Source organism: Bacteroides bouchesdurhonensis (assembly GCF_900155865.1).
Classification (GTDB): domain Bacteria; phylum Bacteroidota; class Bacteroidia; order Bacteroidales; family Bacteroidaceae; genus Bacteroides; species Bacteroides bouchesdurhonensis.
In genome coordinates, this window is the sequence record NZ_LT707006.1 from 1,439,249 (window position 1) to 1,496,919 (window position 57,671).

Here is a 57,671-nt window from a genome sequence, read left to right on the forward strand (position 1 = left end):
TTAAATACAAGCCAGTATCTTTTTTATATAAGGACCTTGTTTAAAGCACATTCTATTTTTTTAGCAGAGTAATCCTTTGATTTATACTCCAAAGTTATGAAAAAAAAACAATAAAAGCGGATTGTCCTCTTAAAAAACAGCCGATTAACACACATATGCGTATGCGATGTTTATCGGTTTTGGAAGATGTATTAAATAATTTTTATGTTCCTTTTGCCCGGCAGGTGAGTGAACCTTATTCCGGCCAGGAACGGAAACTGCTTGTCTCGATCATAAAACTACTAACATTCAGGATAGAGGAGAATCTTTTCAAACCTTATTTTTCTTGTACGAATAGCAGGTGTAACTTCATTCGGCTTTTAGGTAAGAAGAATTATTTCCGACTTACTTTACCTCCGGATCATCCTTTTTGTATAGCTGCTCGTACGAATTGTCTGCATCAATTGGCTGATAAGTTGAATTGCTTTTTTGCCTGTCAGTCTACTCCTTGTTCTGTCCGTGAAGGAGCAATTCTTCGTCGACTTAGAAAGATCTTTATCCATCAGCTTCGAGTTACATCTCAATCTGATTTATTCAAAGGTAAGCATAAACTACGGATCACAAAGGAAGAACAACAGGAATTGCAGAGACAAAAGAAGGATGAACAACGAATGAAGCATATCAGTCTCTATCGTTATAATCCGCTTTCGCAGAAATATAAGAAAAAGAAAGAAGGGTTGCTTCAACGTATAGAAAAGGGAGAGTTGTAGGGGAACTGATTCTTTGAAGATTCTTATAACTTCAAACATACTTTCGGTGAATAGAAAGTTTCATACCAGAGTTGGGTTGGAAATACTCTGGTATGAATTCTAACTAGAACACTAATTTCTATCGGCAGAATTTAGAAAATATAAATCGTCTTTTCTGTCCATTACGACTTGGACATTATCTTTTTTATTATATCCTAACCATTGTTCGTTCGGATGATTAAAATCAGGAATTGCAAAGAGTATTCGCTTACATTTGTGCACTTTACAGAAGTTCCTTAAATACGATTCTAATTTCTCATAAAATGGAAATTGAGGCTTAATCTGTTCACCATTACAATAATAACGAAGCGGTTTTCCTAATTTGTATTCTAGCATAGATACTATCGGTATTGTATCATTTTCATATAAATAATATTTAAATAGTACAGAATTGTTGGAAGGAACAAGATATTTATACTCAAGATTAATGATGTCTTTTTCAAAATTTTCATAAACACTGTCAGGATACAAAACAACTTTGTTGTGTGATGTATAAAAACGTGGACAACGTAAATGATCATAGAAACTACGATATTCTCTAGGGTTTCCACCTATAAAAAGAGAATCCTCACAAGGAGAAAATGAATACATGGATGGCGGTACATACAATAAAGTGTCACTACCCATTTGTATGGTATAGGTAAATTCAGGATCTTTTTTTATAAGGATATGCTTTATGTTTTTCTTCAAATATGGGATGATTTTGATGCTTAGATTATCTTTGCAGGCATTATCTCCGTCAGGATAGGTCTCAAAAAAGTATTCTGTAAAATTAATCAACTCTTTTGTGCTGTCGGGGAATTTATAATAATTATTATAATAAAGACCCACGGCTTTTTCATTTAAGAAATATTGTTCATCGCTTGTTGTTGTAATAAAAATCCTTATATTCGTGCGCAGCGATGCTGAAGCACCGCCTTAGGTGTTTCTTCTTATCGTTCATTTTTATTTTTTTATAGGCGGAATTCAATAGTGGTATGATGTTTCTATTGTCTTCCGCCTTTGTTTTTGCGACAGCAAAAATACGATTTATTTCCCTGATATACAACTTTTTACGCATAATACTACTAAAGAAGAAACACCTTGACTGTCTTCGTGGCAGCATCCTGACTCATTTGAGAAAATTTGTATCCTCAGTCCCTGAATACCGCAGAACAAGCAGGGGAAACTTCAAGCACAAACTTGAAGACATACTCATGCTTGTCATATTGGGGAGACTCAGCAAGTGTATTACCAGGGCTGAAATACTTCAATTTGGCAAACATCACTTAAAACGCCTGCAGGGGAAAGGGCTATTCCCGTATGGGCTACCCTCAGCAGCTACGCTTTGCCGTGTGTTTCAAAGCATAGACGATGAAAAGATGGCTGAGCGCATGTCTGCTTTTGCAGATGTTTTCCGCAAGGAAATATCCACTACGGCAACTGATATCATTTGTATTGATGGCAAGGCCATGCGGGGTACCTTGTACGACAACGGACGTAACCCTGATATCGTCTCTGCCTACTCACTTGGTTCGGGCCTTACTTTGGCTACTGATATTTGCAAGGAGAAAAGTAATGAAATCAAATCCGTGCCCCGGTTATTGGACAAACTAGACGTGTCAGGATGTGTAGTCACAGCAGACGCCATGTCATTCCAAAAGGTAATAATAGACAAGATTAGAGATAAAGGAGCAGACTTCGTGATCGAACTCAAGGCGAATCAAAGATCTTTGCGCTATGGACTTGAAGATTCTATAAAGACCGCCACCCCGACTGATGTCTACAAGGAAGGTCCATACTTGGAACACGGCAGGATTGAGTCAAGGATATGCCGTATATACCGTGGGGAAGAACTTATTGTGGACAGGGAAAAATGGAATGGCAATTTGACAGTTATAGAAATAGTCACATCTACCGAAAAAAAGTCCGATGGCAGGAGTACATCTGAACAGCGACTCTACATTTCAAGCCTGGATAGCAGTGCAGAGCGGCTTAGTCAGATAACCAAACAGCATTGGGCTATTGAAAGCATGCACTGGGATCTTGACCGCAATCTCCGGCAGGACAGCATAAAGCGTAAGGCTGAACGGGCGGCCAGGAATCTGGACACAATTCAAAGGATGGTGTTGGCATTGATTGCCGTTTGGAAGAACAGAAGGAAAAAAATATCAGATAAGCAAAAGGGTACAGCTGAGATAATAAGGGAACTATCGGTAAGCTTCACTAACGTGTTGCATTTTTTGGCTCAAAAATGAGAAAAATTCAGATTTGACATATTCGTAACGCATTGATTACCAACAACGGGATACCCGCCCATGCCGCACTGGCATGGGTAGGGGGATTGTACCCCTAAATCAAAACTTAAATGAAAAAGCCGTGATAAAGACCAACAATAACATCTAAGCATGGGTAAAAAGGATTTTCCCTCAATAGATATTGTGCATTGCATACTAGTGTACACAACTGAAGATTAACTATTAATATTATAATTCTTTTCATCTAAATCTATTTTGAAATAATTTATTGTATCTATTTAGAAAACGATAACCTGCTTGTTTTGTATAAAACATTATTTGCGCAGCATGTACAGTTCTAGTACCTGATGTATTCATACGTTCAAAGTATATTGGAATACCACTTTCCAATGATCCTGTTCCTCTATTTCCTTGTCCACGTACAGTACCATCTTTAACATATCCAAACCCACCAGCTTTTGCTCTATTCTTTATCCCTTTATCTGTTTTAAAATAGGCTACATATCCTCCTTCGATCTCAAATGTAAAATACGTATCTTCTCTTAATCCAAATGTACTAATTCTATTATACTCGCCAATATCAAAATCAGTATCTTCATCTCCACTCAATTTATTCTCAAATTGATCATATTCAGTGGGTACTGCATACTTGATTAAAGCTTCATCTAATTTTTGCATTGTCTTCCCTTCTTTTGAGGAAGATAAATATTGGTCTCCCATCAAACTGTAATAATTATCACCTTCAGTATAAGTTAATCCTAGATAAACCCCATTCTTTACAACTTTATTCAACATTTTCTGTGAACGAATTTCTTCGCTATATTTATATTGCCATGTGCCTTCGACATTCTGAACTTTGTACCAATCTTTACCATCCGAATCAATGTTGTTGATCGGGTTATTTGCACAATAAACATACGGACTTAACCCATAGCACTTTTCCGCCATCGGATCCACCACATGCCATCTACCTATCGCTGCATCATAATGTCTTGCCCCGTAATCATACCAGTTCAGTCCGTTCTTTGTATCCAGTTCCTTACCATTATACTTATACGGTTGAATAGAAGATGTATTAGCAAACACACCTCCGAAAGGATAGTAATGATTCACCTCTTCTACATTTCCATTCTGATCGGCTACTACACGATTATTCCCTTGATAATCCTGCAAATAATAATGATACTTGTTATCATTCAACGAAACAAAACCGGCTTCTGTCAATACAGTCTTAGGAGTTCCATTTTCAAAGATCACGCTACCGCAGTAATCGGTAGTAGTAGTGTTTCCTGCGATGGTATGTACAGCTCGTAGTTTTTTCCCTGCTGCATCATAGAGGTAAGAAATAGAACTTCCGCCTTCAAATTCAATACGGTCCGGTAAATTTAAGTAATTATATTGGATATTGGTAATTTTTTTATTCAAATCTTTCGTTAAATTGCCATTATCGTCGTAAATATACTCCGTAGCCTGTTTTGAGTTGTCTTTAAATTCAAAACCATTGTTGAATGCTGATGTTGTTACGGCGTCGTTTACACTTAACAGTTGATTACCATTATAAGTCAGATTCAGGTTATCAATCAGACCATATGTCGTGGCAGAAATCTGTCCGTAACGCTGTAATCCCAGAATGTTCCCCATCTTGTCATACCCTGTAATCTGTTCGTTAAATCGGTTACTATTATTAGCCAGATTATCTCCTTCTCCATATGTTGCATTCTTTAGCCTTGAAAGTCCGTCATACGTAAAACGATACCCTGTATACATAGTTTCTAGCCAGTTTCGGTAACTTTGAAAGTCCGTCATACGTAAAACGATACCCCCTTTCTACAGTTTCAGCTCCGGACTTCCAAGACATGCTGCTGATATTTCCATTGTAACATGGAGTATTCCCGGCCACATTCTCCTGATAATTAATAGTCTGATTAAACAACGAACCTGTGATGCCTTTTGTCCAGGAACGTAGGTTATACGCATACTCTGTTTTCAGTTTTGCGTTCCCGTTCCGGCTATTTGACTTCAGTCGGCCTACTTCATCATAGGCATTGTCTACTAGTGTTACTGCTGTGCCATTATTCAGTTGATACATTATTTTTAGCAATCTCTCGGCGTTATCATAGGTATAGGTATAAACTTCCGTTTGTGTATCCTTTCCTGAGGCTGTATGTACTTTTTTCACTTGCAACGGATTTCCGGTAAAGCTATATGCTGTATATACTTTTTCTTTTCCTCCCAAATGATTCTCCGCTTTCGCCTGTATCACCCGTCCCCGGTAATCATAATACAATACAGAATTCAGAAACGAGGCAGAAGCCGTACCGTCAGTCGGTAGCTGTGCTACTAATGTGCCGGTCAATAAGCCTTTGCTGTCCTCATAGCGTGTTCCGAATCCTTGTACCACTTCATATTTCATGTCCGCATTTATAGCATCCGGAATTCCGTTATATCCCATGAAATCGTAATTATCATAATAGTTCACCGTCAATATAACAGGAGTAGTTAGTGAAATTCCCGACACGATGTATCCCTTCGTTATGTTCGTTGCATTTGAGCGCATTCCTTGTATGCATACATCGTTGAGAGGATTGTTGGAGTAGTTGAGATTATTTTTGCAAATTCCGGTTAATGCCGGGCGTCCCAAGGCATCGGGAATGGAAAAGAGCCATTCTCCTTTTAGACGAAGTTCGCCATCCTGAACAAATATTTGTCGGTCGGAACGGTCATACACATAATAAGTCCAGTCGCAGCCGGGGAGCTTTTTGCTGATACAGCGGCCACGTGAATCATATTTATATAAGTAAGCGAAGTTTGCGATTGAGGTTAAAGTCGTCTCATTCCAAGTACCGTCAGCGTTTATAGAATCGGACACAGAGGGCGGAAGGATAAAGCAGATATTTCCAAAATCATCAAATACATGATAAGTATCCAATGATTCTTGAGCATTTTTCTGCCGTACCAGCAAGACCTGACCCAGCTTGTCTTTGAATTCGTAAGTGACATTGCCGTCTTCGTCTGTTACCTTTGTCACATCAAGCGTTCCAGTTGCATAATAACCGGTTCTGGCAAGTTTGCTATCCACTCCTGAACCTTTTACTTTGAACAGGGCACAGGCAAGATCACCGGTATTGTCCACATTCGTAAGATATTCCGTTTTTACGGATTTGCCGTTTGTATGCCAGTCGGAACCCGGACCGAATTCTTCAGAAATACGGTCTTGAGAAAAAAGTGTATATATTTTCTCTGAGTATGGTCGCGAATCATTTCCGTAAAAGGCTTTGACGTTAGCATTCAGTATATGCGGTTGAACATAGGAACCATTATTATCCGGGATTGCTGTCGGAAGCCATGAACATGTCTCACGACTGAAACCATCGTAATCCTGTGAGTTAATCACATCCTTGTGAGTAGGAGAAAAATTCTTCCTCACTGTTTGCTCCGGATATCCAAGTCCGTTAAAATACCGGATTACATCCCTGTAACTTGTATTTGTTTCATCGGTATAAGTACGGGTATAGATATAATTTCTTGTAGATGTCTGCGCATACATGTGACTGTTCCAATTTAGGAACATCAACAATATTGATATATAAATGATACTAGTTTTCATTATCTGGTTCGGTTTTATTGTTTGCCATAATGGTAATTGTATGATTCTATCACTTTCTTCACACCGGATTCTATCAGATATGTCCCTTTCAGTCGTCCCAGTGTGTCGTATTCATAATAGGTGGTAACTCCGCGCGGATCGGTGACAGAGGTCATTCCTACCAACGGTTGGTAAGTATATGTAGTTACCAATGCGTTGGGAAGTGCGTGTTGCAATCCTCCATTCCTGAGTTTTTCATCCGTTAGGCTGCTCCATTGGGATAATGCCGTTATATCTGTCGCATTGAAAACAGTCCGTACTGCGGTATCTACTTCCTTGTAAGTAGCCCCATGTATTTCGGCAATGGGGAACTGACCGGTACGCAGCCATAGATATACCACCTTAGTAGAATCATCCTTAGTGATATAGACCGGATTTCCGGAAAAGTCAAAATTGTGATAGTTGATTCTAGTTTCGAAACCACTCATACCGGATGTTTTCACTTTCACCTCTTTGGGGTGTCCTGATACATATTTATTCCTGTAAGTGGTCTTGCAATTGCCGTTGATAATGATATGTTCCAGCAATTCCGTCATGCGGTGGTTCGACATTAAGTAAACTTCCCCCAGATCTTCCTGGCTTTCCATAGGTCCCAGATCCGGGTCAGAACCTTCGTGCTCTCTTACTACAATGTCCTCCGGGTATTTGAATACCTCTTTGAAGGATGTCCCGTCACTTTTTGTCGTCGTAATCTTTATCGGAACAGGATTATAAGCACAATCGTCATAGTCGTACTCTTTGGTGTAGACAGTGCTTTTGCCGTCCTCTGTATACCGGGTATGGGTTTCTTTTTGCAATACCATCACTCCCACAGTTGGAAACCAGGAAGTATATCGGGTGTTTGCATCCCTATAATTACTAATCTCTAATTCACCGGCATCACCCAATATGGAAGCCAGGCAATAGGCTTTACCAAAACTGATTAAATTACTTTTATGATAAGCGTTATATTTCATATACTCTGTCGAATTGGATACGTAAGAGTTTTGGCATATCCATTTGTATTCTGTTGTTTCAATAGGAATGCGATTCAATAGGATATGCCCTGTCCCTTTAGGCTTGAATACTTCTTTTTTTATCAATGATCCAATCCTGAAATCATTTCCCAGCATGTTCTTGCTAAAAGGCATATCAGACATTGTCGTTTTCAATTCCTCAGGTGAAAAGTCGGGAATATCATAATCGTATTTAGTGCAATGTTCTTCATTGGTAGAGGGGCAATATTCACGTTCGAGAACATGTGGATATAGCACACTGCTTCCACCATTCCAGGCTATGGAAGTCAGCGGGGTGGAGCAATATATCTGCATGCGTGATTCTTCCGCTGCATAATTGCTTAATTCTATTTTATTCTGGTAATAACCGTAATCGTTCAAGCTGACAGCACGTTTCGGAGTTCCATAGTCTGTGAATTTGATGATTCTCTCAATGCTTTGGTCATAATATGATATATATCGAATCCGTACCGGTCGATTTGTTTGCAGGTCTGTTACTTCTATTTTTGAAATCCGTAAGCCTCCTACTAAACAAGAATCAGGACCAATCACTTTTTTCTTTGTATAATTCTTCGTTTTGTTCACTTCATAAGTGAAGTCCGTTAAAGTACCTTCGGGACTAACGATAGAACGCAGAACTCCAAACTGCATGGCTTCCGTACTTTCCCTGTTTGCGTCGCCAATGGGCAGTTTAACCGTTGTGACATTGAAATCACCTTCTTCGTATTCGACTTCTCCCTGTGGCACTGTATGGTCATTGTCCATCCCGTTATAGAATCCCCAATGATCTATTCCTTTAGTTGCCAGGTTGGGAACTACTGAAGTGCTATTATAATCAAATACATAACTAGCACGTTCGGTATCCTGTCCTTGAATTGTGATAGAATCTAATTTGGTTAGCGGTGTATTCTCATTGTATGGAGTGATGTAAAATTCTATTTTCTTTATCAGACGGTTTGCTTGATCGTAGACTTCAACTGACCGGAGAGTTTCCTTATTTTCTTCATCCATGTGGAATAGTATTTTCCCGTTGCTGAATGAAATCTGTGATAAATATCTGGCGAAAGTAGATTCGGAGGTATAACGTGGCGCAGCTTGTATTCCTTCATGGCTGGAACCTTTATACGTTTTCTCTCCATTCTTTAGTTTGTAGACCTCCGAGAATCCCGATGATTTCAGGGTTAGGGTAGGACCTTCTTGTAATTGCCTGTCGTTGATGATGATAACGTCATTCATCGGCGATCCGAAACTAGTGATATGCTTCATATTCTGATAGGTGAAATTGATCTGCTTTCCTGAAACTGGTGCCTTGATATAGTTACAAAGCCATTCGTTTACACAACCTCCCGAATTGTCCGATACTTGATAATCGCTTCCATCACCAAAATGATAAAGCCATCCTTTTTCGTCTTTTACATTAAATGTTTTCAAGCTGGTGGCTGTATTCCCTTGAATATTCAGTGCCCTGTAGGGACGGGTGATAAACTCTCTGTCATTGTTGGCATAAAAGGAACCACTGCCGTCGGCCAAGCGATAAGAGAACTGGTCGGGCTCTTCATCAATAAGTCCTTCTAGCATATGACTCAGATGGATTTTCTTTAGGTCATTATCCGTTATGTCATTATAATGACGCTGTATAAACAGATATCCTTCTCCCTGTCGTTCATCGGGAAGTCCGTTGATATTCCTGACGATGGAGGGATTGGAAAATAGACTCCATCCGGTGCCTACCCATCCGGAACCTTCATAAGGTTTCAAGCCGGAAGCGTGGTAAGATAAATAGAGTGGGAGAGTGAGCTCGCCTTCCTGTATCTCAAAAATTGGAATCTTAATTTCTGGAAGACCTACGGAATAATTGACCGGATAATTGGCATATTTGGTTACAGATGTGCCTTCCGGGGAATGCTGAGTTACCGAAGGAAGGTCTATTTTGATGTTTTGTGCATGCAATGTATCGCAAACAAATACACATACAAAAAGAATTAGTAATTTTGTTATTGGTTTCATTATTAGTTATTGTTAAAGGATTGTACAATCTATTTAATCTGAGGTCGATGATGACTCTCAGGTTATTTGATAGCCATAATTCTCACACCTCCTTTTCGCCAAGGCATAATACATATCGGGCTTCTCTTTGTCCAGCATATTCTTGCGAAGTACACTGATGAATGAAAAAACTTTTGCCATAATTCTTTTTTTTGATTTTGAAATAAGTTGAATCTATTCTCTTCGTCACAAGTGGTTCCTTGCTTATGACACTACGAAGGTAGGGGCTTGCGAAAGGCTACTGTCCCGATTTGTCAGCAGATGTCCGGCTTTGTCCAAAAATGTATCTTATTGTCTTTTTTCGAAGAAGAAAAAGAGGAGAAGAAGTTTGATATGAGAGCTTATGACAAGTCGGAGTTGGCATTGCTTTATTGTCCCGGACGTACAGTTGAGACTGCTCTTAAAACGTTGGTCAGATGGATTAAGGGATGCGGACATCTCTTGCTCATTTCTAGTACTTCTCTTGGTCATTTCTAGTACTACTCTTGCTCGTTTCTAGTACTTCTCTTAGTAAACTGTTGTACTTCTATCCGTCCGTTCTTGTACTTGACCGGCTTCACTCTTCTACATGATTGTCACCTTTCTAGTACTTAATCAGTTCATTCTTATTAGATTTCCGTTTTTGTCCGGTTGTGAGATTTGTATCATATTATGACTGGTTTATTACCGCCTTTACCGGATCAAACCAGCCCTTTGGGAAGGTTGATTTGACGGACTCTCACTCTCACTCTCACTTAACGCCCCTTTGAGAGTGATTTTTTTTAGTTTATGATATGCATCTCCTTGTTTTTCAAGATGTTTGGTCTCTATCAGTTGAAGCAGATACCGATATAAACTACTATCGGCTATATTATCTGAGAGTGCTTTTTCTTTGATTTCCTTGAGGGTGAAGTAATCGGAAAGCATGTTGGATATTTTGCCTGTCCGGAACCCGTTTTATAGTCTGTCGATACAGGCTCATGGTGGAGGGAGTTGCGGAGTACATCATCGTGCTTGCCATTATCCTGTTTGATTGCGCACGAAATAGGTATCCAGCTCGGTGGCGGTAGAGGATAACACTTTTTCATCATTTATTGACATATCCTCTTCTTGCTACAGGGTGTTTTCGGGGGAAACAAACGTATAAGTGAGAGTTGAGAGTGAGAGTGGCGGATTGGCTCCTTTTTGAGGGGTATATGACAAGTCAATGTGCTGATAACCAGAAGATAAATCTCTTTGTGATTCTTGAAAGGAATTACTCTCACTTATAATTTTTACTCTCATTATCGAAATCAGTTTTTCTAATTCTTCTTTAGAAAATTCTTTATGCCTAGCACTCCTTCCCAATGCCAGCATCGATTCGTGGCGGTTGCCTTGTCCCATACGCAAGAACATGGTTGGGTGATGCGCGCGCACTACAGATCGCAGGGATGTGTTGCGATGCGTTCCAGTGTTTGTTGTAAATCAATAGGCTATCATCTATTCATGTTAAACCACAGGACGTGTAAGAGAATAGAAAGGGCTGGATTCCTTGTTTGAAATCCAGCCCTTCTCTATGTTAATGAATAGCTACTTTGTCTTACCATTGAATAGCCTGATCCTCATCCGGAATCAATGGGTTGATCTGACGTTCCATTGTCATGGAGCCTTTTACTTCGTAAGTCATCGGGTACTTCTTATTAGAAGTAACATCCGTGTACTTATAACTGATTTGCAGTGTAGTAAGATGGCGTTCCATATATTTGATGGTTTCGTGCTGAACGACTCTTTTTTCGTACGTACATTCACCCAACGGTTCAATATTGGTTTTCTTTTCTCCAACCTCATTCGGGTCACCATATACTCTCAACTTTCCTTTAATAGTTCCATCAGCGTCCTCCGTGCCCTCTTGGAACTCGACAAACACTTTATATCTGGAACGTTCCTCTTCTTCTTTCCAAGTGGAACCTGCATAGAAGAAAATGGTATTCTCATCCACCACACGCGCTTCACGTGTATCTACCTTTGCGGGATCTGACGACGTTCCTTCGATGTAAATGTTCATCAGCGTGGTGTTGTAAGTTCCGGAATAGTTATTGAACAGGTTCACTCCCAACAGTGCTTTATAACGTCCTTTATACTTGTTTGGCATGTAAGAAGGATCTTCGTCAATGGTTAACGGAAGCACATATTTATCATCCAATTCCAACCCGGTAAAGTCGAAAGTGATAGGATAGAGCTGTATGCTCTCTCCTGCAGGGATATGGCAAACATTTGATTCAAAAGAATAATGTTTTTCTGCAAGGGGGACATACCAGATGTCCTGACGGTCTGCAGGGAATCTCGCTTGATTAAGTGTACGGAGCGTATCCTCATCCACACTTATTTTCACGTCGACATTCTTATCGTTAGTTTTCGAACCGCTGACAATGACCGGCAATTGGTATATTCCCACCCCGTTCGGTTGGTAGCGCACATAAATTTCACTCAGACCGTTGTCTCCTACGGGTGCTTTGAAAGAAATGGTCTGCTGGTAAAGTTCATCTTTCCATTCGTCATTGCAAGCACTGAACATTGCGCTGACACCCAGCATCATTCCTAAAATGTATAATTTTCTCATATTGATTTTTTGCTTTATTAATGATAACACTAATTGTAATACTCCCAACCTGGAGCCTGTGACAGATTCTTGTTCCGTTTCAGTTCATCGAAGCTGATAGGCCAGAAATACTGTTTACGAGAGAAAGAAGTCTGCAACTCTGCTACTCTGACCGGCAGATAAAACATATCTTTGTAATTCTCATTCATTAGCGTGTTACAGCCGTAGATTTGTTCACCTTCATGCTCTTCCACAATTTTCCAACGACGCAAGTCGTAGTAACGCTGGGTTTCTCCAAAGAATTCAACTTGACGTTCATGAACGATTCTTTCAAAGAATTTCGTCGGGCTCTCATATACATCATCGTCATAGTCAGGAACTCCGGCACGCATACGGACCGGTTTCACTCCGCGGCGCATCTCTTCCTTGTCACGGAAGATGTCGTAAGTCTTGCTTCCGTCCCATGAAGCCACCTGATAGTGTTTTCCTTCGGTAATATTATTCAGTGCTTCTGCATACATCAACAGTATGTCGGCATAACGAAGTGTCGGTTCCACTTTCTTGTAGATAGAGCCTCCCCATTTGGCACAATCGTTCGGGTTTACATATTTCATGATACCGATACCGGTAATACACCAGTTATCAGATCCGTTGATACGTCCGTCGGTTGCTCCGCGATAATACCAGATTTGTCTGTTTCTTGAGTCCTTTCCGCCTTCTTCCGTAATACTAAGCGCATTCCACAAAGCTCCGTTGAAAGCTACAGAAGCATAGAAACGAGGTTCGCGGTTAGTGTATCCCCACCATACGCCATTTTTTACGTGGTCGTACTTATGCTCATTCTTGTTCTCATCGTTTGTGTACTTTCCTTTCCACAATTCGTAGCATTCCGGGTCAAATGGATCACCATTAGCCATGGCATAAGCTTCACTCTGTTTTAGGGTTATTCCATGTACATTCCATCCTCCAAACGTTCCCGGCAACTGATGTTTTACGAAATCTGCCATGGTGTTATCTGTTGATAAGTCATTGTTGTCACCATTGGTTCCCCGGGTAAAGATAAGTTCTGGATTTTCGGCAGCATAAATGTCACCATTGAAAATAGAACGATATGATTCAAACGGATCGATATTCGCCCAACCATTCGGGAAGTTCTCGTTGGAATAAATTTCATGATAGGGCGGTTCGATAGTAGTCGGATAAGCCTCGTCTGTACTAATCGGACGTTTTTCAAAAGTATAAAGTTTATAGAGACCGCTCGCTTCCGAGTACTCAATCATGTCTCTGGCGGCAGCAGCAGCTTTTGCCCATTTCTCTTCATCATATTCTTGTGGGATCAACTGTTTACCATCCATATTGACAAAGTCTGCCATCTCTGTATTGCCGTTTGCTAGCGGGCTGGCAGCATAGAGGAATACCTTGGCACGTACAGCCAGTGCAGCTCCTTTCGTCGGACGGGCAATATTCAGGTTGTCGCGTTTCTCGAACAACTCAGTAGCCGCAATTTCCAGTTCAGAGGTAATGAATTCTACGCATTCGTCATAAGTGTTACGTGGATACGCCAACTCGTCATACGATTTTGTATAGTCGGCTCCTTCCGGTGGAAGAATAGGTATCGGACCGAATTTTCTTAGCAGCATCCAGTAGAAATAAGCACGTAAGAAACGAGCCTGACCTCTTACATCCGTTACTTCCTCTGGTGTGAGATCATCATTCTCATGTAACTCATTCAGTAGGATAGAGGCCTGATAGATTCCGTCATATGACCATTTCCATGCGTTTTGGCCACCAATGGAATTCAGGTATTCGCCGCGTTTGAATTTGGCAAAACGATCTCCTCGTTCATTGAATACTTGGTCATCTGAGAAATTGAAAGGACATACGTCACTGTGTCCTACCTCCAGATTATCTCCTTGCAGGCGGCTGTAACAGAATGACAGCCATTGAAGTGTATAATCTTTATCCGAAAAGATGCGTTCTGTAGACTGCTGATCTCTGAAATAGCGATCTACATTCAGGTAATCGGAGCAGGAAGAGAGTCCCAAACCGAGCACCACCGCTCCCAATATAATGTATTTATTTTTTTTCATAACTTTTCTTTTAATGATTGTTTTAGATTCCTATAGTTAATCCGATGGTAACAGTTTTAGATAACGGATATTGTTGTCCGTTAGAACTACCCAATTCCGGATCCCAAAGCTTGAAGCTAGAGAAAGTCAACAGATTTGTTCCCATCAAGTAGAGACGTACGCGGTCTAAATGAAGCTTATTGACAAATTGTTTAGGGATACTGTAACCGATTTCTACATTCTTCAAACGCATGTATGAACCGTTACGCAGCCAATAAGTAGAAGGACGATAGTTGTTGCTGTTGCCACCATAACTCAGACGTGGGTATTTAGCATTCGGATCTTCGTTGGTTCCTAATGACCAGTAGTTACCGACTACATCTGTCAGGATATTACCCCAAGACTTATCTCTGAATGGGTATACTGTAAATCCGTCGATAAAGAAGGATGACTTACCGGCTCCTTGGAAGTGAACGTTGACGTCAAATCCTTTCCATTGAGCAGATATACCGAAACCGTAGATCAGGTTAGGACGGGTAGTCGCACCGATAGGCACTTCGTCATCTGAGTTAATTACACCGTCACCATTTACGTCTTTGTACTTGATATCTCCCGGCATGATGCCTGAGCCTTGTGACGGTCTGTTACGGATTTCTTCGTAATCTTTGAATAGTCCTTCAGCTATCAGACCACGTGCCTGGTCTACTCGGAAACCGTATTTCATCTTATACGGATAACGGCTGTTCTCTTCGTCATACTCCTTGATTTCATTCTTGCTATAAGTCATGTTGGCACGTACTGTAAGGTCTACTTGCCCCAGTTTCTGCTTATAAGCGATGTTACCGTCAAAACCTTCAGACAGAACGGATCCTACGTTAGCGAAAGGTTTTGTAGAGATATGGTTCAGACCGATGATCTGAGGAAGGAAACTGCGCACCATATAAATACCGTCACGTTGTTCGTGGAAGTAGTCGATAGTACCGCTGAATTTGTCGTCGAACAAAGAGAAGTCAAGTCCGAGGTCATGCTTCTTGGCAATTTCCCAAGAGATATTTCTGGATGCGATTCTCGAATAAGTCAAGCCCGGATAATAATAGTTGCTTGTACCGATGTCACCATAATAGTATCCGTCTTCATCCCAAGTTCCAAATTTCTCCACGTAAGGGAAACGGGTTCCTACATTGTCGTTACCTACCTTACCGTAAGAGTAGCGTAATTTGAACATATTCAGCCACTTGAGGTTCTTCTTGATGATTGCCTCTTCAGCGATGTTCCATGCTACTGAATAAGCAGGGAAGAATCCAAACTGGTGTCCTGTAGCGAAATTCTCAGAGCCGTTGTAACCGAAGTTAAAGTCAAAGAAGTAGCGGTATTTCCATCCATAGGTAAAACGTCCGGCAAATCCCTGGTGACGGTTCTGGATACTTTGTACAATTTTATCATAGCTGTTTGTGTTGCTATTATGAGACGTATTGGTAGTCTTATCTTGTGTGTACTTTAATACTCCTCCTACCATATGGTCACCAAACGTGCGGTTGTAGTGTAACTCTGCCTCCAGATATTCCTTCCGTTGTCCGCTTGAGTACATTGTTCCATTCATCAGTTGTTCCGTTTCTATTCTTCTGAATTGGAGTTCACCGTCGGAGGTACGCTGACGTTCTGCCATCCAGCTTTCAGGCCATTTGTAACGGTTGTCACCATTGTCTGTATAAGTATCGAATCCGAAACGTCCGTAGAACTTCAATCCCTTAGTGATAAATTTAAGATCTTGTTCGAGATTTGCTGTAGTCTGAATCTTATTCTTCCATGTTTCCTGGTATCCTTGCTGAGTGGTCAGTACCCAAGGGTTTCTTTGGCCTCCATTACCGACAGCTGCCCATTTTCCGTCACTGTATTGTACCGGAGAAGCAATGGGGCTGTATCCCAACAGTGAATTCCAGATTTCATGATACTGGCTTCCCGGCAGATTCTGCTTGTCCAAAGAGCCAGCTACACCAACTTTCAACAATGTGGTTTTTGTCAGGTCTATGTCCACATTCATACGGTAATTCCAACGGTGATAGTTGGCATTGGTGTTATAGTCTGTCATAGCACGATCTGTCTCGTACATACCACCTTCATTTACATAACTAGCAGAAATGAAATAGCGAGCTACCGTACCACCACCGGTCAGGTCTATGTTTGCACGATAAGTGGGAGCACCTTTTTTCAAGATTAAATTCATCCAGTCCACATTCGGGAAAAGATCCTGGTCCAGACCGTTTTCAAACAGTCTCAGATCGCTATCAGAATAAGCCGGCGCTTGGCTACGGGTAATCAAAGCCTCATTCATCATACGGGCATATGTAGGACCGTCTACAAATTCCGGAGTTTTGGTACGTGTGCTATACGAAGTTTCCACCTTGGCATTCACACGCGTTTTTCCTTCTTTACCGCGTTTAGTGGTAATCAGGACAACACCATTTGCACCGCGAGAACCATAGATAGCAGTTGCAGAGGCATCTTTCAAAACAGAGAAATCTTGGATATCTTCCACATTGATCTCATTCATGTCACGTTCAAAACCATCGACCAGTACCAATGCACTACCGCCAGCACCGAAAGTGGAGATACCGCGGATCCAGAACTCGGAAATGTTGTTACCTGGCTGTCCTGAAGTTTGGCGTGCCATAATACCCGCTACGTTACCTGCAAGGGCATTTGTGATACTTGCCGTAGGAGTACGTAACTGAGATACATCGACAGTGGTAACGGCACCCGTCATGGTTATCTTTTTCTGGGCACCCGTTCCTGTAATAACGACTTCATCAATTGCCGTTGCTTTGGTCTCAGCCATGACTACGTTGATATTCTTTTTATCTTTGACGAAAATTTCCTGCTTGTCAAAGCCTACATAAGAAAAGACCAGATAAGAATAATTGGGGACCTTAATCTTATAACGTCCGTCTATGTCAGTTATCGCACCGAAGCCCGGCACATTTTTCACCGTCACGTTCACACCCACTAGAGGCTCATTCCTTGCATCTGTGACGATTCCCGTCACTTCAAGTTTTTCTTGCTCGTTTTGAGCGTAGGCTGTAGTTGTCCAGCCTACTATCAATAAAAATAGTAAGATTATATTTCTCATATTCATTTGTGTTTTAGATAGTATTATTCTGTTGTCATATAACGAATACCTTTATTATCAATATCTCCAATGTAGAAGATATCTTCATCGGGGTCGTAAGTAAGACCGGACGGTTGATTGAAACGTGCTTCCATCAACGGATTACCGTCTACATATCCCCAGACTTTACCGTCAGCGTTTTCATTGCTTCGTCCGGCTACAAGGGAAGCTACCCCATAAGGATCTAATTTCCAGATACAGTGATTATCTCTGTCGCAGAAGTAGAAATCATACTGATCTTGGTCAGGACCAATTCCTTCTCCGTATTTTTCATTTTTAACGAATACACCGAATTCAGGTTTTTTAAATCGGGCAGCACCTCCGGTTCCTTCCTTGAAGTCTTTGTTATTCATGTTTCCGGCAATAACCGTAGGATTACCAAATGTTTTAGCCACCGGATCATAATCGGCTCTGAACACCGCTCCGAAGCCGTCGGAAAGCATATACATGAATTTATTGGACGGGTGTTTGAATAACAGCGTGTGTGAACCGCCTACTGACGAGATCTGGCTCAGGCTGAAGGCAACTTCTGCATTGCTATCGATATTCGGAATGGCTCCGTTACGTATCATTTTGTAGACTTTACCCTCCCACCAAGTGGTATAAAAGATTGTTCCATCGTCCATATACACTAAACTGTAAGAGGTCTTACCATAGTTGTAGGGACGGATTCGTCTGAAATTCTCACGACGGAGAGAATAATAGATGTTTGCGCGACTAGTGTTGTCCTGACCATGGTCATCGGTAAACAGCAACGTATCTCCGTCTGCACTGAACGTGAAGGAGTACATGGTGCTGTATCCTGTTCTAGGGAAGAGGCGTTTCACAGTCCGTTGCGTCAAATTAACCAAATGAAGGCCGTCGTAATAGTTTGAAGAGAAAAGTAATCGGTCGTCCCCCTCCTTGTATTGGGGATCGAACACCATACAATCGTTGGAAGGAATAGAAGCTCCTTCATCAAACGAACCTTCTTGAAATGCAGAATTATTATCCTCATCTACTTTACGTAACAAGGTACCTACAATTGTTTCAGGAGCATACTGAAACTCCTGTTCGAATGTATGTTCTGCAACTGTTTGTCCATCTGGTCCATCTACACGAATATTGATTATTCCATTAAAGGCTTTGGGAGGAACCATACAATAAATGTTTTTTCCATCGGCTCCAATAGTTTTGGTTTTTTCTCCACCGATTGTGATATGAATTTTGGTAGGATCACTTCCAAAATTACTGCCCTCAATGTATAGTCGAGTTCGCATACCTCCCTCTTTGGGACTGAAATCTGTAAACACTACCGGCTGGGATGGGTCGTACTGTGTAGAATCGACTTTATCATCCTTACAACCGATAAAGGATAAACAGCAAATAAGTGCTGTGATTAAGTGATTTTTCATAAAAAAAATAGTTAAATGGTTGAAATATATTATATCGAATAAATAAGGCTGGAATATATCAAAACATATATTCTAATTACTTTATTTTGTATAACTTAATATAAAAGAAACGCTTTAGTTAAAAGGCAACTAAATTTTTAAAATGAAATACATGATTTTTCTATCTCTTTTTTAGAACTCCTCCTTCATAATAAAGAATGTAAGTATTGGCATACTATAATTTTTGTGTACGTAATTTTTAGTATTAGATCATTAGATTTCATAATTGTATTATGTTTAAAATTCTTCGTGTTTTTTATTGATTGTAGATTAATTAATAATGCAAATATATAATTTATGGGCAATAAAACAAAGCATTTATGAACAAAAAAATCATGTTTTCCTTAAAATAGCTTCAGATTTATGAAAAAGTTTATAGTTAAGCTGTTGATAGTTAATTGCTTGGTGGATGAAGGCGAAATCTATTAGTGAAAAGAAACAATAATATTAAGGTATCACTCGATAATATATTGTGAAAATTCCCATGTTCTGAATATTTAATATTTACAGTGCCACTAAAAATGTTGTTAATGGATTTGAATGTAATTATTTCTTTTGGAAATTTTCTAATAGATATCCTCAGTAGCGTCTTTCTCATGTTACAAATTTACTTATTTGTACAGTGTTCTCTCATGGTTAAACCTCTTTTTAATTTTAAATCGGGTGCACCGGTAGTGGATGATATGATAACCTGTATGACTTCAAATATTAAATTTCGGGAAGTCTTTTTCTAATTGATACATAGGATTTTCTGTATTGGAAACTTTTGAGTATTGATTTGGAGAAAAACAACGTATTCCAGACCTTTGCAGGTTTTAAATAGAGGTTTTGATTGTGATAGAATTGTAATACTGACCGTACTTTCATAAATACGTAGCAGTTTTTTCTGTATTAAGAGCATATTTAAAGTATTTTTATTTTTGAATCGGAATAATTTTTTGATTTATATAGATTAAAGTTATGAAAAAAAAGGATGTCAGTGGGTTGTCCGTTTAAAGAGCAGCCGATTAGTTCGCATATACGAGTACAATGTTTGTTGTTTCTAGAAGATACATTAAGAAATTTTTATGTTCCTTTTGCCCGACAGGTGAACGAATCTTATTCTGATCAAGAAAAAAAGTTGCTTGCCCGAATCATCAGGCTACTTACATTCAGGATGGAGGGACAGCTTTTCGAACCTTGTTTTTCTTGCAAATCTGTTCGGCATGAGTTTATTTCGTTTTTTTGTGCTCAAAATTATTTTCGATTTACTTTATCGACTAGGTGCCCGTTTAGTATAACTGCTCGCACAAAATGCCTTCATGAGTTAGTTATTAAATTGAGATGTTTTTTTGTCTGTCAGATCGATCGTTGTTCTGTTCGTGAACGGAAAATACTTTCTCGAGTTAAAAGAATTCTTGTTCATCAGCTTAGGGGTACGTCAGAATATGATTTACTTAAGAAGAAGCATAAGGCACAAATTACAAAGGTAGAACAACAGGAATTGCGAAAACAAAAGAAAGATGAACAACGGATGAAACACATTAGTCTTTATTTATATAATCCGCTTTCGCAGAAGTATAGGAATAAAAAGAAAAAGTTATTTCAACGTATGGAAAAAGAGAAATAGCAGAAGGTGTATTTCTAAAAAGATTAACTGATCGTATGTGAAGCGATAGCCATGGGTAGTATCTTCCTTTCCCGCTTTCCAGGTCATACTGCTAATATTACCGTTGTAACAGGGAGTTCCTGTTCCGTTGGTATAGTACAAGTGCTGAGTGAATAATGGGTTTAGAGTAGCAGTGAGCCAGCCGCGCAGGTTGTATTGATTGGTAGTAGTCAGAGATTTACTTCCGTTACTTCTTGTAGCACTGGTGAGACGTCCTAATTCGTCATATCCGTAAGAAAGTTTAGCGGATATTGAACCATTGACCTTGTGCAAGTTTGTCAGCAGTCGTCCGTTGTGGTCGTAGGTCATGGCTTGTGTAAATGAAGTGATGAACACAAAATATCATACCAGAGTGGATTAAAAGTGCTCTGGTATGATTTTTAATCAACTATCAATGTCTATCAACCGAAATTAGAAAATACAAATCTTCTCTTCTGTCCATTATAATGAATCGTTTTTTAAATTCATCAGTTAGAGTTTGTTTTTCTGGAAGAACAGCTAAATAAGCTGGTGGACCAATTTTTGTATATTTATCAATCTTGTAATAATTAATATAGAACTCAAATTTTCCGTCGTGATAGGAGATTTGCTCGTTACGATAAATTCCGTATTTCCCTAAAATTTTCAGACTTAGTTTTAGTTCTTGCCATTCTTCTGGTTTCAATCCCGGTATATTTTGTACAGTATCGACATCTGCCTGCCAGTTAGGGTTGTATCGTCCTTCCTGTATAGAATCATTTGGATCATAATTCAGTGTTGAATAAAGTAATCCTATTCTTCCTAATTCTAAATCACCGAATTCGGCATGAAACCTGCTTGAATATTTAGGCAACACTTCTATCTTCTTCATATATTTTTCCGATTTAAGTATTGCATTCCTTAATTCTGATACACTCTCGATATCGTCTAATACGTACTCATTTTTACATGAAATCAACACAAAAACTATACTTAATAATATGAATTTACATTTATGCATACCTGATTATTCTTTAAAATGTTTATTATAATATTCGAAACCTTGTCTAATCATGTAATTATCCTTTTCTTCATCTCCATAAGACAAAATAGAATGGGGAACATTAGGCTTGGATAATTGATTTATACCTGCACCAACTTGTAATATAAATTTTGATAATCCAAAAGCTTTCCCGGCTACTCCATAATTGAAATTGCCAAAGTCGTCATAACGAAGTAATTTACCATCATAGAAGGCATACTTATTTTTGAAAGCTTTCTCGTTTTTCGTCGAAAATTCTCCCCCTTCTGCATTTTTAATGTCAAATGGTGCTCCATCAGTGACTAATTCCCTAAAAGCAGCAAGTTTTCTTTTGTATTTCCCTACACCACCCATTAGAATTTTTGACTCCTTTTTTTCAAGCTTTTGATTCATCTCGGTAAAGTAATCATTAGTTTTCTTTAAAAAAGCATTAAATACTTTTGTTTTCTCAGGAATATCTTCTTTTAATCCAAGATTAGTGACTTCGGTTATTAATTTACTTTCAACTTCTTTGGTGTTTACAACATAAACCTTGTTATCTTTAATGCCATCACTAAAAAGGAACTTTCCTGTATAACCGCTATAATAATCTCCATAAAACATACCTGTTGGATCAATAAATCTCATCGGATTATTTGTACAGTAGATATACGGACTAATAGAATAGTACTTTTCCGCCATCGGATCCACCACCTGCCATCTTCCTATCGCCGCATCATACTGTCTTGCCCCGTAGTCATACCAGTTCAGTCCGTTCTTCGTATCCATTTCCTTGCCGTTATACTTGTACGACTGGATTGACGAAGTATTTGCGAATATACCTCCGAAGGGATAGTAATGATTCACCTCCTCCACATTTCCATTCTGATCGGCTACCACACGATTGTTACCTTGATGATCCTGCAAGTAATAATGATACTTGTTATCATTCAACGAAACAAAACCAGCTTCTGTCAATACTGTCTTTGGAGTTCCGTTTTCAAAGATCACGCTGCCGCAGTATTCAGTGGTAGTAGTGCCTCCCGCGATGCTATGTACAGCCCGTAGTTTTTTTCCTGCTGCATCATATAGGTAAGAAACATAATTTCCGCCTTCAAATTCAATACGGTCCGGTAAATTTAGGTAATTATATTGGATATCGGTAATTTTTTTATTCAAATCTTTTGTTAAACTTCCATTGTCGTCGTATTCATACTCTGTAGCTAACTTAGCGTTGTCTTTGAATTCAAAACCATTGTTGTATGTCGGAGCTGTTGCAGCGTCGTTCACACTTGTCAGTTGATTGCCGTTGAGATTCATCGTAAGGTTATCTATCAGTCCATAACTGGTGGCAAAAACCTGTCCGTAGCGTTTGAGCCCGAGGATATTTCCGTTCTTGTCGTAACCGGTTATTTGCTCGTCGTAGCGGTAGGGTACGGGCGAAAGCGTTTCTCCTTCTCCATACATAGCGTTCTTCAGTCTGGATAACTGATCGTATGTGAAGCGATAGCCATGGGTAGTATCTTCCTTTCCCGCTTTCCAGGTCATACTGCTAATATTACCGTTGTAACAGGGAGTTCCTGTTCCGTTGGTATAGTACAAGTGCTGAGTGAATAATGGGTTTAGAGTAGCAGTGAGCCAGCCGCGCAGGTTGTATTGATTGGTAGTAGTCAGAGATTTACTTCCGTTACTTCTTGTAGCACTGGTGAGACGTCCTAATTCGTCATATCCGTAAGAAAGTTTAGCGGATATTGAACCATTGATCTTGTGCAAGTTTGTCAGCAGTCGTCCGTTGTGGTCGTAGGTCATGGCTTGTGTAAATGAGGTCCAGGCTATACCGTCATAACTGGTCAGGATATTTCCGCTAAAGTCATATTTAAACTTCCGGACATGTACTTTTCCGTTGATTTCTGTGCTGTAGGTTTGTACCGGACGTTGGTAATAGTCGTAATACATAGTTGTATACAGCAATTGATCCGTTCCCAATACGCGGGAGATCATTCCGGTTTGCTGACCTTTGCATTTTAGCGGTTCCGAGTCGTCGCTATAGCGCAGCCCGTATTGTGTATCTTCCACATAATTATAGGCTGTAGTAAATTGTGAATTTACTTTTTTATAGTCGTACGTATCATAGTAGATCACTTCCTGCATTTCCAGTTTCGACTTATTGATAAGATAATGTATAGTATATCCGTAGAACGAAGTATTGTCTTTCTCATCAAAATTGATCATCATGAAGTTTATATTTGGTTGCTCTTCACCGTTGTAAATAGCAGTTAGTACTTTTCTTCCAAGTTGATCATAGAAAAAACATTTCCATTTGTTTTGCGCTTTCATTTTCGCGTCCTGAGTTAGCAATAAACGTCCTTTCTTATCATAGGTATAGTTTACCCATTTTGCTCCCGGCATTTTTTTACCAGAGTAATTGTTCAATCCGTCATAGCGATATTGGTATGCGTATAACTCCAACACTTTTTGCAGTCCGAGAACCTGTAACTTCTCGATAGCCAGAGGCGGCAACACGAAACAGAGGTTACCGAAATCATCATATACTTGATAAGTATCCAATGTATCTTTTTCATTTATCGAGCGAGACAAGATGTTCTGTCCTAATTTATCTATATAAACATACGTCAGGTGTCCGTCTTCGTCCTTATTTTCGGTCACAGTCAGTTCGCCAGTTGCATAATAGCCTTTTGGGGAGATCTGAGGATTTGCTTTCGTGCCTGTAACAGTGAAAAGACGGCATTGTGCAGCAGACGTATTGGTCAGATAGTTCGTCTTTTCGCTATGTCCGGAGGTGTGCCAACTGCTTCCGGGATTATACTTCTCGATCAGCCGATTCAACGGTGAACCGTCGTATATTGACTTTTCATAAGCAAATGCGTCATTATATTGGCTTTGGGCGTATTGACGAACTGTCTGTATCGGCAGAAACGTTCCTTTGTTTAAGTTCACTACAGAAAGCCAGGTGCAACTATCCCGGTACATCCGGTCATATTCTTTCGTATTGACGATATCTTTCATATGGGGGCTGGCTCCAGATTGTACAGTTTGTTCTGTCCTTCCGAATACATCGGCATACACAATGTTTTGACCGGCATACTTCGGGTTCTTCATATCTACCATAGAAGGCATGTATGCAATGGGCTTTGTAGTAATGATGTAATTTTTGTTCTCATCTACTTGGTGTGTCGGTTTTCTTCCTGTCACGTTCAGGTCTGTTAAATAAGAAGCTCCCTCTGTTGTGAGATAATAAATCCCGGGGGATAAACGGTTTCTGTTCAGACATTGTATGTATTCTTCCGAACCGGATTTTTGGATAAGATGATGGCTTGCGTCATATAATGCTATTGTAGTAGGAGTATTATCTTTGGGGGTCCAAACAGGGACTTCAATGCTAATATCCATGATATCCTTAATTTCAAAACAGTGGAAAATGGTTTCCCCGTAAGCATGACTATATTGATGGGTATAACACAGGCTATCCGCATAACTTCCCATGTCGTACGGTTGTTCCCAATCGGTTCCCGTATTGTTTACCACACATGTTACGTCCAGTCCCGCTTGGGCACATACCTCTCCTTGATAAATGACTTGGATATAATATTCTCCTGCTTTCAGTTTGGCGTCTTTTATTTGCGGGACCCCTGTATCTGTCAGTGGAAACGATTCGCTGGTTTTCGAAAGGCCGCTTACAGATATGATCGGGTGCATGGCTGCCGGACCTTGATGAACGATACTCAGGAGACTTAGTTCACTTAGTTTGAGTTTATAATAAATGATGGTTTTTCCAAACATGCCGGGGGTTACTTCTTTGTGAGTCCCATTTGAGAAAGTTCCCAGATCAACGGCATTGGTACGGCTACATCCGATAGCCGAGAAATAAAGATTCGTAGCCAATAGTCCGTTACCGCTCCGGCCTCCTTCACAGAAAAGAGCGTATTCTCCCGGGTCAAGAGATCGAAAAATAAGTGGACACTGGCTAGGTATCTTGGTGAGATCTTCATCATACGTAAGGCCGAACATTTTTTCGTATGCTATTGCTGTTTGAACTTTCGCACTGTTTGTCGCTCCGTCGATGATCTTTGCCGGGAGTGTACTATTCAGTGGTTTGTATGCAAGGAACATTTGGCTGGATGAAAGCCTTGATCCCATTGCATTGGCTGTAAATAAGGTTGAATGATTATTGATTGTAAAGGTGTAGATAACGTCATTGGAAGGATCCGCGTATACATCAGTCGCTCTTTCCGTATCAAACGTATGGTGGACAACTTTCGTAACGTCATTTATATCTATGTTGAACCTCACGCCCCCTTCCGGAGGAGGTGTGCCTTGTCCGCTGGCTATACTGGCAATTGCCACCAAGCATATTATAAAAACTAAATATCTTTTCATATTGGATTTCTTTTTATTATTCTGTGTAATGATAATTATTATATTCCATCAACTGGAGTTTCCCGTTCTCTTCTACACGATACGTTTTGCTCAGTCGTCCACTCCGGTCGTATTGGTAAAAGGAGTCGCGTTTGGTAGGATCGGAAAGATGTTTTATTCCTATTTGAGGTTCGTATTCATACAGCGTGATATGTGCATTCGGCAGTTTCCCGCGTAAATCCTCCAGTTCGGGTTTATCGGGGTCGTTCATTGAATATTCTTCCGGTTTCATGCCCAATGCCTCCTTTACAGCCTTATAAGTGGAACCTTTAATTTCAGCCGCCATCATCGTAGGGGATGTCCAGATATAAATAATTTCCTCTTTATCGGTATGAATGTTGTAAGTAATCAGGTTTCCATATCGATCATAATTGTTATAATATTCAATGCCGTACATGTATTTCATGGCCCCCCCCTATATCTCCAAAATTCGTGTTTTCGGGTAGCGGTTCCGGTAATAGGTAGGTCAATAAACTAAGTTTCTGAAGTCCGCAACCTTCGAACGGTTTATACAAGAATTGAATTATATCAATGATCTTCCGTTCACTTTCCCCTGCTTTCCGGAGGTATTTGATGACAGCGATAGGCTCTTCTATTCTGTTTTCATTGACCAATCCGGTGTAATTCTCTTCAGGATATAAACCTTTCTGTTCTCCCGGGTGTACAAACTTCAGATACACATGGTCGCCGTTGCTGTTCACTGTTTCTTTTTGTGTGACGATTCCCTTGTCGTTGTACTCGTAGTTATGAATCACCGTCACGTTGTTTTCGTCCGTCAGCTTCTCTTGGGTCATCAGGCAAGGGGTAGTGAATATTTTGTTGGATATGAAAGCACCGGCAGAGTTTGAGATCGAAACTTCATAATTTCGCAGCCGGTCTCCGAAGTTATATTCATATTCTGCTGTAGCTACTTTATGAGAACGATTGTTATAGCTCTCTTTGGAAAGTAATTTCCCCCTGAAAGCGGATAGATCGTTCGGAGCATAATTTAGCGATTTGTCCAATATCTGGAAGTCAGTGAAACTTCTTCCATCGAAATTAGCAATATAATATCCTAGTTTCTTGTGAAGATCGCTGTCATCTGCCATATTCGAGAAGTGGTAACGGTCGTAACTTCCATCATCGTAAGTCTCTGTCACATAACTGTAGCTGATGGGATGTTCCGATATGTTATTCACACGTCCGGCACTATTACAACTTTTGGAATATATGTATGTATGGGTCGTTACCGTACTGTCGGGACAGTCATACCTGCATTTAACTTCTTCCTCCGGCATGATGTATCTGGGTAGTTCGTTAATTCTTCCACATTCCGTTCCTGTGCTAGGATGGGTATATCGGAAAGAACGTTGTTTCGTTTTTCCGGTGGTGGGGTCATACATCATCAATTTCTTAATGCGGACCCCTCCGAATGGCGTATCATAGGTTGCCTGATTGCTATCCCATCCGAAACAATCTGTTCTTCGGGGCAGATAGAACCGATAACGGTTATGTTCGTACTCAATCTTTTCTTCGCCTTTGGTAGGATAGGTGACCTTTTTAAGCATTGCGTAACTGGCAACGTTTGTATTGACAGCCCTCTTTTCATCTATTTTTTCTTGAGATCCCAAGAAAGTAAGGACTTGATCAATAGCCTCATACTTACCGTTCCAGTATCCCCAGTGATCTGTACTGGTAGTCAGCGGATCGGGCATTTCAAGGTCCAGATCATAATCAAAATTATAATAGGTAGGAAGTTCACTCAAATCGTCGAGAGTCACCTTTTTCAGGAAGAAAAACTTTCCTTTAGTCAGATAGTCAAACTTGCATGATTTTATAGTCCGGGCTCCTTTACTCATTTTTATATTGGATAGATAAAGTAGATCATTTCCGGTCGTTTCTCCATAAAAATTGGTTGGGAATGTCTCGACAGTGAACTGGATGGAGATGTCATCCACGTTGATTGTTTTTAAGATAGGGGTGTAGACTTTATCCTCCAGTAGGAAATGTTTGCTTTTTCCATCATTGAAATTTTTTAAATCCGCTGGTTTTGTCGTACCATTCACCTTTATACGATATTCAGTATACTTATGTCCATAGTAACCTTCCAGTACGAAAAGCCGGTATTTGCTTTTTTGCAAACGACTTTCATAGATGAATGAAACTGTGCGATTTCCGGTCACATTTTTTATGGAAGCCAAATGCCAGGAAGTAATCTGTACGGGTCTTGATGTAAGGCCGTTAGGATTGTTAGGTATGCTATATTCCAGGTAAGAAGTTCCCCCACCAAAAGTATAAAGGTATCCATCCGGAGTTGTAATCTGTATACAGGAATAAGCCGGAGCGTTTGTTTTACTGAAATTCTGAACAGCCATTCCACTAAGATTAACTTTATAGCCGCCACCGGTCAGACATTTTGCCTGACCGGTATTGTCGATGATAAACTTTCCTTTATGATTGCCGAAGTTAAATTCGAAAATATCCGGATTCATATCATATTCTGTTTTTAGATTCTGATAGTAGTCGTCGCTGGTTTCTATTTTTAAATTGACTAAGTTTTCCTTACTATACTGCTTAAACTTACCATCCCGGATAGCTGTCAATAGTCCCGGATGTAGATCCTGGCGAATATCATCCGGTGTTCCGACCACGTTTCTCGTAATGGACCCGCCGGCATTCAGAATCCAGTTATTACCCACTACTGAAGGTCGTCTTCCCGGTTTGAAACCATCGGAAAGATACTTGACCGAGAAGTCCAGTTCGAAAGCGGGATCTTTATAGTCCAATAGAGGAATGTCCAGGTTGAGCAACCCGTTGTATAAGTTCATAGGGATATTGCCATATTGCACGAACTCTGCTGTCTGCGGAGTGGCAAGTCCCAGGTTTTGTGGCGAAAAGTAATATCCCTGAAGGTTGGTCGGTATGAATTGCGATCCTTCGTCTGCCTGTGCGCTGACCACCGTTCCCATCAGGAAAACAAGGCATAACACGTGTTTTAATCTATTTTTCTTTCTCATATTTGTTTTATTATTTATTTTTCTGTGACTGATAAAAAAGAGAAGGGGTAAAAGCATTACTTCCATACCCCCCCTCTCATGTCAATGGTACAACTTCTTTTCTTTTTATAGATTCATCGCGTTAGCGCCCATTGCGCCCATCACTGCCGAAGCCACTGCGATGATCACTTTCAGAATTGTATCCCAAAGAGACTTATTGATTGCCATTATTTCCACACCTCCTTTCCTGATGCTATAAAATGTTACTTGTTGCTTGAAAAACTTCTTACCTTAGAACTAGATCCTTCACCTCGAAACATGGGCATTGTTTGATCCATTCCTCCGGTTCAATTTCCCCATTTCCATTGAGGTCCGGACTCAGATCCCGGTGTCCGCACACCTTGCAGCCGGGGAACTGTTCTTGCAATTGCCTCACCAGCAAATGCAGTGATGTGCATTGTTCCGGTGTTCGTGTATCTGCCGGGCGTCCCCGGCAGTCCAGTCCGCCTTCGTAGCAGATTCCAATGCTGTTCTCGTTAAAACCTCTCGCATGCGCTCCGATCCGTTCCACAGGGCGGGTGAGAAACACCGTTCCATTTTTACGGATGTAATAGTGATATCCCGTCCCGTTGAAACCGCGTCGCCGGTGAAGCAAATTCAGGTCGAATGCTGTCAGTGTCCGGTCCTCTCTCGTAGCGGAGCAATGGATTACAATCAGATTTATCTTTCTCATTTTTCCTTGCATTTAATTTTTAATTCTCTGTTCTCAGCATATCCCCCCAATTGCTTCCTCGTTACTTCTCAAATTCAGATCATTAAAGAGTCGGGTCCGGAGACTCTCCTCCGTCATCAGGGTTCGGATCAGGCTTCCCGCCATCCGATCCGGGATCATCGGGATTTTCCCCGTTGCTTTCTTGCTTGAACTTGCTGTAAGCTAGAGTCTTCAGCGCATCCTTGATCTCTTTACCCGGTCGGAAACGGACACGTGCTCCCTTGATCACTCCCTCTTTCACATCCTTCTGGGTGAGGACCCCTGTGCTTCGCAATGTGACGTAAAACGATCCGATGTCCCCCAGACGGACAATCTCGCCTTTCTTGAAACTGTCGATCATCTCCGTCTGGAGAGCCCGCAACACGCACACCACGTCTGCCCAGTTCACTGTACTTGCACGCTGAACGCGCTCTGCCATCTCGTCAATGCCGATCTCGCCACTGGACTTCGCCAAGGCATAATACATATCGGGCTTCTCTTTGTCCAGCATATTCTTGCGAAGTACACTGGTGAATGAAAAAACTTTTGCCATAATTCTTTTTTTTGATTTTGAAATAAGTTGAATCTATTCTCTTCGTCACAAGTGGTTCCTTGCTTATGACACTACGAAGGTAGGGTATTGCGAAAGGCTACTGTCCCGATTTGTCGGCAGATGTCCGGCTTTGTCCAAAAATGTATCTTATTGTCTTTTTTTGAAGAAGAAAGCAAACGTATTATTTGACAAATAAGAATATTATTACTATCTTTATAGCAATGTAAAACCCATTAACGGAAAGAAAAATGAAAGAAGAAAAAGAGGAGAAAAAGTTTGAAATGAGAGCTTATGACAAGTCGGAGTTGGCATTGCTTTATTGTCCCGGGCGTACAGTTGAGACTGCTCTTAAAACGTTGGTCAGATGGATTAAGGGATGCGGACCGCTGGTGCAGGCGTTGGATAGTGTCGGATACAATCCGAGACGCCATCGCTTCTTGCGGCAGGAAGTGGAACAGATTGTCCGTTATCTGGGAGAACCTTGAAAGGACGGAAGAAGTGCTTCACACGCGTTACCTTAATGAAAAATGATCCTAATACAGTTAAAGTCATTCTTGTTTTTCTCCTGATTAGTTTCTTGTACATCTCTTGCTCGCTTCTTGTACATCTCTTGATCATTTCTAGTACTACTCTTGCTCGTTTCCAGTACTTCTCTTGGTAAACTGTTGTACTTCTATCCGTCCGTTCTTGTACTTGACCGGCTTCACTCTTCTACATGATTGTCACCTTTCTAGTACTTAATCAGTTCATTCTTATGGGAGTTCCGTTTTTGTCCGGTTGTGAGATTTGTATCATATTATGACTGATCTATCACCACTTTTACCGGAGCAAACCAGCCCTTTGGGAAGGCTGATTTGACGGACTCTCACTCTCACTCTCACTTTACGCTCCTTTAAGAGTGATTTTTTTTAGTTTATGATATGTATTTCCTTGTTTTTCAAGATGTTTGGTTTCTATTAGTTGAAGGAGATACCGATATAAACTACTATCGGCTATATTATCTGAGAGTGCTTTTTCTTTGATTTCCTTGAGGGTGAAGTAATCGGGAAGCATGTTAAATATTTTACCTATCCGGAAATAAGATCTCAGAGGTTTGGTCTTCGTATTGTCGCCCGGCAGCGACGATTCGAGTAGCAAACTATGTTGCAAAGTAGTTCGGACAATAGCCATGGCGGAGTGGAAATCCTCGTCGTTGCACATATATTCTTTCATCTGCAAGCCTCCCTCGTATTTGCGAAGAGCAGTAAAGATACTGGCTATACGGGCTACTACCAGTGCGCTACGTAACACAACGGAGCCCGGAGCATTGGCACGTTCGCTCGCCACCGCATCCAGAACGTTGCTGAAGTATTCGGTATGTTCTTCCCACTGCTTGTCACTGAAAGTGATTTCCGTCGGCGACTGCTGGAAGAAGAAAAACATCTTGAGTATTTCTTGGCTGAGTCCTTGGTAATGAAGCCGATGGTTTTCTATTCCCTTCAACGGAGCTGCCGAACGGAATTTCCAAGGAACCACACAGGTGTAGATCGTGAAACGGCTGTAGGTTCCATTCCTTGAGGAATGGATGAAAGAGGGAAGCTGGTCGGGAGTGCCGGAGAGGCAGAGTGCCAGATGCGGCTCTTCCGCACAAATCAGTTCTTTGTCCGTTTTATAGTCTGTCGATACGGACTCATGGTGGAAGGCATTGCGGAGTACGTCATCGTGCTTGCCATAATCCTGTTTGATTGCGCACGAAATGGTATCCAGCTCGGTAGCGGCGATGATCAGTCCCAAGGGACCGTTCGATTTCAGCCGGCTGATAAGCTGGTTCTTCGAGGTGTTGGGCGAACCGCACAGGTGGTAATAATCCGGTTCCTCAGGACGGGTAACCTGGTCGGTGGTCGTTTCCTGAGTTTCTTTGTGTGAGGAATGTTTATGTTGTTCCCACGCTTGCAGTTCACGTTCGAAATCGTCCTTTTTCCGTTTATTTTCTCTTTGCAGATGTTTGTCGATAGCGGTAGGCAAAATGTTAGCCAGCGAAAGGATACCTTTTCCTGCAGCCGAATTGGCAATAATGAGTATATAGAGATGTGGGCTGTAGGGACATTGGTCGTAGATGATACTGACTTCCGGCATACATGCGCTTAGGTTGGCAAGGATTCCTAAAAGCAACATATCTTTTCCGCGAGGGTTGGATACTACCTTGAGAGCTCGGGTGATGAAAGCGGGAAGATGCTGGTAAACCTCTTCCGGAATAAGTGCGGTAGAGGATAATATCTTTTCATCATTTATTGACATATCCTCTTCTTGTCCCGGGGTGTTTCCGGGGGAAACAGGCGTATAAGTGAGAGTTGAGAGTGAGAGTGGCGGATTGGCTCCTTTTTGAGGGGCGTATGATAAGTCAATGTATTGATAACCAGAGGATAAATCTTTGCGTAATTCTTGGAAGGAATAACTCTCACTTACAATTTTTACTCTCATTATCGAAATCAGTTTTTCTAATTCTTCTTTTGAAAATCCTTTATGTCTTGCACTTCTTCCCAATGCCAGCATCGATTCGTGGCGGTTGCCTTTTTGCAGGGAATGGTATTGGGCAAAGGAACGGATAAATGTTTCGATGTATCCACAGGCTTCGGTGGCGGGAGGGATGGGAGAGACTTTCGTATTGCTGCCGGGAAGGTACGTATAATCAGGGTGATTGGCGGCAGATCGGATCAGTGTTTGCAGGGAAGGGTCGGCAGCCAGTTCTTCACGCCAAGGATACGGTGTCGGGTTGGGATTGAGGTAGGCTTCCGGGTCCCATACGCAAGAGCATGGTTGGGTGATGCGTGCACACTGCAGGTCGCAGGGATGTGTTGCGATACGTTCTAGTGTTTGTTGGCAGATGGCGTAGGCGAGGGGATATTCCTCAGTAGTACGTGCGTCGAGGTAGACAAACACTTTGAGGCCTTCACCGGAAATGGAGGTATGGCTATAAGCTACATAAGGAAGTTGCCGGAACAGCTCTTTGATGGCAGCAGTACGTTGGCCGGTATGGTCGAGATCATACATGGCAAGAAGGCTCATCCTGATCAGGTTGATGGCAGCGTGGCTATGGTTGGGACGGCAGATCCCTTCAGCGATGACGACAGGCATTGAGTCTTTCACCATCTTCGCTTCATTCTCCCGGTCGGGACGGACTTTCAGTTTCCGGTAACATTCGGTTTGCGGTTTCCAAAGCGGACCGGTGACCTGCGAATAAAGGTCATGCAAGGTAATGGTGGATGAATCTTTGATCCATAAGTTTCTAAAAAAAGAAAACCTAAATTGTAAATCTTTAGTTTCTGGTTGAATACTTGTTCCCATACTAAATTGTTTTAATAGTTTTATTTAAATTGTTTTGTGAAGAAGGGAAAGAAAATAATAGTGGGCAGGGGAAAGAAGCTCGTTATATTTGGTTCCTTAGATCGGGTGCAAAGATAGATTTATTGTTAATATGAATGAAATGTTAAAAACGAACACTTTTGCCAATAAAGTACGTCCTTTTTTGTTGTGTATCAATGAGTTTTGTTATCTAATTTTGCTGAAAAAAATATGTGGACGAATGATGATTCTGGAAGATTGATTTTTACTTGTGAAACCCGCTGTGTATGTGTACTAATGAGATCCGGATAAGTTCTATTCGGTATTTGTGCTTTAACAATTATTTGTATTTACGTATCGTACAGAGGGTCGAAGGGGATGGGTAGAGGGAGGGCCACATCATAATTTAGGCGCGAATGATGTGGAATCCGCGCCTAAAAAAGAAGTTTCGGTTATGTGTATAAATGCAGCTAGTGTTTGATTCCCTCAAACATATCATTCCTATCTTCTTTGGCTTGCGAGGATTTGCCTTTGAAGCTATTGAATGTATAACTCAATGTCAGCATGATTTGCGGATATTTGGGCTTGATCTTTGTGTACGAACGCAAATCAGCCGTTTGGATATCACTGATATAGCAAGCCGACCGGAAGATATCTTTAAATGCCAGAGTGGCTGTGAGCTTCCGTTTGAGCAATTGTTGGCGGACAGCAAGATTGGCATACCAGTAAGCGTCGGTCCGTCCCTGGGTGGTGACAGACGGTCCCACGAAACTGCCGTCTAGTTGCAGACGTGTATATTTTCCTAATGTGAAGAGATTGTTCCACAAAATATCATAATTGGTGCTGGATTCGTTCTTTCCTCCGGCTGCCAGTTCATTCTTTACTTTGTAGTGATAGACGTTGCCGTTAATCGTCGTGTTCCACCAGCGGACGGGATGCAGCGAGGTACTCAGCTCGATACCGGTAGAATAATCGTGTCCTACATTAGCCATTGAGTCCAACGTGACACCTGCAATATAGGGAACACGCAAACGCTCGATCTTATCTTTGCGTGTACGATGGAAGAGAGTTGCCGAAACACTGTTCTCACCAAAGGATTTACGGTAATTCATCTCAAAAGAGTTGATATATTCGGGACGAATATCCGGGTTACCGATCTCGGCGGTGTAGAAGTCACGATACGTTATATAAGGTTCCATGTAGAACAATTGCGGGCGGGTGGTTCGTCGTGAGAAAGAGAATAGCAGACGGTGATCGTTCGCGAATGTATAGCCCAGATGTACCGATGGAAAAAACTCGAAACGGTTTTTCGTCCGGTTGGCTCCGGGAACGGAACTTTTCAATACGGTATGCGTATGCTCTCCACGAACACCGGCTTGGACTTCAAAACGTTTCCAGTTGGCCGATAAGATGGTATAAATAGAATTTACACCTTCCTGAAAATAGAATGTATTGTAAATGTCGTCACGCCAATAAAAGCTTTGGTTTTCGGGGTTCCACCATTCCATACTGTAATTACCGTCCTCCAGATAGGAATAATATTGATATCCGGCTTCCAGTTTGCCGACCTTTTCGAAAGGAAGACTGTAATCGAGGTTCGCTCTCAGCGTTTCCCGGTGTTCTGCTTCATAAGCGCGATGTCCCTGTTGGCGGTTCCCTTCCAAGTCATTCAAGTCGTTGAAGAAATACTCCAAAGCATGACCACCGTATTTGTAATATCCAGATGCGGCAATCTGATGACCTTTTTCGTTAAAACGATGTTCAACGGAGATACTTCCCAGACCGATGTTTTCGTCGTTATCATAATCGTCGATACTGTTGTAAAGCTCGGTTACAGGTTCGTTGCCTTTGATCGTGCGTGTTTCTTTGTAAGACATGTCTCCTTTTCGTTTGTTGCCGCCATAGCCACCTTCAAGGTCTACGTTGATGGAAGTCTTCGATAGTTCCAGGTTCCATCCGCCTTTCAACGTATAATAATAAGAATCACCCGTACGGGGCCCTACCGAGTGGGAAACGGTGGTTTGGTCTCCGACTATGGTCGTTTTCTCCTGATCGAAATCACTCTTACGTAAACGGTCTGTCCATTGTCCGCCTACATACCAACGTGAACGATTGTTCTGTTGAGTCAGTAAGAAGTCGATGTTACGGGCAAGCCAGGTACTTCCTGACAGGTTTACCATACCACTTAGTCCCTTCAACGAATGTTTCTTAGTGATAATATTGATAATCCCTACATCACCGTCCGTATCATGTTTGGCAGAGGGAGTAGTGATAATCTCAATATTCTCGATGTGTCCTGCCGGAATCTGTTCTAACGCTTGTGTGCCGGAAAAAACGCTTGGTTTGCCATCTATATATACTTTGAAACCTGCACTTCCGCGGAAGGTTATTTCTCCGTCCGCATCCACACGAATGGAAGGAGTGTTTTCCAGAATGTCTACGGCAGAGCCGACGCTGCCTACTATGTTGGTGGAGGCGGCCACTACTTTTTTATCCAGCTTATAGACTAGCTGGCGTTTTTCGGCCACTACTTCTACTTCTGCCAGACCGTTTTCCAGTGGTTTCATCTCTATGTCTCCCAGATTGAGAACTGTGTTATCTGAAATAACCAGATTTTCACGTGCGATAATGTCATACCCTACCAGACGAATCATCAGAGTATAGGTTCCGGGCTTCACTTTCTGAAGACTGAAAACTCCTTTTACATCGGGGGAGGTATGCATCTGTGGGTTGGTATCTCCACTCTTGAACAAGAGCACATCGGCGAAGTCTATTACTTGCTTACTTGTCGCATCAATTAAGCGACCTTTAATCTGAGGATCAGCAGGCGCAGCCCATATCATAGCAGATATCAGGCATAAGGCCAATAATGTAGATAGTTTTTTCATTTAATAGGAAGTATAGTCATGTTTATTTCTGTTTCTCTAAAATGACCTCAAAGATAATAACTTTTCGGCATACCTGATGTGAATTAGGTTGATAATTATAATATCAGCCAGATGCCGATGATATGTCCGACACTTCCTCCCAGACAGAATAGGTGAAAGACTGCATGCATATACGGCTTGCGGAGTGAATAGAATACGGCACCAATAATGTAGGATGCTCCTCCTCCCAATAACCACCAGAAAGCAGGAGTAGCATTCATGGCTGTCAGACAGTCCATTAGTGGCTTGAGGGCTACGAGAATAGCAGACCCCATTCCTACGAAACAAATTGTCTCCAGATTGCTGTGTTCTTTGAGTTTGGTAAAGCTCAGGATAAGTCCGACGATCGCCGATAGCCAGACAAAAGAGAATATTCCCCATCCCCAACCACCTGCATGGCGCATAACGAGTAATGTGAAAGGAGTATATGTACCGGCAATATGTAAATATATAGCTCCATGATCGAATTTACGAAGTAACTCTTTCAATCGTCCCGGACGACTGGCATGATACCACGTTGAACTAATGTAGCAAGATAACATTCCTACTAGATAGACCGAAACGCAGCTCACTGCCCATGTTGGTTCCCTATTTTCAGCTGCTCTTTTTAGCAGTAAATATCCTGCAATCATTCCAAGCAGAATACCTGAACCATGACTTAGGGCATTCGCCCATTCCTCTCCATTGCTGTATCGTTTATTTTTCAAAGTTTTTCCTCCGTATGTTCAAATTGTCCTTTGGTTACACAAAGGTAGTGCTTTTTCTAAAAAGAGAAAGAACAAAGGTTTTTTGTTGTATCGACTCTTGGGCTTATTCTTTTCTTAGAACAATTGTTCCATTATATTGCTCTGCCACTTGTTTGCGGAAGCCGATAAAAGCTGTATATTCTTCCGGATCATAAACACCTTTGTTCATCAACAGTCGGTGGGTAACAAATATCTCTTTGTCTTTCACCTGAATGGAAGATGAGAATTTACCGAATTTGCTTTGCAGACTGACCGGACGAGGGAGTCCTTCAATGGTATAACCTTCGGGCAACGGAATGTGGATGCTGTCTGTGTCCGAAAAACCATAATTGATATGAATAGGATATGTACGCTTTGCGCTACGGGGTACACTGAATCCTTTACGGAAAACATTGACAGGGATGAACAGCCGGTTGCCTGTTTTATTGCCATATTGGTTACTACTGATCACATAATTGAAAGTGATAGACGGATTGGATTCTTTCTGTTCATTAATTTGTAGATTGAGAATATCGGCTTGTGGCAAATTAATATTCGAACGGATACGGTCCTTCTTTTGATTGGGTTCCAAGTACATGATATCTGCTTCGTCTTCGTATTGAAACAGTCGGGAAATTTCATTTACTTCGATGCGTGTCTCAGTCGTGGGAGAGAGGAGGACTTTGGCCGCAATAGATTGTGTGTTTAGTGAATCCGGGTAGGTAGGCAGACGATAGATCCGTCCTCCCGTAGGCTCGATCAGTAACGCGTCGTGGCCTGCAATGCCTTGGTGCACATATCCGAAGGGGAGCTCTGCATTGGTACATTCCAGCCAGAGTGTATCTTGCGGAAGAGGAACATGCAGGATAACATGATTCATCTGGTTCGGACTTGAGAAGTCGGGAATGAGCCGCTCATTTTCGGTGCTGATGGCAGTATAGGTAGAAGAAATACCTAATTCTTTCAACATGGCACGCATATAATTGGAGAGTCCTTTGCAATCACCGAATCCTGTACGGCAAACATCAGTGGCAGCAATGGGCTGCAAGCCGCCAATTCCTAGCTGAATGCTGACGTAACGTGTGTTTTTTGCCAGATAGTCGTACACTGCTTTCACTTTCTCCCGGTCGGTGGAGCAATTAGCCGTCAGTTCATGCAGGGAATTCCGGAAAGGTTCGGTCAGCAAGTCACGTCCTTCGAGCAGTTTGTTTTGCCATTCTCCAAATTTCTGCCAAGTGCTCATGTCTCCTACGGTCTTGTCGTATTGAAAGGCAGAAGGGGAAAAATGTACACATGGAAACAGTTGCGCAAAAGAAGGACCGAACGGTTCTTTTTCGATTGCTGGCAATTTGGTAGCTGTGGCTTCGATAATCTGCCGTCTATCCGGACCGGTAGACTCTTTCACCTGGATGTTCTTTCCTTTAGTGTATTGCTCATAATACCGGCAGGTTTGTTCGGCAGGCAATTCAATCCGGTATGAAGCTTTTTCTACTCTTTGGCCGAAGCTGAACTGGGGTAGGAAAGGCGGATAACCGATGAGACCGTTGGTACATTTTACTTCCCATTCGTATCTCACAGTAAAAGGCAAAGAAGGATAGTTGCAGTCGTACACATAGAAATAATCATCCGAAGCGAGTGAACCGGAGTATTCGCTCTTCTGAAGATTTGATTTCTTAATCTTCCGTACGCTTTGCCCGGTGGCATTAAATATCTCTCCGGAAAACTTCTGCAAGGAACTGAACATGTCACAACGACAAATAAACCGGGCGTCTTCCATCCCTTTGCGATTGAGAATGGTGATGGTGATGCTCTGCTTTTCTACCGATTGCGTCATCGACTTACAAATGATTTCTGTGTGCATATCCTGTACGATGGAGATGAGATCGGACTGCACATCCTGCGCTTGTGCGAAGAGTGTAAAGAGGCTTAAACAGGCGCAGGATAGAAGTCTGGTTATTGGGTTTCTTGAATAGTTCATTATGTATATAAAGTTTTTTAAGATGGGGATTATTTATAACTTTCTCAGTACTACCATTTCATTGTTTTTATTGGTGAGCTTTTCCCAGAAAGCTTTCACATCTTGATACTCATCAGGCAGATAGAATGATTTGCTGGAAGAAAATACATATTCTATTTTTATTGCATCCTGTTCTTGGGATATGTTGTATTGGCAGATACTTTGTCCGTCTTTTGCTATGAGTTTCATAGGTTTGGGAATTTCTTCGATTACATAGCCTTCAGGAATTCTTAGAAGTGTAGTCAGGAACAATTGGTTGTTATATGGTATTTCTATGGGAAGCTTTCGTTCTGCTTGTGTGAATGGGCATTTGCTGACATGAAGGAATACCAGCGGATTGACGTAAATGTGGTTGTCACTTGCTGTCAGTTGTTTCTCAAATTCAAAAAATTCTGTAACGTCAGGTGAGAATGACCGCACATTTTTTGCCTGAAATTGCTTGATACTGATGCCTTCTGTTGTTTCCAGTTCGCTTATAAAGGCCGTACTGTCTTTGGCATTATGATAACGTTTTCGAAACGAATACGTATCTAATCCGGTATACTGAGTCAGTCTGGTTCCTTTGATTTTTCCTTCCGGACAAATGTATCCGTCTACTTTCGAGTCGATTTGATGTTTACCCAGCCGGTTCAGGTTTACCCAATAACTTGCTCCCATATCATGGATGATACGTGCCTGATCTACCATTAATATAGGAGATAGGACATTTATGAACCCGTAATCTATTGAACCATCTAAGAAAGCAAAAGTGCTGTCGGTATCAGCAATACCTACGATAAAGGTATTTAACTTCAGAATAGAAGGGTGGCTGATGGGCAATCTTCCTGCATCTCTCCTGCTCATTACCACTGGGTAACATGGAATCTGTGCGTCACGCAGCATACTCATCAATATAAAATTGAAGTCGGCATTGCTGCCTGTTTGATCTTTTATTACTTTTTTAACTTCATTTCCATATAGGCTGTATTGTCCATTCCAGGATAGCTTTTCTTTGAGGAAAAGAAAGATTGCGGATATTTGCCCCAGTTGGCTAGGTATTTTATCTAGGTGCAGTGACTTCATTTCTTTGTGGTAAGGATTGCGCATACTGAGTAATCCGCCAAAACTTTCATTTTCTAACAGCATTCTATCGATATCATTCCACGTTTGGGTAAATGAATGATAGGGCTCTCCCGGAATTTCAAGTCCTTTGATTTCGAGATTGACACCGCTCAGGTAATCATCTACGCACCATACATAATTATCTGCATGAAGAGCCGGTAATTGCTTGCCGGTGAATAGTAAATAGTCTCCATTACACTCTATCGTTCCTGGAGGATAGGGCGGTTCGAGCATGAATAATTGACGGGTTGTTTCTTTTTTAGGGGTTAGGCTATAGCTGCCTTGTACCTCTAGGTTGTATTTAAAATATTCGGGTATTGTTATTTCATATTGAGCCCAAAGGACCGGAATATTCCTTTGAGCTTTCCAAGGAGCTATGGTAAAGAAAAAATCAGAATGTAATTGAAACTTATATTCGAATACTGTTCCTTGCTTGACAGCAGGTATGGAAAACTTAGTCAGCATATATTCGTCGTTCAGCCGTTCTTTAAAAATAAGATCGTTTTTTAGTTTGGTACGTACAATTTTTCCTTTTTCCAGATTGTAGGCTGATGCGTCAATTTGTTTGACAATCTCTCTTAAGCGATTGTCTTTTATATTCAGGTAGTATGGAATGCTGATGTTAGCATGAGATACCCCATTAGGCTTGAGCACTTTGACCTTGAACTCGTAATCATATACTAGGTGGAACTGCCGGTCGCTGAAAATATAGTTTACACTACATTTGGAATAAAGTACAACTGCCGTAGCGGATGTGTCAGGAGTATACTCGGTCATGGCCAACTCTTCTAAGGTGGGATGGTTGTATTTTGTGTTAGGTTCGATAGTAGTGACCTTAGCCTGATGGGCGGAACCTTGCCAACCTAATAACAACATGGCAAACAGCAGTATCAGTTTCATATTATTTGCAGAATGGAATTATATTTTTTTCAGTACAATAGTCGCTTTATTCTTATCAATCATTTTGGTCCATATATCTTGTATCTGTTTGTATTTATCGACAGGGAACAGATAGGATTTTAGGATGAATAGATAATTCAGCCGGATCTTATTCTCTGCTTTCTCTATCATATATCTACATTGCAGATCATTGCTGTCGTTTTTGATAAGTTGCGACTGGGGTAGCTCTTCCACTGTGTATCCTTCTGGAATGGTGAGTGTAGACGATACTACAAAACTATATGGATAGGGGAACTCGACAGGAAGCACTCTCTCTGCCTGGAAGAAAGGATGCTTATCTACGTGTGTGAAAATCATCGGATTAACATATAGTCGGTCTCCGGATGTTCCCGCTTTTAGGGTGAAATCTGTTACTTCTTCCAATTGTGCGAGATCGTCAGAAATGTTTTGGATCCTCGTATTGCTAAAGACACTTTTGTCATTTTCCGGAGCATCGGCTGATTCTTTTTTGTGTAGCTTCCGTTGCTGAAATTCCAATGCCTGATGTCCGGTAAAGGAGGATTTACGCTTCCCTTTAATCTCTGTTCCTTCTATAGCAGCTTCAATGGTAATTAATACAGCGCTATTTGAAAGCTTGGTCAGATCCACCCATTTCTTTTCTTCCGTTTCCGGTGAACCAAGCATGTACGCTTGACTTACGGTTAGCTCAAGTGGCAATACATTGAGTGTAGGAATCTCCATCGAGCTGTCTAGGTAGATATATTTATTGTTGTCCTGGTCGTAAACGGCAACAACAAACGTGTTCAGCTTCTGAATAGAGGGATAATTGATGGGAAGTATTCCTGCTGAACGGTGGCTTATAACAACAGGATAGGCTGAAAAACCGAAGTCCTTGAGTATACTGATGAGCACGAAGTTTAGATCGGCATTACTACCTTTTTTCTCTTTTAGCACTTTAGAAGGATTTATACCGTATAACCTGTAAGTACCATCCCATGCCAGATTCTTTCTCAGTACCTTAAATGCGGTGATAATCTTCTGGTTAGTGGTCATATCACTGGAGAAATCGCGTTTGGCATCCTCTCTGAAAGGATTGGTCATCGACATAAGCTGACCGAACGGTTCGTATTCGATGTTCATAAGTCGTTTCTCTATATCCGACCACTTCTTGCTGATAGGACGGTATTCCTGTCCTGGAAAGTTGGTGCCTTGCATGTCGAAACTAATCTGCACTTTGTAATCTTCCGGACACCAGCAGTAGTCTTCCTTTTGTTTAATGGCTGGAAGGTTCTCGCTAGTGAATGTTAATTGATCACATTTAACGAAGAATACATCTGCTGAACCAGCTCCACCGGGTCCATAGTTGGATGCATGCATGGTGGCTTGTTTTTTATCTGTTTTTATCAAGTCGCTCCCACGACTTTCGATGTTAAAGATATATACCAGGGGAATAGTGATTTCGTACTGATTGTAAACTACCGGGATTTCTTGTTGCATATACCAATTGGGTATTTCGATGTAACTGGTGGTTGTCATATAACGGTATTCGATCACCGTTCCGGCTTTTACTGCGGGAAGAGAGAATTTCAAGACTTTGATATTAGGGTCTACTCGTTCGTCAGATATCAGGTCACTGGTGAGTGCAGTCTTGACAATCTTTCCATTTTCCAAGTTGTAACTGGCTCCATCCAGTTTTTCTATTCTGTCAGCTTCTTTATGTGTGTCTGTGGGAGAGTAGTATGGGATGGCGACATCTGCATAAGAGGTTCCTTGTGATTTCAGAATTTTCACTCGAATTACTTGTTCGGTATGTAGCTTGAAAAAGTCATTGTAAGTGAAATAGGTTTTCCCTTGATGAAGAAGGCATACGGCTGTGGCTGTGGTGTCGGGGGCATAAGTAGTCAGGGATAATTCTTCTTTAGTAGGTTTGCCGTATTTTAAGTTGGGCTTGAGAACGGGATCGCTTTGTTGTGCTAGAGCATACGATATGCACAGAAATAAATAAATGCATAGTGTGAATAGTTTTTCCATATTCTTGTGTGTTGTTCATACTATCACAAATTTAGGAAAAAAAAAGAGAAAGAACCAAGCCTTTCTCTTTTTATTTTCATCTTTAGGATAAAGATTTATACGAGATGTCCGATCCACTCTTCGCGGTCGCCTGGAAGCAGGTCGATTACCGGAACTTCTACCATGGTATAACAACCCGGTTGCTGTTTCATAGAAGCGCGTGCTACGCATACTAATACTTGTGCAGTCAGTGCAGGATTGTTGATACGCATATTGAATTCGAATAACTGGTTTTGAGTTTTTCCGGATACTCCTTTGCGAGTTAGGTTCACACCATGTCCCATATCCAGCAAAGCGTCTACACTCGGTACGAGTTTCACGTGTGTTTCGTCATTCACAAAATAAGGGTCTGCTTTGATGGCTGCTGCCACTTCTTCAAACTTATATCCGTCCTTCAATTCGATATATACCATACGGCGATGAATACCGGTTCCTGTCGGGATAGTCATAGATAAAGCGGCTTTCACTCCATTAACAGCTTTTACGGCAACGGTGTGTCCCATACTCATACCGGGACCGAAGTTGGTGTATGTGATACCTTTCGGAGCGATTGCTTCGAGCATGGTACGTACGATAGAGTCACTTCCCGGATCCCAGCCTGCAGATATGATCGATACAGCTCCATGTGCTTTGGCTGTAGCATCCAGTGAACGGCGTAAATCTACAATGCCAGTATGAATGTCGAAACTATCGACCGTATTAATACCCATTGCCAGGTATTCTTTGGCATATTTCTCTACGCTGCGAGTCGGAGTACAAAGTATGGCAACTTCTACACCTTCCAACTCTTTGATATCTTTCACTACTGCATACTTTGCTAGTTCTTCCGGCATGTTTTCTGCTCCTGCACGACGAACAACACCCGCTATTTCAAAATCAGGTGCAGCTTGAAGGGCCTCAAGTACATAGTGCCCGATATTACCATAACCAACGATGGCGGCTCTTACTTTTTTCATCCTTTAATAGGTTTTAATGAACAAATTTCTTTCTAATTGCTGCAAAATTAAACATTTTATTATAAACTATTGTTTTCTGACTAATATTTTTTTTATTAGTTTAATGAGAATGGGGGGATTGCTTGGAAATCGGGTTTTGTATTACACAACTTTTTCTTTGGATTAGAGAGGTTGTTCCTTAATCAGTTATACAATAAAATTTCGTCTGCTGTTATTGCGCATGAAAAATATTTTATTGCCGATAAACTTCATTTGCGAGGCTGAAAAATAAAGTATACATTTGTCCCATTATGATAGAATATCTTAGAGGCGAGATTGCCGAGCTAAGTCCGGCAACCGCAGTAATTGATTGTAACGGGGTAGGATATATTGCTAATATATCGTTGAATACTTATTCTGCTATTCAGGGAAAGAAAAACTGCAAGTTGTATATTTACGAAGCTATTCGTGAAGATGCTTATGTGTTGTATGGATTTGCCGAAAAGCAGGAACGAGAGCTTTTTTTGTTGTTGATCTCCGTATCGGGTATTGGTGGAAATACGGCACGTATGATTTTGTCTGCACTCTCTCCGGCCGAATTGGTGAATGTGATTAGTACGGAAAACGCTAATCTGTTGAAAACGGTGAAAGGGATTGGGTTGAAAACTGCACAACGTGTTATTGTCGATTTAAAAGATAAAATAAAAACAATGGGAACAATTACTGCAAGTGGAGGGGCTTCTGTTGGAATGCTGTCATCACCTGCTAATGTAGAGGTGCAGGAAGAAGCTGTGGCTGCATTGACTATGCTTGGTTTTGCTACGGCTCCTTCACAAAAAGCGGTGTTCGCCATTTTGCAGGAGGAACCGGATGCACCTGTTGAGAAGGTTATTAAATTGGCTTTGAAGAGACTGTAAGAGTCGGGAATAAAAGGAATATGAAGCAGCAGAAAATATATATGAAAACATGGCTGGACTCTCACAGCCGTCTGAAATTAGTGGATACGGATCAATGGTATCTTGATTTAGCTAATCATTTGTTATGGGTGATTAGTGAGTCGGATCTATATCGGGAAGAAACGCTAGAGACTCAACAACAGGTAGCCATTACGATGGCACTTTATCTGGAAGATTGTGTGGCGGATAGTGGCAATTGGCGTCAGTTTATCCGTTGGCATAAGAAGAGTTATGGTCGGTATCTTCCTTTTTATACGGTGTCCGGGAGTTATTTTCCGGATGAGATTAATAAAGAAGATGTCGCTTTCTTGCTTTGGGCAATCAATTCTCCGGTTGGAGAAGAGACCGATTACATTGAGAACCCGTTGGATGCAGGTTTGCTGGAATTTGCAGATGTACTTTATAAATTGCTGGATGAAGTATTCGAAGAGGCTCCTATAAGTGACGGCCTTGCCGGTGACTGGCTGATGGAAACTGAATTGATGGAAAAACAACGTGCTGCTTTGCCTGTTGCTTTGATGGATGAGAAATTGCCTGTCAATGTAGAACGTTTTATGAAAGCGAGTGGAGGTGAGGCTTTAATGTTCTTTGATTCTTATGCTGCTCTGAAACTTTTCTTTATACAAGCTTTGAAATGGGAAGATGAAGAAGACTCTTTACTGCCGGACTTGCAGGAATGTGAGAATTTTGTATTGTATGCTAATATGAAAGGATTATTAATAGGTCCCGATGTAGCGAAATATTTTGCTGATAAACGGAATGAGTTGTATGATGCAGAAACAGCGGAAGAAGAAGCCTATGAACTCTTTTGTGAGCAGGGGCTTTGTCCGTTCGATTTATTAAAATATGGTATGGAACATCATTTATTGCCCGATGCTCAGTTCCCGTTTGAAAATGGAAAGGCTTTGCTCCATGAGAATTGGGATTTTGTGGCTCGTTGGTTCTTAGGAGAATATTATGAAGGGGAGTAAGTGACATGAGTATTAAAAAGAATAACAATCCTTTTGCAGAAAAGGCAAAGTCCGGGAAGGGGAAAAAGAAAGTTACGGGAAAGAGAGTAGGTAAATCTAAGCCGGAAAAGGCGAATAATCAGTTAAACAGAAGGGTTAAGTAAAAAAGTAACCTTAGTTGAGAAATTCATAATCTATAGATACAAACTTTTTCTTTTATGCTAATATGAAAATAATTGAAAAATAATATCTATATGATAGAATATTTTTTTAACTTTGAATTTAGATAACAAGTCTTTTAATATAGAACTTAGACTAATTTAATTAAAATGAAAAACATGAAATGTAGAACAATGAAAAAAGTATTGACGAAAAGTCTTTGTATGTTAGCTGTTTTCTTATTAGCTACAGCTTGCGGTAAAGAGGATGATGTTTCTCAGACAAATAACAATGAGGACTCAAAAACTTCTTATGTATATTTGAAAAAATATGGTGTAGAAATAATCAAGGTTTCCATTCAGAAAGAAGAATTTGTCTATTCTTTATCAGTTTTTAAAGGAGGTAATAATACGGCATTTGAAGGGAATGTGAAAATAAGTGCATGGACGGAAGAAGAATTAACGGCGTACAATAAGAATAAAGGAACTTCTTATGTATCTATAGCTTCTGATTTGTACTCAGTAACTCCGGAGAGACAAACTTTTACTAAAGAACAAAAGTCTCTGAATTTTGATGTAAAGCTAATTCCTGAAAAGTTATTGAAGGTTATAGGAGAAAACACTAAAGCTGAGTATGTGATTCCGTTGCGACTGGAAAGTGAAGATGTCGAAGTAAAGGCAAACCGCCAGGATTTACTTCTATATATTTCGTTAGAAGCTCCGATGTTGAAGTTTGCTTTCTATGAAAAAACAGTGTTTGTACAAGAAGAAAGCACTAGTTTTAATGTAGGTACAGTTTTGAATTATAAAATTGACGGGAAGGCTTCGGGGAGTCAATGGGATTTCACAAGTGAATTGGTTGTTCCGGAAAATGCATCGGAACTAGTTACCACCTACAATCAATCTAATAAAACTGATTATGAGTTATTACCTAGTGGGGCATATGACCTTACCGAGAAGGTGCATTATAATATCAATGATACCAAGGCGGAAACGACTGTGGTTATTGACAGAAACAAAATGGAAGTAAAATACTATCTTTTACCATTAAAATTATCGACACCTTCCTCAAATGTTGTGATGTGTGACAACGGTATTCTTTATTGTTTAGTAAGCCGTTCGTATAATAATCCGATCATTGCTTTCAGTGCTCCGGACCCGACAGTTATTCATACAGATGATGGATATTTCTATCTGTATGGTACAGAAGACACACGTAACATGCCTATATATCGCTCAAAAGACATGGTGAGCTGGGAATATATGGGGACAGCGTTTACTAACGAAACGCGTCCTACCTGGGAAAGTGAGCATAGTCTGTGGGCACCGGAAATTCGTCACTTTGACGGACGCTATGTGCTTTACTATTCTTGGGCTAAATGGGGGGATGAGTGGAACAGTAATGTAGGAGTAGCCGTATCTGACTCGCCAACTGGTCCATTTATCGATAAAGGATGTGTGATAGATGCACAGGATATGGGAGTACAGAACTCTATAGATCAGTTCTTTTACGAGGACGGTGGAAAGAAATATATGTTCTGGGGAAGTTTCCGGGGGATTTACGTAACGGAGCTTACTGATGACGGTTTGCGTGTAAAGATGAATGCAGATGGTACTCCGGTATTAAAAAAACGTATCTGTGGAAATTATTTTGAAGCTACTAATATTTATAAGAAGGGAGAGTATTATTACCTCTTCGCTTCTATAGGAAGCTGCTGTGAAGGTGCAAAAAGTTCATACACTACAGTGGTGGGACGTTCTAAGAATGTATTAGGTCCTTATTTGAATAAAACCGGTGGTGATATGCTTTATGATAAGTATGAAGTTGTATTGAAGGGCAATTCTGTATGGGCTGGTCCCGGTCATAACTCAATTATACAAGTAGATGATGACGGGGTTGAATGGTTGATTTATCATGGATATAAAAAGTCGGAAGCCGATAATGGACGGGTGGTATTACTTGACCGTTTACATTGGACTGATGATGGTTGGCCTTATGTAAAGGATTTGGCTCCATCTGTATCATCTCTTATTCCGGTTTTTAGATAAGTTTGTGAGATAACTTGAGTTATTATGATAGAGATATAATGAGATATTCACAGATTCTGTTATTGGCTGGTTTCAGTTGAAAAAAGGATTGTTGTGCCAAGATAAGTAAAGCCGACTCAAAACTTAATGAAGAGTCGGCTTTATATTATATCTAAACTTACTTAATTTAAATTGGTTCGTTTAGTTTTTAGTTTATAGCGGTAGCTTGTTGTATTGATTATTTCTCTGCTGCAGCTTTCTGTGCGTTAATTTCTTTTTTCTTATTGATGAATCCGATTTTTAAGTTGGCTTCTTCTTGTTCTTTCTTAATTTGAGTCATACTGGAAAGAATTTGTGCCAATTCATAAATCCCAACTGCTGCTTGTCGGTCTGCCGGAGTCATAGTGGTCGTGTATTTACGGTCACCGATATATTCTAAGCGGATATTTTTGTCTTTATTGAGGTTTACGAAATCGATAACTCCCCCGTCTTCTCCTAGCTTATAATCAGCTTTTTCTATTTTCTCGTCCAGATCGGTAGTTTCATAACTGTCTCTGGATCTGGGAGATTCAGCAGATGTTCCGTCAGAAACAGATACTTTGACAGCTGTGTGATGGATGTTGTTACCTCCACAATAAATAGAAGTCATGCTCATAATACCCTGTTCATTCACTTGAAAACGAAGAAAAGAACGGTGCAAGTTCTTTTCAACAGTTTGGGTTGGCCAGAGATAATTACCCATTTGCTGATAGGCAGTATCTTTTTCTAGGATGTATTGATTTTTAATAGCATCAAATGCTTGTTGTTTGGCCTGAAGTGCGCTGTTCAGACTATCTAATTTTTGTTGTTGTACTTTAAGTTCCACGTCCAACATCAAAGCCTGACCGGCCTTACGAGTTTCAAATGCTTTAGGATACAGTATTTTAATACTGTCGATTTGTAACTTGGCTTCTTCGTAGTTGCCTTGTTCGTAAGCTGTGCGAGCTGCTGTCAGTTTTTCATTGGCTTTCTTTTCGATGCCGTTTCCGCACGCAGTCAATAGGAATGCACCGCAACAAAGGGTAATCAGTTTTTTCATCCTGTTATTCGTTTTATAAAACTGTACTGTTTCTATTTGAATAATGCTGAATCTCGATGATTCTGGTGGCAAAAATACAAATATTATCCCTTATTTTTGTACTTTTGCAGCTTTAAAACTTATTAAGTTGATAGCTGATAGTTGATAACTGATAATTGAAAGAATGATTGAATTGACTCAGGAGGAATTGAAGCAGTATTTTAGCGAACCTATTTTCGGCCAAATTGCTGAAACTGCTGATGCGCTCGGATTGGAATGTTATGTGGTTGGCGGTTATGTTCGTGACATTTTTCTGCAACGTCCCTCTAAAGATATAGATGTAGTAGTGGTGGGTAGTGGAATCGCTATGGCGGAAACGTTGGGGAAACATCTGGGACGTGGGGCGCATGTTTCTGTATTTAAGAATTTCGGTACGGCACAAGTAAAATATAAAGGAACGGAAGTGGAATTTGTGGGTGCACGCAAGGAATCCTATCAACGTGATTCACGAAAACCAATCGTTGAAGATGGTACACTGGAGGATGACCAGAATCGTCGGGATTTCACAATTAATGCATTGGCTGTCTGTCTTAATAAATCCCGCTTTGGTGAGTTAGTTGATCCTTTCGGTGGCATGGCGGACATGAAGGAAAAGACTATCCGTACGCCGCTTGATCCTGATATTACATTCAGCGATGACCCGTTGCGCATGATGCGTTGTATACGTTTCGCCACTCAGCTGAATTTCTATATTGATGATGCTACTTTTGATTCACTTTGCCGAAATAAAGAACGGATCGAGATTATTTCCCGGGAACGGATCGCAGACGAGTTGAATAAGATCATCTTGTCATCTGTTCCGTCAAAAGGATTTGTTGAGTTGGAACGAAGTGGACTGTTACCGTTGATTTTCCCCGAATTGGCTGCTTTGCAAGGAGTGGAAACTCGAAATGGGAAGGCACACAAAGATAACTTCTACCATACATTAGAGGTACTTGATAATATAAGTAAGAAAACAGACAACTTATGGTTGCGTTGGTCGGCCTTACTGCATGATATAGCTAAGCCGGCAACCAAACGCTGGGAATTTAAAGTCGGTTGGACTTTCCACAATCACAATTTTATTGGTGAGAAGATGATTCCGAATATCTTCCGTAAGATGAAGTTGCCAATGAATGAAAAGATGAAGTACGTTCAGAAGATGGTGAGCCTGCATATGCGCCCTATTGTAATTGCGGATGATGTAGTATCCGACTCGGCTGTGCGGCGGTTACTTTTTGAGGCTGGGGATGATATTGATGATCTGATGATGCTTTGCGAAGCAGATATTACCTCTAAGAATATGGAGCGCAAACAGCGTTTCCTGAATAACTTTCAATTGGTACGTCAAAAATTGAAGGATCTGGAAGAGAAGGATCGTATCCGTAACTTCCAGCCACCTGTAAGCGGAGAAGAAATTATGGAGATTTTCGATTTACACCCTTGTCGCGAGGTAGGTGCTTTGAAAAGTGCTATTAAAGATGCTATCTTAGATGGAGTTATTCCCAATGAATATGAGGCGGCGTATACATTTATGTTGGAGCGGGCAAAGAAGATGGGATTAGTTCCTTCACAGACTTCTTCAAAAGTAGAATAGATAAATTTTGAGCTATTTCTTGGGGAGAATATATGTTCGGTATCTTTTATAGGTAATTTCATTTATAATCTTAAGTCTGGATATAGTAATCCCCTTATTTCAGCTTTATTTTATATAAAGGGAAAATAAGGGGATTCTCTAAGAGGTTTTATCTATATAATATTCACTTCCGGAATACTGTTTTGCAACAGTTTCTTTTTAAGTATTCCTTTTTGTAATTGTAACCCGAATGGGGTCTGATTTTTATTCTTCCTGTTTGTAAAAGGCTTCCAAATCGATAATTTCTTCGTTACAGTTTGTCAGCTTTTCTATTCCTTCATTGGTTACTACCCATGTGTTTTCTATTCCGACAGGTCCTACACTCGGAATAACGATTTTGGGTTCCAGGGCAAACACCATCCCCGTTTCTAATTCCTGTTTCATGCGTAGAGCCAAAACGGGGGCCTCGTTGATTTCTAACCCGATACCATGGCCGATGAATTTAGCTTGTTGGTTAGTTCCCATGAATTTATCCGCGAATCCAGCTTTCGTTGCTATCTCGACAGCCGTATTATAGAGATTTTCGCAGGCTATGCCCGGACGTGCAATTGAGCTAATCTTTTCTTGAATCTCTAAACAAACTTGATGTGCTGCATAAGCTTCCTCAGATAGTTTGCCAATGGAAAATACGCGGCTCATGTCACCCATGTAGCCGTTAAAGTTTCCTCCTAAGTCTACCATGACACTTTGCCCTTCTTTTAATGGAGTCTTGTTGGCACCGCCCGGGAGAGCCGGATCAAGACCTTGTCCACCTAATGCAAAGTCGTAAGGTGATGGATAACCGGCATTGTCACTTGTCAGTACACTGCCCATGAAGATTTCCATGCTACGGCCGAAGACGCGAAAAATGCCCAGATTTCCTTGCAGACGCATCAGACGTTCTATTTCAATAGAAAACTCGATATCGGTCATTCCGGGACGGTATACACTTGGTATCTGTTCGTAAGCTTTGCTATGAGCCATTCCGGAACGGCGTATCATTTCTATTTCGATGGAGGTCTTTATGCTACGAGCTTGGCGAATGAGTGGGGTTCCGTTTACTACTTCTGTGTCTGGGAATAAGCCAGCTAAACGTACATATTCCGTATAAGGAAGTTCATCACCTTCCAGCATTAATTTAGTTGGCACTGGCAGTCCCTGTTCTTTCAATAACTCAGTAATCTGTTCCGGTTTACGGATAAAGAAGGAGTGCTCTCCTGTAATGTTGTTCGGGCGTTTGAAAAAGAGTAGTGCCGGTGAGTGGAGGGGTAAATAAAGATATCCGCTAACTACACATCCATAGGTATAAATCAAATTAGCATTGCAAGTGATAAGCGCAGCTTCAATACCTTGTTGCGCCATTAAACTGCGAATTTTGTCGCGGCGGAGTTTTAATTCAGGTTGTAGCATAGAATTATTTTCAATTTATTGTTTTCTATTTTGATCTTTACAGATATTAGATATAACACCTGTGAGAGTACAAAGGTAATTATTTCAACTGAAAATAATATGAATTTCAAAAAAATAGCGCTACCCGCGTCCTATCACAGGGGACGAGCAGCGCAAACCACAAATACAAATACAACTAAACAAAGTCTTTTTTAAATAACGCCTTGTCCCATCATTGCGTGAGCTACTTTCATAAAACCGGCTATATTAGCACCCTTTACGTAATTAATATACCCGTCGGGTTCTGTGCCGTATTTCACGCATTGTGCATGGATACCGTGCATGATAGCATGGAGTTTTTCATCCACCTCGGCTGCACTCCAGCTTAGGTGCATGGCATTTTGAGACATTTCCAGACCGGAGGTAGCAACACCACCTGCATTGACTGCCTTACCCGGAGCATACATCGTTTTATGTTCAATGAACAAATCAATTGCTTCCGGAGTACAACCCATGTTGGAAATTTCTCCGACACAAAGTACCTTATTTTTTATCAGATTTTGTGCATCTTCTCCATTTAATTCATTTTGAGTTGCACAAGGTAATGCAATATCGGCTTTTACCTCCCATGGACGCTTACCTTCAACGAAGGTAGCATTCGGATATTTCTCTGCATATGGAGCAACGATATCATTGCCGGAAGCGCGTAATTCGAGCATATAGTCAATCTTCTCGCCACTGATACCATCCGGGTCGTAAATGTACCCGTCCGGACCGGAGATGGTGATGACCTTTGCACCCAGTTCGGTAGCTTTCGTTGCGGCTCCCCAGGCTACGTTGCCGAAACCGGAAATGGCTACTGTTTTATCTTTTATATCGATTCCTTTGGCTTGTAACATTTGATTGACAAAGTATAATCCACCGAAACCGGTAGCTTCAGGTCGTATTAATGAACCACCGAATTCTAATCCTTTTCCGGTGAATGTTCCAGTGAATTCACGAGTCAGCTTTTTGTACATGCCGAACATATAACCAACTTCACGTCCTCCAACACCGATATCACCGGCAGGTACATCCATATCCGGACCCAGATGACGCCATAATTCCAGCATGAAGGCTTGGCAGAAACGCATCACTTCAGCATTGCTCTTTCCGCGTGGAGAGAAGTCTGAACCACCTTTACCGCCACCCATAGGCAGAGTAGTCAACGCATTCTTGAAAGTCTGTTCGAAGCCCAGGAACTTCAGGATGGAGAGGTTTACGGAAGCGTGGAAGCGAATACCGCCTTTGTATGGACCAATTGCATTATTAAATTGTACACGATAACCGAGGTTTGTTTGTACCTCACCTCTATCGTCTACCCAAGTCACGCGGAAAGTGAAAATACGATCAGGTTCCACCAATCTTTCTATGATCTTGGCTTTCTCAAATTCAGGATGTTGGTTGTAGATATCTTCAATGGAAAGAAGTACTTCTTTTACTGCTTGAAGATACTCTGATTCACCGGGATGTTTGGCCTCCAGAGAGGACATGATTTTTTGAATGTTCATAATAGTATGCTTTAAAAAGGTTATTCTGATAAAATGTAAACTGTGTATACTGCAAATATAGGAATTTTTTTCAATCATGGTTAATTCTATTCCTATATTTTGATTAAATAATAATAAAATGATAGTATTTCGGCGGAAAATTATCGAGCCTCATCAACTATTGGGTGAAAAATAGTTGATGAGGCTCGATATGGTTTACAGATAGAAAGTTTTCTTCTTTAGAAGTTCGGAGTCATACCTAAATTATACATTATAAATCCGTAGATATCTGCTTGTTCTTCCAGTACTTTTGCCATTGGTTTGCCGGCTCCGTGACCGGCTTTGCTGTCAATACGTATGAGCGTTGGATTGGTTCCGTCATTATTGGCTTGCAGAGTAGCGGCAAACTTAAAGGAATGGGCAGGAACAACACGATCATCGTGATCGGCAGTAGTAACTAGGGTGGCGGGATATTTTGTTCCCGGTTTCAGGCTGTGTAGCGGAGAGTACCCTTTCAGGTATTTAAACATTTCTTTACTCTCTTCACTTGTACCGTAATCGCTTGCCCAATTCCATCCGATTGTGAATTTATGATAGCGAAGCATATCCATAACGCCTACCTGCGGAATGGCTACGCGGAACAGGTCAGGACGTTGTGTCATACAAGCTCCAACCAGCAATCCGCCGTTAGAGCCACCTACGATGGCGATTTTATCTTTATTGGTATATTTGTGGTCAATGAGGTATTCGGCGGCAGAGATAAAGTCATCAAATACATTCTGTTTCTGCATTTTGGTTCCTGTTATGTGCCAGTCTTCTCCGTACTCACTTCCACCACGTAGATTGACTTGTGCGTAGATACCACCATTTTCGAGGAATGGAATGCGCATCGCACTGAAGCTTGGGTTGAGGCTGATTCCAAATCCTCCGTATCCATAAAGGAATACCGGATTTTTACCATCTTTCTTTAATCCTTTCTTATAAGTAAGGAACATCGGGATTTTTACACTGTCTTTGCTCGGGAAGAAAATCTGTTCTGTAACGAAGTCATCCGAGTTGAACTGTACTTTGGGAGCGCGGTAGAGTTCATAGGTATTTGTGTCCATATTGTATTTATAGGTCGCCCCGGGGATGGTAAACGAAGTAAAGCCGAAAAAGCATTCTTTATCGTCTTTGTTTCCACTGAATCCTACCGAACCGAGTGAGGGTAATTCAATTTCTCGCAATTGCTTACCGTCAAGATCGTAAACATAAGCGTGGTTGGAGGCATCTTTATCATAGGTAAGGAACAGTTTGCCGCCAATTACTTCGGCTCCTGATAAAACGGCTTCTGATTCCGGGACAAGTTCTTTCCAGTTCTCCAGTTCCGGTTGGTTGATGTCGGCCACCATGATTCGGTTTTTCGGTGCACCGTAGTTAGTGTAAATGTACATCTTGTCGCCGATTACTTCAATAGGAGAATATTGATAGTCGAAATCGGTGGTCAATGGTATAAAGGGAGAATTTGGTTTATTCAGATCACGCATGAATAAGTTGTTTCCCCTGCCGGCTCCGGATTCAAAGAGGAAGAGAACTTGTTCATCCTCGCTTACACTGGCACTGTAAAAACGCTTGGGGTAAGATGGATTTTGGTAGATGAGTCGGTCTTTTGACTGTGGCTCACCGATCTTATGATAATAAATCTTGTGGTTTTCATTGACGTTGGAAAACTCTTTTCCTTTTGTAGGGGCATCGTAGGCACTGTAATAGAAACCGTCTCCCTGCCAAGAAGCACCGGAGAACTTGGCCCATTCGATGTGGTCTTCAAGTAATTTACCTGTTTCTGTATCCATTACATAGATTTCCGACCAGTCTGAACCACTACGTGAGATACTGTAGGCAGTGTATTTGCCATCGTGTGAAAAGTATAGGCCTGTGAGGGCAACAGTTCCGTCTTCCGATAATTTGTTTGGATCAAGGAAAACACGCGGTTCACTATTCAGCGAGTCTTGTACATAGAACACATTTTGATTCTGTAATCCGTCATTCTTGCTGAAATAATATTTGCCATGTTTTTTAATAGGGGCGCTGATCTTTTCATAGTCAGCCAGTACTGTGAGTCGTTTCAGCAGATTCTCACGAAAGGGAATCTGATTCAGATATTCGTTGGTAACTTTGTTTTGGGCTTCTACCCAAGCAGTAGTAGCGGCACTGGTATCGTTTTCTAGCCAACGATAAGGATCAGGAACTGGTGTACCAAAATACACATCTACTGTGTCTACTTTTGCTGTTTCAGGGTAAACAAGCTTTTTCTGTTGGGGGGTGCATGACATAACCATGATTCCACTCATTAATAAAATTACTTTTTTCATTTGAATAAAGTCTGTTCGAAATATAACTTAAAGTTACAAATCTACGCAATATATAGAACACAGTCAAATAAATGATGAAGATAAAAGGTGGAAGGGTGTACGAGAACTATCCGGGAGATGTACAAGAGTTACCTGAAAGAAGTACAAGAGTTGTATAAAAGATATATATGAAGTGAAGTAGAAGATGTAGAACTTTCAGTCTAATCATTCGGAAAGAATATGATCACCTTTTCATCTTTTGGTGTGCAACTGAGGTTTGTAACGCAGGATTTCCTAAAAGAAATGAATGACAACTGTTATAGTATGAATTAATTTCGCTAATTTTGTGGATAGTTTATGTACTAAATAGACAGAAGACCTTTATGCTCAGCAAATATAAATTAAATCAACTTTATTTCAAAGATACGCAGTTTGCCAATCTGATGACCCGGCGAATTTTTAATGTGTTGTTAATAGCAAATCCATATGACGCGTTTATGCTGGAGGATGATGGGCGTATCGACGAGAAGATTTTTAATGAATATACCTCTTTGTCTCTTCGTTATCCACCTCGTTTTTCTCAGGTTTCTACCGAAGAGGAGGCTTTGGCACAGTTGGAAAATATGCCGTTCGACCTCGTGATTTGTATGCCAAGTACAGGAGATAATGATAGTTTCGACATTGGCCGCCATATTAAGGAGAAATATGAACATATTCCAATAGTCATCCTGACTCCTTTCAGCCATGGGATAACGAAACGAATTATTAATGAAGACTTGAGCGCTTTTGAATATGTATTCTGTTGGTTGGGTAATACTGATTTGTTAGTCTCTATCATTAAGTTGATAGAGGATAAAATGAATCTCGAACATGATGTGCAAGAGGTCGGTGTACAGTTAATCCTTCTGGTAGAAGATGGAATCCGTTTCTATTCTTCCATATTGCCTAATCTTTATAAGTTTGTGTTGAAGCAGAGCCAGGAGTTCTCTACGGAAGCACTGAATGCCCATCAGCGTACTCTTCGTATGCGTGGACGTCCTAAAATCGTGTTGGCGCGTACTTATGAGGAAGCAATGGCCATTTATCGGAAATATCAAAATAATATATTAGGTGTCATCACTGATGTACGTTTCCCAAAAATAGAACGGGGAGAGAAAGATAGTCTGGCAGGTATTAAGCTTTGTGCCGAAATACGAAAAAACGATCCGTTTGTACCTTTGATTATTCAGTCTTCAGAATCAGAAAACTTATCGTATGCAGCTAAGTATGGTGCCAGCTTTATCGACAAAAACTCTAAAAAGATGGATGTCGATTTGCGCCGTATTGTTTCAGATAACTTTGGTT

At 40.9% G+C, this 57,671-nt stretch carries 39 protein-coding genes (1 of these 39 cut by a window edge); 9 read left to right on the top strand and 30 right to left on the bottom strand.

All coding sequences use genetic code 11. The features are described from left to right. The first annotated feature begins 161 nt into the window (after positions 1-161). On the top strand, positions 162-749 hold the full coding sequence (locus tag CZ225_RS05835; RefSeq protein WP_129585748.1) for a hypothetical protein: 588 nt from the start codon (positions 162-164) through the stop codon (positions 747-749). Between the two features lie 111 nt (positions 750-860). Here the strand turns inward: CZ225_RS05835 and CZ225_RS05840 are convergent, their stop codons facing one another. Continuing rightward, positions 861-1,478, bottom strand: coding sequence for a hypothetical protein (locus CZ225_RS05840; RefSeq protein ID WP_129585749.1), 618 nt, complete (start codon positions 1,476-1,478; stop codon positions 861-863). A gap of 287 nt (positions 1,479-1,765) precedes the next feature. On the opposite strand from CZ225_RS05840, the gene CZ225_RS05845 reads away from it, so the two are divergent. Then, positions 1,766-3,025: an ISAs1 family transposase gene (locus CZ225_RS05845; RefSeq protein ID WP_234982984.1), complete on the top strand. Its 1,260-nt coding sequence runs from the start codon at positions 1,766-1,768 to the stop codon at positions 3,023-3,025. A gap of 240 nt (positions 3,026-3,265) precedes the next feature. Here the strand turns inward: CZ225_RS05845 and CZ225_RS05850 are convergent, their stop codons facing one another. The 4 genes from CZ225_RS05850 to CZ225_RS24565 are packed head-to-tail and all read right to left on the bottom strand — an operon-like array spanning position 3,266 to position 9,853. After that, entirely contained in the window at positions 3,266-4,792 is a 1,527-nt protein-coding gene (locus CZ225_RS05850) for an RHS repeat domain-containing protein (RefSeq protein WP_077153334.1), read from the bottom strand. Continuing rightward, complete coding sequence (locus tag CZ225_RS05855; RefSeq protein ID WP_129585750.1) at positions 4,764-6,632, bottom strand: DUF6443 domain-containing protein; 1,869 nt, start codon at positions 6,630-6,632, stop codon at positions 4,764-4,766. Before CZ225_RS05855 ends, CZ225_RS05850 begins: the two co-directional genes overlap by 29 nt. Positions 6,633-6,646: 14 nt before the next feature. Next, a complete protein-coding gene (locus CZ225_RS05860; protein ID WP_077153336.1) occupies positions 6,647-9,673 on the bottom strand; it encodes an RHS repeat protein in 3,027 nt (1,008 codons plus the stop codon). 57 nt (positions 9,674-9,730) lie between these two features. Continuing rightward, the gene (locus tag CZ225_RS24565) at positions 9,731-9,853 is read right to left on the bottom strand and encodes a hypothetical protein (protein WP_262483201.1); all 123 of its coding nucleotides are present in this window, start codon (positions 9,851-9,853) and stop codon (positions 9,731-9,733) included. Between the two features lie 87 nt (positions 9,854-9,940). On the opposite strand from CZ225_RS24565, the gene CZ225_RS05865 reads away from it, so the two are divergent. After that, on the top strand, positions 9,941-10,189 hold the full coding sequence (locus tag CZ225_RS05865) for a DUF4248 domain-containing protein (protein ID WP_234983004.1): 249 nt from the start codon (positions 9,941-9,943) through the stop codon (positions 10,187-10,189). A 195-nt stretch (positions 10,190-10,384) separates the two neighbouring features. Here the strand turns inward: CZ225_RS05865 and CZ225_RS05870 are convergent, their stop codons facing one another. The 14 genes from CZ225_RS05870 to CZ225_RS05935 all read right to left on the bottom strand — a co-directional run bounded on the left by CZ225_RS05870 (position 10,385) and on the right by CZ225_RS05935 (position 30,280). Beyond that, on the bottom strand, positions 10,385-10,618 hold the full coding sequence (locus CZ225_RS05870) for a hypothetical protein (protein WP_077153338.1): 234 nt from the start codon (positions 10,616-10,618) through the stop codon (positions 10,385-10,387). A gap of 186 nt (positions 10,619-10,804) precedes the next feature. Continuing rightward, positions 10,805-11,074: a hypothetical protein gene (locus CZ225_RS05875; protein WP_129585751.1), complete on the bottom strand. Its 270-nt coding sequence runs from the start codon at positions 11,072-11,074 to the stop codon at positions 10,805-10,807. Between the two features lie 196 nt (positions 11,075-11,270). Then, positions 11,271-12,290 carry a DUF4973 domain-containing protein gene (locus tag CZ225_RS05880; protein ID WP_077153340.1) on the bottom strand — a complete coding sequence of 340 codons (1,020 nt, stop codon included), beginning with the start codon at positions 12,288-12,290 and terminating at the stop codon, positions 11,271-11,273. Between the two features lie 29 nt (positions 12,291-12,319). Continuing rightward, the gene (locus tag CZ225_RS05885; RefSeq protein WP_077153341.1) at positions 12,320-14,359 is read right to left on the bottom strand and encodes a RagB/SusD family nutrient uptake outer membrane protein; all 2,040 of its coding nucleotides are present in this window, start codon (positions 14,357-14,359) and stop codon (positions 12,320-12,322) included. A 22-nt stretch (positions 14,360-14,381) separates the two neighbouring features. Continuing rightward, positions 14,382-17,465, bottom strand: a complete 3,084-nt coding sequence (locus CZ225_RS05890) for a SusC/RagA family TonB-linked outer membrane protein (protein WP_077155719.1) — start codon at positions 17,463-17,465, stop codon at positions 14,382-14,384. Between the two features lie 23 nt (positions 17,466-17,488). Then, positions 17,489-18,898 carry an IPT/TIG domain-containing protein gene (locus CZ225_RS05895; protein WP_077153342.1) on the bottom strand — a complete coding sequence of 470 codons (1,410 nt, stop codon included), beginning with the start codon at positions 18,896-18,898 and terminating at the stop codon, positions 17,489-17,491. 1,618 nt (positions 18,899-20,516) lie between these two features. Beyond that, entirely contained in the window at positions 20,517-20,894 is a 378-nt protein-coding gene (locus tag CZ225_RS05910) for an RHS repeat protein (RefSeq protein ID WP_077153344.1), read from the bottom strand. A gap of 82 nt (positions 20,895-20,976) precedes the next feature. Then, a complete protein-coding gene (locus CZ225_RS05915; protein WP_129585752.1) occupies positions 20,977-21,435 on the bottom strand; it encodes a hypothetical protein in 459 nt (152 codons plus the stop codon). A gap of 135 nt (positions 21,436-21,570) precedes the next feature. Beyond that, complete coding sequence (locus tag CZ225_RS05920) at positions 21,571-25,962, bottom strand: DUF6443 domain-containing protein (protein ID WP_077153346.1); 4,392 nt, start codon at positions 25,960-25,962, stop codon at positions 21,571-21,573. 16 nt (positions 25,963-25,978) lie between these two features. Next, positions 25,979-26,407: a hypothetical protein gene (locus CZ225_RS24235; protein ID WP_234983005.1), complete on the bottom strand. Its 429-nt coding sequence runs from the start codon at positions 26,405-26,407 to the stop codon at positions 25,979-25,981. Beyond that, a complete protein-coding gene (locus CZ225_RS05925) occupies positions 26,385-28,997 on the bottom strand; it encodes a hypothetical protein (RefSeq protein WP_234983006.1) in 2,613 nt (870 codons plus the stop codon). Before CZ225_RS05925 ends, CZ225_RS24235 begins: the two co-directional genes overlap by 23 nt. A 105-nt stretch (positions 28,998-29,102) precedes the next feature. Beyond that, a complete protein-coding gene (locus tag CZ225_RS23635) occupies positions 29,103-29,198 on the bottom strand; it encodes a smalltalk protein (RefSeq protein ID WP_159441800.1) in 96 nt (31 codons plus the stop codon). 64 nt (positions 29,199-29,262) lie between these two features. Continuing rightward, on the bottom strand, positions 29,263-29,709 hold the full coding sequence (locus CZ225_RS05930; RefSeq protein ID WP_077155720.1) for an N-acetylmuramoyl-L-alanine amidase: 447 nt from the start codon (positions 29,707-29,709) through the stop codon (positions 29,263-29,265). Positions 29,710-29,791: 82 nt separating this feature from the next. After that, on the bottom strand, positions 29,792-30,280 hold the full coding sequence (locus CZ225_RS05935) for an HU family DNA-binding protein (protein ID WP_077153347.1): 489 nt from the start codon (positions 30,278-30,280) through the stop codon (positions 29,792-29,794). A 248-nt stretch (positions 30,281-30,528) separates the two neighbouring features. Here CZ225_RS05935 and CZ225_RS05940 point away from each other — a divergent pair, with 248 nt between their 5' ends. Further along, positions 30,529-30,765: a DUF4248 domain-containing protein gene (locus CZ225_RS05940; protein ID WP_077153348.1), complete on the top strand. Its 237-nt coding sequence runs from the start codon at positions 30,529-30,531 to the stop codon at positions 30,763-30,765. A gap of 397 nt (positions 30,766-31,162) precedes the next feature. Here the strand turns inward: CZ225_RS05940 and CZ225_RS05945 are convergent, their stop codons facing one another. From CZ225_RS05945 to CZ225_RS05975, 7 genes are all read right to left on the bottom strand, one after another. Beyond that, entirely contained in the window at positions 31,163-33,604 is a 2,442-nt protein-coding gene (locus CZ225_RS05945) for a DUF3987 domain-containing protein (RefSeq protein WP_077153349.1), read from the bottom strand. A gap of 467 nt (positions 33,605-34,071) precedes the next feature. Continuing rightward, on the bottom strand, positions 34,072-36,489 hold the full coding sequence (locus CZ225_RS05950) for a TonB-dependent receptor (RefSeq protein WP_077153350.1): 2,418 nt from the start codon (positions 36,487-36,489) through the stop codon (positions 34,072-34,074). A gap of 95 nt (positions 36,490-36,584) precedes the next feature. Further along, positions 36,585-37,235 carry a PAQR family membrane homeostasis protein TrhA gene (gene trhA / locus CZ225_RS05955; RefSeq protein ID WP_077153351.1) on the bottom strand — a complete coding sequence of 217 codons (651 nt, stop codon included), beginning with the start codon at positions 37,233-37,235 and terminating at the stop codon, positions 36,585-36,587. A gap of 103 nt (positions 37,236-37,338) precedes the next feature. Next, entirely contained in the window at positions 37,339-39,231 is a 1,893-nt protein-coding gene (locus tag CZ225_RS05960) for a transglutaminase domain-containing protein (RefSeq protein WP_077153352.1), read from the bottom strand. A gap of 33 nt (positions 39,232-39,264) precedes the next feature. After that, entirely contained in the window at positions 39,265-41,271 is a 2,007-nt protein-coding gene (locus CZ225_RS05965) for a DUF3857 domain-containing protein (protein ID WP_077153353.1), read from the bottom strand. A gap of 18 nt (positions 41,272-41,289) precedes the next feature. After that, positions 41,290-43,302, bottom strand: a complete 2,013-nt coding sequence (locus tag CZ225_RS05970) for a DUF3857 domain-containing protein (protein WP_077153354.1) — start codon at positions 43,300-43,302, stop codon at positions 41,290-41,292. Positions 43,303-43,397: 95 nt separating this feature from the next. Continuing rightward, positions 43,398-44,297 carry a diaminopimelate dehydrogenase gene (locus CZ225_RS05975; RefSeq protein WP_077153355.1) on the bottom strand — a complete coding sequence of 300 codons (900 nt, stop codon included), beginning with the start codon at positions 44,295-44,297 and terminating at the stop codon, positions 43,398-43,400. A gap of 290 nt (positions 44,298-44,587) precedes the next feature. Between CZ225_RS05975 and ruvA the strand changes: the two genes are divergently transcribed. The 3 genes from ruvA (at position 44,588) to CZ225_RS05990 (ending at position 48,389) form a co-directional block, all read left to right on the top strand. After that, entirely contained in the window at positions 44,588-45,193 is a 606-nt protein-coding gene (gene ruvA / locus CZ225_RS05980) for a Holliday junction branch migration protein RuvA (protein ID WP_077153356.1), read from the top strand. Positions 45,194-45,213: 20 nt separating this feature from the next. Then, positions 45,214-46,203: a DUF3843 family protein gene (locus tag CZ225_RS05985; protein ID WP_025075164.1), complete on the top strand. Its 990-nt coding sequence runs from the start codon at positions 45,214-45,216 to the stop codon at positions 46,201-46,203. Between the two features lie 332 nt (positions 46,204-46,535). After that, a complete protein-coding gene (locus tag CZ225_RS05990; protein ID WP_159441752.1) occupies positions 46,536-48,389 on the top strand; it encodes a family 43 glycosylhydrolase in 1,854 nt (617 codons plus the stop codon). Positions 48,390-48,606: 217 nt separating this feature from the next. Here CZ225_RS05990 and CZ225_RS05995 read toward each other — a convergent pair whose 3' ends face one another. Continuing rightward, a complete protein-coding gene (locus CZ225_RS05995; protein ID WP_025075166.1) occupies positions 48,607-49,446 on the bottom strand; it encodes an outer membrane protein assembly factor BamD in 840 nt (279 codons plus the stop codon). A gap of 163 nt (positions 49,447-49,609) precedes the next feature. On the opposite strand from CZ225_RS05995, the gene CZ225_RS06000 reads away from it, so the two are divergent. Next, positions 49,610-51,061 carry a CCA tRNA nucleotidyltransferase gene (locus CZ225_RS06000; protein WP_077153358.1) on the top strand — a complete coding sequence of 484 codons (1,452 nt, stop codon included), beginning with the start codon at positions 49,610-49,612 and terminating at the stop codon, positions 51,059-51,061. A 243-nt stretch (positions 51,062-51,304) separates the two neighbouring features. Here the strand turns inward: CZ225_RS06000 and CZ225_RS06005 are convergent, their stop codons facing one another. The 3 genes from CZ225_RS06005 to CZ225_RS06015 form a co-directional block, all read right to left on the bottom strand. Continuing rightward, positions 51,305-52,489, bottom strand: a complete 1,185-nt coding sequence (locus CZ225_RS06005) for a M24 family metallopeptidase (RefSeq protein WP_077153359.1) — start codon at positions 52,487-52,489, stop codon at positions 51,305-51,307. Between the two features lie 191 nt (positions 52,490-52,680). Next, positions 52,681-54,018 carry an NADP-specific glutamate dehydrogenase gene (gdhA, locus tag CZ225_RS06010; RefSeq protein ID WP_077153360.1) on the bottom strand — a complete coding sequence of 446 codons (1,338 nt, stop codon included), beginning with the start codon at positions 54,016-54,018 and terminating at the stop codon, positions 52,681-52,683. Positions 54,019-54,236: 218 nt separating this feature from the next. After that, positions 54,237-56,348 (bottom strand): prolyl oligopeptidase family serine peptidase, encoded by a 2,112-nt coding sequence (locus tag CZ225_RS06015; protein ID WP_077153361.1) that lies wholly within the window; start codon positions 56,346-56,348, stop codon positions 54,237-54,239. Positions 56,349-56,710: 362 nt separating this feature from the next. Here CZ225_RS06015 and CZ225_RS06020 point away from each other — a divergent pair, with 362 nt between their 5' ends. After that, on the top strand, positions 56,711-57,671 hold the beginning of the coding sequence (locus tag CZ225_RS06020; protein WP_077153362.1) for a PEP/pyruvate-binding domain-containing protein. 2,015 nt of this gene lie beyond the right edge of the window; the window shows 961 of its 2,976 coding nt (coding positions 1-961); the start codon lies at positions 56,711-56,713; its stop codon lies off the right edge, out of view.

Coding starts and splice junctions, on each gene's coding strand:
- CZ225_RS05835 (WP_129585748.1), top strand. CDS start 162: ATGCGATGTTTATCGGTTTTGGAAGATGTATTAAATAATTTTTATGTT.
- CZ225_RS05845 (WP_234982984.1), top strand. CDS start 1,766: ATGATGTTTCTATTGTCTTCCGCCTTTGTTTTTGCGACAGCAAAAATA.
- CZ225_RS05850 (WP_077153334.1), bottom strand. CDS start 4,792: ATGTATACAGGGTATCGTTTTACGTATGACGGACTTTCAAGGCTAAAG.
- CZ225_RS05855 (WP_129585750.1), bottom strand. CDS start 6,632: ATGAAAACTAGTATCATTTATATATCAATATTGTTGATGTTCCTAAAT.
- CZ225_RS05860 (WP_077153336.1), bottom strand. CDS start 9,673: ATGAAACCAATAACAAAATTACTAATTCTTTTTGTATGTGTATTTGTT.
- CZ225_RS24565 (WP_262483201.1), bottom strand. CDS start 9,853: ATGGCAAAAGTTTTTTCATTCATCAGTGTACTTCGCAAGAATATGCTG.
- CZ225_RS05870 (WP_077153338.1), bottom strand. CDS start 10,618: ATGCTTTCCGATTACTTCACCCTCAAGGAAATCAAAGAAAAAGCACTC.
- CZ225_RS05875 (WP_129585751.1), bottom strand. CDS start 11,074: ATGGGACAAGGCAACCGCCACGAATCGATGCTGGCATTGGGAAGGAGT.
- CZ225_RS05880 (WP_077153340.1), bottom strand. CDS start 12,290: ATGAGAAAATTATACATTTTAGGAATGATGCTGGGTGTCAGCGCAATG.
- CZ225_RS05885 (WP_077153341.1), bottom strand. CDS start 14,359: ATGAAAAAAAATAAATACATTATATTGGGAGCGGTGGTGCTCGGTTTG.
- CZ225_RS05890 (WP_077155719.1), bottom strand. CDS start 17,465: ATGAGAAATATAATCTTACTATTTTTATTGATAGTAGGCTGGACAACT.
- CZ225_RS05895 (WP_077153342.1), bottom strand. CDS start 18,898: ATGAAAAATCACTTAATCACAGCACTTATTTGCTGTTTATCCTTTATC.
- CZ225_RS05910 (WP_077153344.1), bottom strand. CDS start 20,894: ATGACCTACGACCACAACGGACGACTGCTGACAAACTTGCACAAGGTC.
- CZ225_RS05915 (WP_129585752.1), bottom strand. CDS start 21,435: ATGAAGAAGATAGAAGTGTTGCCTAAATATTCAAGCAGGTTTCATGCC.
- CZ225_RS05920 (WP_077153346.1), bottom strand. CDS start 25,962: ATGAAAAGATATTTAGTTTTTATAATATGCTTGGTGGCAATTGCCAGT.
- CZ225_RS24235 (WP_234983005.1), bottom strand. CDS start 26,407: ATGAAATACATGTACGGCATTGAATATTATAACAATTATGATCGATAT.
- CZ225_RS05925 (WP_234983006.1), bottom strand. CDS start 28,997: ATGAGAAAGAAAAATAGATTAAAACACGTGTTATGCCTTGTTTTCCTG.
- CZ225_RS05930 (WP_077155720.1), bottom strand. CDS start 29,709: ATGAGAAAGATAAATCTGATTGTAATCCATTGCTCCGCTACGAGAGAG.
- CZ225_RS05935 (WP_077153347.1), bottom strand. CDS start 30,280: ATGGCAAAAGTTTTTTCATTCACCAGTGTACTTCGCAAGAATATGCTG.
- CZ225_RS05940 (WP_077153348.1), top strand. CDS start 30,529: ATGAAAGAAGAAAAAGAGGAGAAAAAGTTTGAAATGAGAGCTTATGAC.
- CZ225_RS05945 (WP_077153349.1), bottom strand. CDS start 33,604: ATGGGAACAAGTATTCAACCAGAAACTAAAGATTTACAATTTAGGTTT.
- CZ225_RS05950 (WP_077153350.1), bottom strand. CDS start 36,489: ATGAAAAAACTATCTACATTATTGGCCTTATGCCTGATATCTGCTATG.
- CZ225_RS05960 (WP_077153352.1), bottom strand. CDS start 39,231: ATGAACTATTCAAGAAACCCAATAACCAGACTTCTATCCTGCGCCTGT.
- CZ225_RS05965 (WP_077153353.1), bottom strand. CDS start 41,271: ATGAAACTGATACTGCTGTTTGCCATGTTGTTATTAGGTTGGCAAGGT.
- CZ225_RS05970 (WP_077153354.1), bottom strand. CDS start 43,302: ATGGAAAAACTATTCACACTATGCATTTATTTATTTCTGTGCATATCG.
- CZ225_RS05975 (WP_077153355.1), bottom strand. CDS start 44,297: ATGAAAAAAGTAAGAGCCGCCATCGTTGGTTATGGTAATATCGGGCAC.
- ruvA (WP_077153356.1), top strand. CDS start 44,588: ATGATAGAATATCTTAGAGGCGAGATTGCCGAGCTAAGTCCGGCAACC.
- CZ225_RS05985 (WP_025075164.1), top strand. CDS start 45,214: ATGAAGCAGCAGAAAATATATATGAAAACATGGCTGGACTCTCACAGC.
- CZ225_RS05990 (WP_159441752.1), top strand. CDS start 46,536: ATGAAAAAAGTATTGACGAAAAGTCTTTGTATGTTAGCTGTTTTCTTA.
- CZ225_RS05995 (WP_025075166.1), bottom strand. CDS start 49,446: ATGAAAAAACTGATTACCCTTTGTTGCGGTGCATTCCTATTGACTGCG.
- CZ225_RS06000 (WP_077153358.1), top strand. CDS start 49,610: ATGATTGAATTGACTCAGGAGGAATTGAAGCAGTATTTTAGCGAACCT.
- CZ225_RS06005 (WP_077153359.1), bottom strand. CDS start 52,489: ATGCTACAACCTGAATTAAAACTCCGCCGCGACAAAATTCGCAGTTTA.
- gdhA (WP_077153360.1), bottom strand. CDS start 54,018: ATGAACATTCAAAAAATCATGTCCTCTCTGGAGGCCAAACATCCCGGT.
- CZ225_RS06015 (WP_077153361.1), bottom strand. CDS start 56,348: ATGAAAAAAGTAATTTTATTAATGAGTGGAATCATGGTTATGTCATGC.